General features: G+C 73.1%; 36 protein-coding genes and 2 pseudogenes (1 of these 38 cut by a window edge). 23 read left to right on the top strand and 15 right to left on the bottom strand.

All coding sequences use genetic code 11. The annotated features are described in order from the left end of the window. Window positions 1–3169, bottom strand: a pseudogene (locus ACZ4YY_RS31240) (amino acid adenylation domain-containing protein); the annotation flags it as partial. A gap of 423 nt (window positions 3170–3592) precedes the next feature. On the opposite strand from ACZ4YY_RS31240, the gene ACZ4YY_RS31235 reads away from it, so the two are divergent. The 7 genes and pseudogenes from ACZ4YY_RS31235 to ACZ4YY_RS31205 all read left to right on the top strand — a co-directional run bounded on the left by ACZ4YY_RS31235 (window position 3593) and on the right by ACZ4YY_RS31205 (window position 8446). Then, a complete protein-coding gene (locus ACZ4YY_RS31235; protein WP_468298002.1) occupies window positions 3593–4360 on the top strand; it encodes a thioesterase II family protein in 768 nt (255 codons plus the stop codon). Window positions 4361–4421: 61 nt separating this feature from the next. After that, window positions 4422–4835, top strand: a complete 414-nt coding sequence (gene panD / locus ACZ4YY_RS31230) for an aspartate 1-decarboxylase (RefSeq protein WP_468298000.1) — start codon at window positions 4422–4424, stop codon at window positions 4833–4835. Window positions 4836–4991: 156 nt separating this feature from the next. After that, window positions 4992–5521: pseudogene (locus tag ACZ4YY_RS31225) on the top strand (YceI family protein). Window positions 5522–5733: 212 nt separating this feature from the next. Next, the gene (locus tag ACZ4YY_RS31220) at window positions 5734–6129 is read left to right on the top strand and encodes a cell division protein SepF (protein WP_468297998.1); all 396 of its coding nucleotides are present in this window, start codon (window positions 5734–5736) and stop codon (window positions 6127–6129) included. A gap of 155 nt (window positions 6130–6284) precedes the next feature. Beyond that, window positions 6285–7466 carry an AAA family ATPase gene (locus ACZ4YY_RS31215; RefSeq protein WP_468297996.1) on the top strand — a complete coding sequence of 394 codons (1182 nt, stop codon included), beginning with the start codon at window positions 6285–6287 and terminating at the stop codon, window positions 7464–7466. Further along, window positions 7463–7789 carry a nucleotide pyrophosphohydrolase gene (locus ACZ4YY_RS31210; RefSeq protein ID WP_468297994.1) on the top strand — a complete coding sequence of 109 codons (327 nt, stop codon included), beginning with the start codon at window positions 7463–7465 and terminating at the stop codon, window positions 7787–7789. Before ACZ4YY_RS31215 ends, ACZ4YY_RS31210 begins: the two co-directional genes overlap by 4 nt. A 195-nt stretch (window positions 7790–7984) precedes the next feature. After that, the gene (locus tag ACZ4YY_RS31205; RefSeq protein WP_468298008.1) at window positions 7985–8446 is read left to right on the top strand and encodes a DUF6099 family protein; all 462 of its coding nucleotides are present in this window, start codon (window positions 7985–7987) and stop codon (window positions 8444–8446) included. A gap of 235 nt (window positions 8447–8681) precedes the next feature. Here ACZ4YY_RS31205 and ACZ4YY_RS31200 read toward each other — a convergent pair whose 3' ends face one another. Continuing rightward, window positions 8682–8843: a hypothetical protein gene (locus ACZ4YY_RS31200; protein WP_468297992.1), complete on the bottom strand. Its 162-nt coding sequence runs from the start codon at window positions 8841–8843 to the stop codon at window positions 8682–8684. Between the two features lie 260 nt (window positions 8844–9103). Between ACZ4YY_RS31200 and ACZ4YY_RS31195 the strand changes: the two genes are divergently transcribed. The 4 genes from ACZ4YY_RS31195 (at window position 9104) to ACZ4YY_RS31180 (ending at window position 15317) form a co-directional block, all read left to right on the top strand. Then, window positions 9104–10027 (top strand): LLM class F420-dependent oxidoreductase, encoded by a 924-nt coding sequence (locus ACZ4YY_RS31195; protein ID WP_468297990.1) that lies wholly within the window; start codon window positions 9104–9106, stop codon window positions 10025–10027. A gap of 171 nt (window positions 10028–10198) precedes the next feature. Beyond that, complete coding sequence (locus ACZ4YY_RS31190) at window positions 10199–11131, top strand: DUF4232 domain-containing protein (RefSeq protein WP_468297987.1); 933 nt, start codon at window positions 10199–10201, stop codon at window positions 11129–11131. A gap of 170 nt (window positions 11132–11301) precedes the next feature. Next, window positions 11302–12771 (top strand): 3' terminal RNA ribose 2'-O-methyltransferase Hen1, encoded by a 1470-nt coding sequence (locus ACZ4YY_RS31185; RefSeq protein WP_468297984.1) that lies wholly within the window; start codon window positions 11302–11304, stop codon window positions 12769–12771. Beyond that, window positions 12768–15317, top strand: coding sequence for a polynucleotide kinase-phosphatase (locus tag ACZ4YY_RS31180; protein ID WP_468297980.1), 2550 nt, complete (start codon window positions 12768–12770; stop codon window positions 15315–15317). The genes ACZ4YY_RS31185 and ACZ4YY_RS31180 overlap by 4 nt, the downstream gene beginning before the upstream one ends. A 234-nt stretch (window positions 15318–15551) precedes the next feature. Here the strand turns inward: ACZ4YY_RS31180 and ACZ4YY_RS31175 are convergent, their stop codons facing one another. Continuing rightward, window positions 15552–16451: an NAD(+)/NADH kinase gene (locus ACZ4YY_RS31175; protein WP_468297977.1), complete on the bottom strand. Its 900-nt coding sequence runs from the start codon at window positions 16449–16451 to the stop codon at window positions 15552–15554. Continuing rightward, window positions 16448–17617, bottom strand: coding sequence for an SPFH domain-containing protein (locus ACZ4YY_RS31170; RefSeq protein ID WP_468297974.1), 1170 nt, complete (start codon window positions 17615–17617; stop codon window positions 16448–16450). Before ACZ4YY_RS31170 ends, ACZ4YY_RS31175 begins: the two co-directional genes overlap by 4 nt. Window positions 17618–17761: 144 nt before the next feature. Here ACZ4YY_RS31170 and ACZ4YY_RS31165 point away from each other — a divergent pair, with 144 nt between their 5' ends. The 3 genes from ACZ4YY_RS31165 (at window position 17762) to ACZ4YY_RS31155 (ending at window position 21628) form a co-directional block, all read left to right on the top strand. Next, window positions 17762–18985: an arginine deiminase gene (locus ACZ4YY_RS31165; protein ID WP_468297971.1), complete on the top strand. Its 1224-nt coding sequence runs from the start codon at window positions 17762–17764 to the stop codon at window positions 18983–18985. 100 nt (window positions 18986–19085) lie between these two features. Continuing rightward, window positions 19086–20093: an ornithine carbamoyltransferase gene (gene argF / locus ACZ4YY_RS31160; protein WP_468297967.1), complete on the top strand. Its 1008-nt coding sequence runs from the start codon at window positions 19086–19088 to the stop codon at window positions 20091–20093. 101 nt (window positions 20094–20194) lie between these two features. Continuing rightward, window positions 20195–21628, top strand: a complete 1434-nt coding sequence (locus tag ACZ4YY_RS31155) for an amino acid permease (protein ID WP_468297964.1) — start codon at window positions 20195–20197, stop codon at window positions 21626–21628. Here the strand turns inward: ACZ4YY_RS31155 and ACZ4YY_RS31150 are convergent. Further along, entirely contained in the window at window positions 21582–22040 is a 459-nt protein-coding gene (locus ACZ4YY_RS31150; RefSeq protein WP_468297961.1) for an ATP-binding protein, read from the bottom strand. The genes ACZ4YY_RS31155 and ACZ4YY_RS31150 overlap by 47 nt on opposite strands. 320 nt (window positions 22041–22360) lie before the next feature. Between ACZ4YY_RS31150 and ACZ4YY_RS31145 the strand changes: the two genes are divergently transcribed. Together ACZ4YY_RS31145 and ACZ4YY_RS31140 are read left to right on the top strand one after the other, a co-directional pair. Next, entirely contained in the window at window positions 22361–23188 is an 828-nt protein-coding gene (locus ACZ4YY_RS31145; protein WP_468297958.1) for an enoyl-CoA hydratase family protein, read from the top strand. After that, a complete protein-coding gene (locus ACZ4YY_RS31140) occupies window positions 23185–25536 on the top strand; it encodes a bifunctional salicylyl-CoA 5-hydroxylase/oxidoreductase (protein WP_468297955.1) in 2352 nt (783 codons plus the stop codon). The genes ACZ4YY_RS31145 and ACZ4YY_RS31140 overlap by 4 nt, the downstream gene beginning before the upstream one ends. A 148-nt stretch (window positions 25537–25684) precedes the next feature. Here the strand turns inward: ACZ4YY_RS31140 and ACZ4YY_RS31135 are convergent, their stop codons facing one another. Further along, window positions 25685–26518, bottom strand: a complete 834-nt coding sequence (locus tag ACZ4YY_RS31135; RefSeq protein WP_468297952.1) for a PaaX family transcriptional regulator — start codon at window positions 26516–26518, stop codon at window positions 25685–25687. A 15-nt stretch (window positions 26519–26533) separates the two neighbouring features. After that, window positions 26534–28264 (bottom strand): AMP-binding protein, encoded by a 1731-nt coding sequence (locus ACZ4YY_RS31130; protein ID WP_468298006.1) that lies wholly within the window; start codon window positions 28262–28264, stop codon window positions 26534–26536. Between the two features lie 61 nt (window positions 28265–28325). Here ACZ4YY_RS31130 and ACZ4YY_RS31125 point away from each other — a divergent pair, with 61 nt between their 5' ends. Together ACZ4YY_RS31125 and ACZ4YY_RS31120 are read left to right on the top strand one after the other, a co-directional pair. After that, entirely contained in the window at window positions 28326–29456 is a 1131-nt protein-coding gene (locus ACZ4YY_RS31125; RefSeq protein WP_468297949.1) for an acyl-CoA dehydrogenase family protein, read from the top strand. Then, on the top strand, window positions 29453–29854 hold the full coding sequence (locus tag ACZ4YY_RS31120) for a RidA family protein (protein ID WP_468297946.1): 402 nt from the start codon (window positions 29453–29455) through the stop codon (window positions 29852–29854). Before ACZ4YY_RS31125 ends, ACZ4YY_RS31120 begins: the two co-directional genes overlap by 4 nt. Before the next feature lie 19 nt (window positions 29855–29873). Here the strand turns inward: ACZ4YY_RS31120 and ACZ4YY_RS31115 are convergent, their stop codons facing one another. Then, the gene (locus ACZ4YY_RS31115; RefSeq protein ID WP_468297943.1) at window positions 29874–30065 is read right to left on the bottom strand and encodes a DUF5999 family protein; all 192 of its coding nucleotides are present in this window, start codon (window positions 30063–30065) and stop codon (window positions 29874–29876) included. 217 nt (window positions 30066–30282) lie between these two features. Here ACZ4YY_RS31115 and ACZ4YY_RS31110 point away from each other — a divergent pair, with 217 nt between their 5' ends. Both ACZ4YY_RS31110 and ACZ4YY_RS31105 read left to right on the top strand, forming a co-directional pair. Next, on the top strand, window positions 30283–30714 hold the full coding sequence (locus tag ACZ4YY_RS31110; protein ID WP_468297940.1) for a DUF6299 family protein: 432 nt from the start codon (window positions 30283–30285) through the stop codon (window positions 30712–30714). 80 nt (window positions 30715–30794) lie between these two features. Beyond that, window positions 30795–31592, top strand: coding sequence for a VOC family protein (locus ACZ4YY_RS31105; protein WP_468297937.1), 798 nt, complete (start codon window positions 30795–30797; stop codon window positions 31590–31592). Between the two features lie 311 nt (window positions 31593–31903). Here the strand turns inward: ACZ4YY_RS31105 and ACZ4YY_RS31100 are convergent, their stop codons facing one another. Beyond that, entirely contained in the window at window positions 31904–33433 is a 1530-nt protein-coding gene (locus tag ACZ4YY_RS31100; protein ID WP_468297934.1) for a helix-turn-helix domain-containing protein, read from the bottom strand. A gap of 72 nt (window positions 33434–33505) precedes the next feature. Then, entirely contained in the window at window positions 33506–33703 is a 198-nt protein-coding gene (locus ACZ4YY_RS31095; protein ID WP_468297931.1) for a DUF4236 domain-containing protein, read from the bottom strand. 255 nt (window positions 33704–33958) lie between these two features. On the opposite strand from ACZ4YY_RS31095, the gene acnA reads away from it, so the two are divergent. Next, complete coding sequence (acnA, locus tag ACZ4YY_RS31090; RefSeq protein WP_468297928.1) at window positions 33959–36676, top strand: aconitate hydratase AcnA; 2718 nt, start codon at window positions 33959–33961, stop codon at window positions 36674–36676. 444 nt (window positions 36677–37120) lie between these two features. On the opposite strand, the gene ACZ4YY_RS31085 is transcribed toward acnA, so the two are convergent. From ACZ4YY_RS31085 to ACZ4YY_RS31070, 4 genes are all read right to left on the bottom strand, one after another. Beyond that, window positions 37121–37882: a class I SAM-dependent methyltransferase gene (locus tag ACZ4YY_RS31085; RefSeq protein WP_468297925.1), complete on the bottom strand. Its 762-nt coding sequence runs from the start codon at window positions 37880–37882 to the stop codon at window positions 37121–37123. A 98-nt stretch (window positions 37883–37980) separates the two neighbouring features. Further along, window positions 37981–39198, bottom strand: a complete 1218-nt coding sequence (locus tag ACZ4YY_RS31080; RefSeq protein ID WP_468297922.1) for an aminotransferase class V-fold PLP-dependent enzyme — start codon at window positions 39196–39198, stop codon at window positions 37981–37983. 5 nt (window positions 39199–39203) lie between these two features. After that, complete coding sequence (locus ACZ4YY_RS31075; protein ID WP_468297919.1) at window positions 39204–40526, bottom strand: pyridoxal-phosphate dependent enzyme; 1323 nt, start codon at window positions 40524–40526, stop codon at window positions 39204–39206. Continuing rightward, window positions 40523–41989, bottom strand: a complete 1467-nt coding sequence (locus tag ACZ4YY_RS31070; protein WP_468297917.1) for an alanine racemase — start codon at window positions 41987–41989, stop codon at window positions 40523–40525. The genes ACZ4YY_RS31075 and ACZ4YY_RS31070 overlap by 4 nt, the downstream gene beginning before the upstream one ends. A 299-nt stretch (window positions 41990–42288) precedes the next feature. On the opposite strand from ACZ4YY_RS31070, the gene ACZ4YY_RS31065 reads away from it, so the two are divergent. After that, window positions 42289–43341, top strand: a complete 1053-nt coding sequence (locus tag ACZ4YY_RS31065) for a lytic polysaccharide monooxygenase (protein WP_468297914.1) — start codon at window positions 42289–42291, stop codon at window positions 43339–43341. Between the two features lie 250 nt (window positions 43342–43591). Further along, the gene (locus ACZ4YY_RS31060) at window positions 43592–45262 is read left to right on the top strand and encodes a TlrC/CarA/OleB/SrmB family ABC-F type ribosomal protection protein (protein ID WP_468297911.1); all 1671 of its coding nucleotides are present in this window, start codon (window positions 43592–43594) and stop codon (window positions 45260–45262) included. 16 nt (window positions 45263–45278) lie between these two features. Here the strand turns inward: ACZ4YY_RS31060 and ACZ4YY_RS31055 are convergent, their stop codons facing one another. Further along, window positions 45279–46072, bottom strand: the 3' portion of a protein-coding gene (locus ACZ4YY_RS31055; protein ID WP_468297908.1) for an acetylxylan esterase. The gene runs 262 nt beyond the window's last position; 794 of the gene's 1056 nt are visible here — the last part of the coding sequence; its start codon lies off the right edge, out of view; it ends in the stop codon at window positions 45279–45281.

Genomic DNA, 46072 nt, shown 5'->3' with positions numbered 1-46072 from the left:
GCTCCGCTGGGCTGAGCAGTTCCACCGTGCTCAAGGGACGGGACGGCTCTGCGGTGACGGCGCGCAGCAGGCGTTCCAGCCGCTCCGCGATCGCGTGGGCCGTCTCCCGGTCGAACAGGTCCGTCGCGAACTCCACCGATCCCCGGACGCCGGCGGGGCGTCCCTCCGCCGTCGTGCGCTCCTCGACGTCGAAGGACAGGTCGAACTTCGCCGCCTCGACCTCCAGCGGGAGCGGCCGGGCGACGAGACCGGGCAGGTCGGCCTCGGCATCGTTGTTCTGGAAGGTCAGCATCACCTGGAAGAGCGGGTGAAGGGCGAGGGAACGGTGGGGGTTGACGATCTCCACCAGCCGCTCGAAGGGCACGTCCTGGTGGGCGTAGGCGGCGAGGTTCGTCTCCCGCACACGGCTCAGGAGTTCCGTGAACGTCGGGTCGCCGGAGGTGTCCGTCCGCAGCACGAGGGTGTTGACGAAGAACCCGACGAGGTCGTCCAGCGCGTCGTCCGTCCGGCCCGCGACGGCCGTGCCGACGGGGATGTCGGTCCCGGCGCCGAGCCGGGTGAGCAGCGCCGCGAGGGCGGACTGCACCACCATGAACACGCTCGACTGCTGCTCCCGCGCCAGCCGGACGATCGCCTCGTGCAGCTCCGCGTCCCAGGTGAACGGAACCCGTTCGCCCCGGTGGCTGGCCTCGGCGGGACGCGGCCGGTCCGTCGGCAGCTCCAACTGCTCGGGCAGCTCGGCCAGCGCCGTGCGCCAGTGGTCGATCTGCCGGGAGACGACGCTGTCGGGGTCGGTCTCGTCACCGAGCACCTCCCGCTGCCACAGCGTGTAGTCCGCGTACTGCACCGGCAGCGGCCGCCACTCCGGGGCCCGCCCCGAACGGCGGGCAGTGTACGCCACCGACAGGTCGCCCACCAGCGGATCCATCGACCAGCCGTCTCCGGCGATGTGGTGCACCAGGAGCAGCAGGACGTGCTCCTCCGGGCCCAGGCTGAACAGGGTGGCCCGCAGCGGGATCCCGGACGCCAGATCGAAGGTGTGCTCGACGGCCCGGGTCAGGGCCGCGTCAAGACCGTCCGGGGTCGTCTCGACGACCTCCACGGTGGGCCGGGCCGCCTCACCGTCGAGGATCCGCTGGTAGGGCGTGCCGTCCGCCTCGGGGAAGACGGTCCGCAGGCTCTCGTGCCGGGCGACCAGGTCGGCCACGGCCGCCCGCAGCGCCGCCACGTCCAGCGCACCCGACAGCCGCAGCGCCGTGGGCACGTTGTAGGTGGCGCCGGGCCCCTCCAGCTGGTGCAGGAACCACAGCCGCCGCTGGGCGGGGGACAGCGGCAGCCGCTCCGGCCGCCCGGCCCGGGTCAGCGCCGGCCGGGCGCCCGACGCCCGTTCCAGCCGGTCGGCGACACCGGCCGCCGTCGGCGCCTCGAACAGGTCCCGCAAGGCGAGTTCCACCCCGAAGGCCGTGCGGATCCGGCTGATGAGGCGGGTGGCCAGCAGTGAGTGACCGCCGAGGTCGAAGAAACCGTCGTCGACCGCCACCCTCTCCACGCCGAGCACCTCGGCGATCAGCCCGCACAGGATCTCCTCGCGCGGGTCGCGCGGCCGGCGTGCGGCGGCACCCGTACCCGCCGTCCCGGGAACCACCGTGAAGTCCGGTGCGGGCAGCGCCTTGCGGTCGACCTTGCCGTTGGGGTTCAGCGGGAAGGAGCTGAGCACGACGAAGGCCGCCGGGACCATGTACGCGGGCAGGGCCCGCGCGGCGCGCTCCCGGAGCAGGGCCACGTCCAGGGCGCCCTCGCCGTCGACGGGCACCACATAGGCCGCGATCCGCTGGTCGCCCGGCCGGTCCTCGCGGACCACCGCCACGACCTGGGCCACGCCGGGATCGGCGGCGACGACCGCCTCGATCTCCCCCAGCTCGATGCGGAAACCGCGCACCTTCACCTGGAAGTCGACGCGGCCGTGGTAGTCCAGCAGGCCGTCGGAACGCCAGGACACGAGGTCGCCCGTGCGGTACATGCGCGACCCGGCCGCGTCGAAGGGGTTCGCGACGAAGCGTTCCGCCGTCAGGTCGGGGCGGCCCAGATAGCCGCGCGCCAGACCGTGCCCGGCGATGTACAGCTCGCCCGGGGTACCGACCGGAACCGGGCGCAGCCCGGCGTCCAGGACGTACATGCGCATGTTCCCGATCGGGCGTCCGATCGGCGCCCGCCCGTCCTCGGTGACCTCCGCGAAGGCCGACCAGACGGTGGTCTCCGTCGGGCCGTACAGATTGGTGACGCTCGCGGCGAGCTCCCGCATCCGTCGGGACAGCGCCGGAGGCAGCGGCTCCGCGCCGACGAGCACGCGCAGCCCGCGTACCGCCTCGGGGTGCCGGGAGATCAGGCCCTGCCACAGTGAGGGCGTGGCCTGCAGGGCTGTGACGCGGTGCGTCGTCAGCAGCTCGGCGAGCCGGGCCGCGTCCCGGGCCTGATCGGGCGTCGCGACGACCACCGAGGCACCGGACAGCAGCGGCAAGTAGAAGTCGAGGCCCGCGATGTCGAACGCCACCGTGGCCACCGCCAGCAGCCGGTCCGACGGGGCCGGAGCGAAGTGCTCCAGCATGGCGGCCAGGAAGTTGACCAGATTGCGGCCGGTGATGACCACGCCCTTGGGGCGGCCCGTCGAGCCGGAGGTGTAGATGGCGTACACGGGGTGGTCGGGCGATGTCGTGGGGGACGCCGGGACGGTGTCCGGCAGGGCGGCGAGCTCCCCCCGGGTCTCGGCGGTGTCCAGGCCGACCAGCAGCGAGGCGTCCACGGGCAGCCGCGGCGCCGTCTCCGCGGTGGCGAGCACGCACACCGGGTCCGCGTCCGCGAAGATGTAGCCGATCCGCTCGGCCGGATGCTCCGGGTCGACCGGCAGGTAGGCGGCGCCGGTCTTGGCGACCGCGAGCAGCGCGACCGGCAGGTTCACGTCCCGGGGCAGCGCCACGGCCACATAGCGCTCCGGGCCGGCGCCCCGCCCGGACAGCAGGCGGGCCAGGCGGTTGGCGCGGGCGTCGAGCTCCGCGTAGGTCAGCCGGTCGTCCCCGCACAGCACCGCCACGGCGTCCGGCGTCCGCGCCACCTGCTTCTCGAACAGCTCACTCAGGCTGCTCTCGGGCACGTCACGGGCCGTGTCGTTCCACGCGGCCGGCACCTGAAGATCCACACCCGGCAGCTCTGAACCGTGCCTCGATGTTCCAGCCATGCCGCTGACTCCTAGTGCAGTCCGTAGTGATGCTCGTGGGGCGCCGAGCCGGATCGGCCCGCCGGGGCGCCGGGCGCCGATGTCCCGAAACCCCCGTAGCGCGCCCGCGCCCGGGGCGACGAAGGCCCGCGAACCTGCGCGGGCCGAGGGGGGAGAACCGGCGGCGAGCGACGGTGAGTCCGTACCGTCCGGGCACCCTGATCACCGTCATCACGCCAGCTCAGAAAGTAGGTCGCACAGCTTTCGTCTCGTTATCGGGCACGCTTCGCACCCCGGCGCCCCGCACAGCCCGCCGAAAGCCCGGCCGCCGGTTGGAAAACCGATACGGCGTCGATAAGGCGCGCCCCTAGGGTCCCGCCCATGTCCCCTTCCTCCGCGCCCCTGCGCACACCGTGGCTGCGCACCTTCCAGTCATTGGCCTCGCCCCGGGTACGGATCGTCTGCTTCCCGCACGCCGGCGGCACGGCGAGCTTCTTCCGCGCTTGGCCCTCGCTGCTGCCCGAGGACTGGGAGGTGAGCGCCGTCCGCTACCCGGGCCGCGAGGAGCGCATCGCCGAGCCCCTCATCGGTGACATGGCGGAACTCGCCGGTCGGATCGCCGACGCGCTGGCACCCCACATGGGCACGCCCACCGCCTTCTTCGGTCACAGCATGGGCGCATCGGTCGCCCACGAGGTGGCCGCCCTGCTCGCCGGGCGGGACGCGACGAAAACCCCTGTCGCGCTCTTCGTGTCGGGCCGGGCGGCACCGCACCGCCTGGTGCGCGTCGGGGACAGCGATCTCACCGACGACCGGCTGCTGGCCGCCGTGCACCGGCTGGGCGGGCCCGGTGCGGACTTCCTGCACGACCCCGAGCTGCGCGACCTGGTGCTCCCGCCGATCCGCGCCGACTACGAACTGCTCGACGCCTATGTGGCGGGCCCCAAGGCCTCCGCCGTGAGCATCCCCCTCACCGCCTACTTCGGGGAGGACGATCCCGGCCCGTCCGCTGACGACGTCCGGGCCTGGGCCTCGCTCACCACCGCGCCGTTCGGGGCGCGCTCCTTCACCGGCGGTCACTTCTTCCTCGTCGACCACGAGGCCGAGGTGGCCGGGGACGTCCGGCGGCGCCTCGACGCCCTCCTCTGACCGACCCACCGGGCGGCCCCCGTCCGGCCGCCCGACGCCTGACCCAGAAGGAATGAGCGACATGTACCGGACCATGATGAAGTCCAAGATCCACCGGGCCACCGTCACCCAGGCGGACCTGCACTACGTCGGATCCCTCACGGTGAGCGCGGACCTGATGGAAGCCGCCGACCTGCTCCCCGGGGAGAAGGTCGACATCGTCGACATCGACAACGGTGCCCGCCTGTCCACGTACGTCATCGAGGGGCCCCGCGGCTCGGGCGTCATCGGGATCAACGGCGCGGCCGCCCGGCTCATCAGCCCGGGCGACCTGGTCATCATCATCGCCTACGCCTCCGTCGACGACCGCGAGGCCCGCGACCTCGTCCCCCGGGTCGTCTTCGTCGACGCGGAGAACAAGGTCGTCTCCCAGGGCGGCGACCCCGCCGACGTCCCGGCCGGCTTCGGACTGCGCGCCGGAAACACCCTGGACTGACCGGGCCGCACCACACGCCCGGCTCCCGGCCGACCACCACGAGCCGGCCTCCAGGCGGCGAGCCGCGTACGACCGCACCGAGCGGTGCCGTACGCCCGCCGCCCACCGCCCCGGCCGGCAACCCCGTCCTCATCTCCCAGACGAGGGGGGACCCGGATGTCTCCGTCTCGTCGGCTGCCTCCGCGTGGGCATGCGGCGCGTCACCGTCGCTGGGCGGTGAAGCCGTCGGGGGATCGAACCGGCGTTCCAGGTCCTCGGCGGTCGGGCGCCTCGGCCGTCGCGCTGAAGCACAGGACGATGTGGGGGCTCGTCACCGTCAAGGGCGCCTTCGCCGCCGTCGCAGGCGGGGGCGAGGTGGCGGCCGACGGTTCCGCGACCGGCACCCTGACCCTCGACGTCTCCTCCCCCGACACCGGGAACGCCAAGCGCGACGCGCATCTGCGGGGCGCCGACTTCTTCGACGCGGGGAACCACCCGGAGATCACCTTCGTGGCCCGGTCCGTCGCCCTCCGCGGCGGTGACGACGTCCGGGTCTCCGGCCGGCTGACCGTGCGCGGCATCAGCCGGCCGCGCTCCTTCACCGCGCGGCCGAGCGGCGCGGGGGCATGGGCTGGAACCAGCTGGGCATGATGCGCGGGCTGACCGTGATCACCGCCTCGCTCCGTTTCGAGCGCGCCGGGAGCTGACCGGACGTCCGGTGTCGTCGGTCACGGTCGAGTGCCCGGCCCGGGAACGGGATCGTGCCTGGTGAACGGTGCGGCGGGAGGGGGTGGGGATTGGGCGGGCGGTCTTCGTGCGGTGCGTGAGTCGGTCGCGGTCCGTGTCGCTGTTGGGCCGAACGGGTGACTTGGCGTAAGAATTGGCTGGTGCAGGCATTGAGTGCGAGTCAGTTCTGGGGGTGCCGGTGAACCGTTACGACGTCACCGATGAACAGTGGGAAGGGCTCGCTCAGGTCGTTCCGTTGCGGGGCCGGGACGCTTGGCCGTCGGCGGTGGACCACCGCTCGCTGCCGGACGCGGAGACGGAGACCCGCCGTCGCTTCGTCGTCCTGCGGGTCAACGTCTTCGCGGACGCCCGTGAGGTCGCCGAGACGCTGATGTCGGGCATCCCGGTGCTGCTCGACCTGACCGGCGCGGAGACCGAGGTCGCCAAACGCGTCCTGGACTTCTCCACGGGCGTGGTCTTCGGCCTCGCCAGCGGCATGCACCGCGTCGACCGCAACGTCTTCCTGCTGACCCCGCCGGGCACCGAGGTCAGCGGCATCATGGAGGGCGCGGGCGTTCCCGGGATGTGACGGGGAGGGCGGTGCGGCGTTCCCGGGAGTGACGGGGAGGGCGGTGCGGCGTGCCCGGGGCACCGTCCGGTCGTCCACCTGCGACGTCGCCCGATCGTAGGAACATCGGGAAGACGGAACGGTTCGGCCGACGGGCGGAGTCATACCGTCCGCATATGACCGTGCCGTTTGCCTCCCCCCCGCCCCTGACCTCCCCCTCCTCCTCACCCGCCTCCGGGGCACGGGCCGAGCGGCCCTGTCTCACGGAGTTGCGGCTCTCCGCCTTCGCGCGCCACCGCGGTGTGCGGCTTCCGCTCGGTGCGGTCACGCTGTTCGCGGGGGCCAGCGGCAGCGGGAAGACGACCGCGCTGCGCGCGTACGAGGCGCTGGCCCGGATGGGCGGAGGGGCCCGGCTGGGGGAGGTGTTCCCGGATCCGGCCGCGTGTGTGCCCGAGCGCGCCCGGCCCGACGCCCAGCGCCGACGCGGCTTCCGCATCGGCTGCACGGCCGACGGCCCCGCCGGACCGGTCCGGCTCGACGTCGCCGTCCAGGCCGAACCGGAGCTGCGCGTCGTGGGGGAGCGGCTGAGCGCCGGGGGCCTCGTGCTGCTCGAGACCGCCCTGCGCGATCCGGGCCGACGCACGGTGCAGGCCGCCTGGCACACCGCCGGCTCCTCCCCGGTCACCCGCGCCCCCCTGCCCGACGACCGGCTCGGCACCGCGCTGCTCCCGCTGCGCGTGGCCGGCAAGACGGAGGGTCAGCGTCATGTGCTGGCCGCCGCCGAGCAGATGCTGGTCGCCCTGCGCTCCGTCTTCGCCTGTGACCCGCGACCCGAGCGGATGCGGGCCCCGGTGCCCGTCGGTTCCGGCCGGCTGCTCGGGGGCTGCGACAACCTCCCCGACGTGCTGTGGCGCACCCGCGCGGAGTGCGTACGGCGGCACGGGCTGCTCGTCTCCGCCGTCCGGGCCGGATGCGCCGGGCCGGTCTCCGACGTGCTCGCCGAACCGCTCGGCGACGGCACCGTCCGCGCCCTGCTCGACCGCGGCGCCGCCCCGCGCACCGCCCTGGCCCGCCTCGGCGACGGCGAGCTGCGCTACCTCGCCCTCAGCCTGGTGCTGCTGACCGGCCCCGGCGTCCTCGACGTCGACCCGCCGGGCGAGGTGCCCGACGCGATGCGCGCCCTCACCGTCCTCGTCGACGGCTTCGACCGCGCCCTGGACCCGCGCCAGCGCGCGGAACTGCTGCGGCTCGCGGTGCGGATGGGGGAGCGCGGACACATCCGCTGTGTCGGGGCGGTGAGCGACGGCTCCTGGGCCGCGGGGACGGACGGAGTGACGGTGGTACACCTGGAGCCGTGACAGAACACCTCGACGTGGCGAAGCTGCAACGCAGGCTGGCCGAGTTCGCGGCCGCGCGGAACTGGCAGCCCTTCCACACCCCCAAGAACCTCGCCTCCGCGCTCAGCGTGGAGGCGTCCGAACTGGTCGAGATCTTCCAGTGGTTGACGCCGGAGGAGTCGGCGCGCGTGATGGACGACCCGGACAGCGCGCACCGCGTGACGGACGAGGTCGCCGACGTCCTCGCCTATCTGCTGCAACTGTGCGAGGTGCTCGGCATCGACCCGCTCGCGGCGCTGGACGCGAAGATCGACCGCAACGAGCGGAGGTTCCCGGCGCCCTAGGGTGCCGTCGGACGTCGCGGCCGCCGAGGTGATGTAACTGTACGTAGTCATCGTGCAGCCCGAAACCGATTTGTTGTCCGCAGATTTCCGCCTTCCTCTGGCTTTTCGCCCCACAGGCCCTCACTCTGGGTAGTGAACAAGGGAGTTCGATTGAGGGACGTGCGACGAGCACGTCGGGACGGACGGGGGCGGCGCATGGACGCGGTGCGGCTCATCCTGACGAGCAGGCGTGCTCTCGCACACAGCGGTGACGGGCCTCAGACACTGACGGAGGTGTGGCAGGCGCAGGCCCTGGCGCAGGCGATCGGCAGTCGCCTCGCGGTGTCGGGGCCACCCGAACTGCGGGGAGAGGCACTGGGGTTGACCGAGCTGGCGGGCAGAGGCTGCGGGGTGCTCGACGCCCCCGTGCTCGACCCGGGCGACCTGCGCGCCGCCCAGCTCACCGAACTGGACGACGCCCGGGAGGCCCTGCTGTGCCTGGGCGGTCTGCTCGGTGAGGTCGGTATCGCCCTCGTCGGCCTCGCCAGCGGGGCGGTCGACGAGCGGACGTACTGGCAGTGCATGGAGGCCATCGACGCGGCGGACGAGTCGCGGGACCGGGTGACGGAGATGCTGCGGAAGCTGGCGGCGCGGGAGGGAGCGCTACCGGAGCGGTGAAACCGGCTCCGACTGTACGGCTGCGGTGATCGCTGCACGGCCGCGGCGGGGCCGCTCCCGCTGTACGGCTGCGTGGGGTCGGCTCCTGCCCGTACGGCTGCGGCGGGGTCCTGTTCACGGCCGGAGCGGCGGCCCGTTCACGGCCGGAGCGGCGGGCCGGTGCTCGGCAGGCATGGGGCCCGGGTGCTCGGCCGGAGCGGAAACCCGGGGGCGGCCGCCCCCGGAGCGACGGGGCTCAGCCCACCTCCCCCTCGTCGACCGGTGCCGGTTCCGGCCCTCCGGTCGCCTGCAGGGCCTCCAGGGCGGAGAGGTCCGCGTCCAGCGCCGCCATCAGCTCCTCCATCTGCTGGAGCAGCCCTTTCGGCTGACCGACGCTGCCTACGGTTTCCTCGGACATGTCGGCCTCCTCGGCCCTGGCCCCGCGGGGAGGCCGATGCGAGTGACGCCCCGGCGCTGACCTGCCGGGTCGGGCGCCGGGGGCCCGGCTCCGCCCAGCCAACGATCACCGCCGCCACCGGTCACGCCCGCAGCCACCACCGGCGTCGCGCTGCCGCAGCCACCGCCGGCCCCGGTGCCGCCGCCCCCGACGGCGGTCGCGCCGCCACCACCATCGGTCCCGATGCGGCCGGTCGCCCGCCCGCCGTGCAGGATGGAGACATGGATCTCCGCATCTTCACCGAGCCCCAGCAGGGGGCGACCTACGACACCCTCCTCACCGTGGCGAAGGCCACCGAGGATCTGGGCTTCGACGCCTTCTTCCGCTCCGACCACTTCCTGAAGATGGGCGACGTCGACGGCCTCCCCGGACCCACCGACGCCTGGATCACGCTCGCCGGTCTCGCCCGCGAGACCAAGCGCATCCGCCTCGGCACCCTCATGACCGCCGCCACCTTCCGGCTGCCCGGCGTCCTCGCCGTCCAGGTCGCGCAGGTGGACCAGATGTCCGGCGGTCGCGTCGAACTCGGCCTGGGCGCGGGCTGGTTCGAGGAGGAGCACACCGCGTACGGCATCCCCTTCCCCAAGGAGAAGTTCGGCCGGCTGGAGGAGCAGCTGGCGATCGTCACCGGTCTGTGGGGTACAGAGGCCGGCAAGACCTTCGACTTCCCGGGCGAGTACTACCAGCTCAAGGACTCGCCCGCGCTGCCCAAGCCGGCGCAGGAGAAGATCCCTGTGCTGGTCGGCGGACACGGCGCGACCCGCACTCCGAGGCTCGCCGCTCGGTACGCCGACGAGTTCAACATGCCGTTCGCCTCGATCGAGGACACCGAGCGGCAGTTCGGCCGGGTGCGGGCCGCCGCCGAGCAGGCCGGCCGCGCGGCCGACGCGATCACCTGCTCCAACGCCCTCGTCGTCTGCGTCGGCAGGGACGACCGGGAGGTCGCCCGCCGTGCCGCCGCGATCGGCCGCGAGGTCGACGAGCTCAAGAGCAACGGCCTGGCCGGCAGCCCGGCCGAGGTCGTCGAAAAGATCGGCCGGTACGCCGAGATCGGATCCCGGCGGATCTACCTCCAGATCCTCGACCTGCACGATCTGGACCACTTGGAGCTGATCTCCGCACAGGTGCAGTCGCAGCTGTCGTAACCCGGACCGCCCCCGGTCGCCGACGGGTGCGCCCCCGGTCCGGACAGCGGTGTCCGAACCGGGACGCACCGCCCGCCGGCCCCGTCCGCGTCCGTGACCTGTGACAGGGCTGTGACCGGAAGTATGGCCTCCACCACAGTGGTGGGGGTGGGCCGCTGATGGGCTGGCCCGATGCGCAGACCCGCACTCCTCCTCCCGGCTGTCGCAGCCGCCGCCCTGCTCCTGACAGCCTGCGGTGCGGAACGCGCCGGCACGCAGAACGACCCCGGCGCGGCCGGCCCACCGCCGCGGACCCAGGTCACCGACCCGCCCGTCGACGGCGTCCGGATCACGTCGGTGACCATCCCGTCGCCCTCCCCGTCCCCCTCGCGCAGTATCTCGGTGACCGCCGAGACCTTCCCTCCCGACCACGTCGACTCCGGGATCTCCGCCGCGTACGAGGTCACCAACGACGGCAGGGAGGCGATGACGTACACGGTCCGCTTCGATTTCAGGAGCGCTGCCGGCGAGGTCATGGACAACGCGCTGGAGACCGTGCGCGATGTCGGGCCGGGCCGGACCGTGCGCGGCACCGTGCGGCTGGGAGTTCTGGCGCCGGGGGCGTCGCCGGTGACGACGGTGAAGGTCGCCGGTGTCACCAGGGTTCCCGCCGACGAGGCGCCGGCCGAGGCGGGGACCTGCCCGCCGTCCGGCATCCGCGTCACCGTCGACGAGGGCGACGCCGCCATGGGGCTGCGTGTGGTGGGACTGCACCTGGAGAACTGCGGCAAGCGCGACTACTCCGTCGACGGCTACCCGCTGCTGGAGCTGCTCGACGAGGAGCGCGAGCCGGTGGACGGGGTGAGGATCCTGCAGGGCAGCGGCGAGATCACCACCGGCGCCGGTGCCGACGAGCCGCCGCGGCCCGTCACCCTGGCGCCCGGGGAGAAGGCGTCCGCGGGCCTGGTGTGGCGCAACACCACCCAGTCCGGCACGCCCGTGGACGTCCCCTACGTCCGGGTCCGCGCGAAGGCAGGCGCCGACCCGGTCATGGTGACCCCCCACCTCGACCTCGGCACCACGGGACAGCTCGGCGTCCGCCCCTGGAAGCGGGCGACGGAGTAAGGGGTGAAAAATCCCGCGTTCGTTCGACGCCCCGTCGGTACGTTGTACGCACCGGGTGAGCGACGACGTGTCGCGTCCCGTCGCACGCGTCCCGCTCGCCCGACCGACCCGACAGTCCCACCCGTCCCACCGTCCCATCCGAGCACCACCCACTCCGAGGCCGACCCACCGTGTTCCTGACGATCAGCACCACCGGCGACCCCGAACGCCCCGCGACCGACCTGGGTTTCCTGCTGCACAAGCATCCCGACAAGGCGCAGGCGTTCTCCACCTCCTACGGGACGGCGCACGTCCTCTACCCCGAGGCGGACGCGCAGCGCTGCACCGCGGCGCTGCTGCTGGAGGTGGACGCCGTGGCGCTGGTCCGACGCGGCAAGGGCAAGGGCCGCGGCGGGGCGCCCGACGCGGCCCTCGCGCAGTACGTCAACGACCGCCCCTACGCGGCCTCCTCGCTGCTCGCGGTCGCGCTGAGCGCCGTCTTCTCCAGCGCCATGCGCGGGGTGTGCGCCGCCCGGCCCGAACTGCCCGAGCAGCGCAGGCCGTTGCGGATCGAGGTGCCCGCGCTGCCCGCCCGCGGCGGCCCCGCCCTCGTGCGGCAGCTCTTCGAGCCGCTGGGCTGGACGGTGGGCGCCGAACCGGTGGCGCTGGACACCGCGTTCCCCGAATGGGGCGACTCGCGGTACGTGAGCCTGGTCCTGGAGTCGGAGGGGCTGACCCTCACCGAGGCGCTGCGCCACCTGTACGTCCTGCTGCCCGTCCTCGACGACGCCAAGCACTACTGGGTCTCCTCCGACGAGGTGGACAAGCTGCTGCGGGCCGGTGAGGGCTGGCTGCCCGAGCACCCCGAGCAGAAGCTGATCACGAGCCGCTACCTGTCGCGCCGCTGGTCGCTGACCCGGCAGGCGATGGAGCGGCTGGAGCTGGTGCGGCTCGCCGAGGCCGACGACAGCGCGGTCGAGGAGATCGACAACGCCGTCGAGGCGGAGACGGAGACCGAGGAACGACCGACCCCGCTCGCCGTGCAGCGCCGGGACGCGATCCTCGCGGCGCTGACGGAGTCCGGCGCGGCCCGGGTGCTCGACCTCGGCTGCGGCCAGGGGCAGCTGGTGCAGGCGCTGCTGAAGGACCCGCGGTTCACCGAGATCGTCGGCGTCGACGTGTCGATGCGCGCGCTCACCATCGCCTCCCGGCGGCTGAAGCTGGACCGGATGGGCGAGCGGCAGGCGTCCCGGGTGAAGCTCGTCCAGGGCTCGCTGGCCTACACCGACGTCCGTCTCAAGGGCTACGACGCCGCCGTTCTCAGCGAGGTGATCGAGCACCTCGACCTGCCGCGGCTGCCCGCCCTGGAGTACGCGGTGTTCGGCTCGGCCCGCCCCCGCACGGTCCTCGTGACCACCCCGAACGTCGAGTACAACGTCCGCTGGGAGAGCCTCCCGGCCGGTCATGTCCGCCACGGGGACCACCGCTTCGAGTGGACGCGCGAGGAGTTCCGCGCCTGGGCGGGCGCGGTGGCCGAACGACACGGATACGACGTCGCCTTCCGGCCCGTCGGGCCGGACGACCCCGAGGTGGGACCGCCCACCCAGATGGCCGTGTTCACGGCCCGGACCACCAGCGAGAAGGAGGCGAAGGCGGCATGAGCACCGAGAATCCCGTGCGGGCCCGCACCCTGCCCGTCACCGACCTCTCCCTCGTCGTCCTGATCGGCGCCTCCGGATCGGGCAAGTCCACCTTCGCCCGACGGCACTTCAAGCCCACCGAGGTCATCTCCTCCGACTTCTGCCGCGGCCTGGTCTCCGACGACGAGAACGACCAGAGCGCGACCCGCGACGCCTTCGACGTCCTGCACTACATCGCCGGCAAACGGCTCGCGGCCGGCCGCCGCACGGTCGTCGACGCGACCAGCGTCCAGCCGGAGGCCCGCCGACAGCTGATCGATCTGGCACGCCAGTACGACGTGCTGCCCATCGCGATCGTCCTCGACGTGCCGGAGGAGGTGTGCGCCGCGCGCAACGCGACCCGCACCGACCGCGCCGACATGCCGCGCCGGGTCGTCCAGCGCCACGTCCGCGAACTCAGGCGCTCCCTGCGGCACCTGGAGCGGGAGGGCTTCCGCAAGGTGCACGTCCTGCGGGGCGTGGCGGAGATCGACCACGCCGCCGTCGTCACCGAGAAGCGCTTCAACGACCTGACCCACCTCACCGGCCCCTTCGACATCATCGGCGACATCCACGGCTGCGCGTCCGAACTCGAGGCGCTGCTCGGCAAGCTGGGCTACGTCGACGGCGTGCACCCGCAGGGCAGGCAGGCCGTGTTCGTCGGCGACCTCGTCGACCGGGGCCCGGACAGTCCGGGCGTGCTGCGCCGGGTGATGGCGATGGTCGGGTCGGGCAACGCGCTGTGCGTGCCCGGCAACCACGAGAACAAGTACGGCCGTCACCTGCGCGGCCGCAAGGTCCAGCCCACCCACGGGCTCGCCGAGACCATCGCGCAGATGGAGGGTGAGAGCGAGGAGTTCCGTGCCGAGGTGCGGACGTTCCTCGACGGCCTGGTCAGCCACTACGTCCTCGACGGCGGCCGGCTCGTGGTCTGTCACGCCGGGCTGCCGGAGAAGTACCACGGCCGCACCTCGGGCCGTGTCCGCTCGCACGCCCTGTACGGCGACACGACGGGGGAGACCGACGAGTTCGGGCTGCCGGTGCGCTACCCGTGGGCCGAGGACTACCGGGGGCGGGCGGCCGTGGTCTACGGCCACACCCCCGTCCCGGAGGCGACCTGGCTGAACAACACGATCTGCCTGGACACCGGTGCCGTCTTCGGCGGCAAGCTGACGGCGCTGCGCTGGCCGGAGCGGGAGCTGGTCGACGTGCCCGCCGAGCGGGTCTGGTACGAGCCGGCCAAGCCGCTCAGCTCCGAGGCGCCGGGCGGGCACGACGGACGGCCGCTCGACCTGGCGGACGTACGGGGGCGGCGGGCCGTGGAGACGCGGCACCAGGGCCGGGTCGCGATCCGCGAGGAGAACGCGGCCGCGGCGCTGGAGGTGATGAGCCGCTTCGCCGTGGACCCGCGGCTGCTGCCGTACCTGCCGCCGACGATGGCGCCGACGGCCACCTCACGCGTCGAGGGCTACCTGGAGCACCCGGTGGAGGCCTTCGCCCAGTACGCCCAGGACGGTGTCGAGCGGGTCGTGTGCGAGGAGAAGCACATGGGCTCGCGGGCGGTGGCCCTGGTCTGCCGGGACGCGGAGGCGGCCCGCCAGCGGTTCGGCGTCGACGGCCCGACGGGGTCCCTCTACACGCGCACCGGGCGTCCGTTCTTCGACGACGAGTCGGTGACGGAGGAGATCCTCGCGCGGGTACGGGCAGCGGTCGACGAGGCCGGTCTGTGGGCCGAACTCGACACGGACTGGATCCTGTTGGACGCCGAGCTGATGCCGTGGTCGCTGAAGGCGTCCGGGCTGCTGCGCTCGCAGTACGCGGCCGTCGGCGCCGCGTCCGGCGCGGTGTTCCCGGGTGCGCTGGCCGCACTGGAGGGCGCTGCGGCGCGCGGTGTCGACGTCAGCGGTCTGCTGGACCGCCAGCGCGAGCGGGCCTCGGACGCGGCGGCGTTCACCGCGGCCTACCGCCGTTACTGCTGGACGACGGACGGTCTGGACGGTGTGCGCCTGGCCCCGTTCCAGGTCCTCGCCGTCCGGGGCCGCAGTCTCGCGGGCCTGCCCCACGACGAGCAGCTCGCCCTGCTGGACCGGCTGGTGGAGCACGACCCGACCGGCCTGCTCCAGACCACCCGGCGCCTGTACGTCGACACCGCCGACCCCGAGTCGGTGCGGGCCGGCGTCGACTGGTGGCTGGAGATGACCGGACGCGGCGGCGAGGGCATGGTCGTCAAGCCGCTGGGCGCCCTGGTGCGCGGCGGCGAGAACGGCCGCCTGCTCCAGCCGGGCATCAAGTGCCGGGGCCGTGAGTACCTGCGGATCATCTACGGCCCGGAGTACACCCGCCCCGACCACCTCGCCCGGCTGCGGCAGCGCTTCCTGAACCACAAGCGCTCCCTCGCCCTGCGCGAGTACGCACTCGGTCTGGAGGCCCTGGACCGCCTCGCCGAGGGCGAGCCGCTGTGGCGGGTGCACGAGGCGGTGTTCGGGGTACTGGCCCTGGAGTCGGAGCCGGTGGACCCGAGGCTCTGAGGTGAGTGGGGTGGCCCCCGCGGCTCAGGGGACCCCCTGAGCCGCGGCCGCCCCCGTCCCCGAGCCACAGCCGGGGGGATGCCCTCGGACCCGCAGCCGAGGGCACGTCCCCGGACCCGCAGTCGGGGGCGCGCCCCCTGAGCCGCGGTCGCGGATGTCGCCGGTCCCCAGCCGGGGCCGCCGACGTCGCCGACTGTCGCGGGCCCCGGTCGCGGGCCGGGGAGCCCCCGGCTCTCATCCCACCAACCGCAGCCGCTCCGAGCGCACCCCCACCCTCACCGTCTGTCCCCAGGTCAGTTCCACCGCGTCGTTCTCGATCCCGTCACCGAAGGCGACCAGCCGTTCCGACTCGACCGTGAGGGTCAGGCGGCGCCCGGCCGTCAGGTCGCCCGCGACCAGGGAGGTGCCGGTCGCCGGTGACGGCCAGGCCTCGCGGACGCACCACACCAGCCGGTCCTCCGTCGGCGTCGGCAGCCGCGGGCCGCCGCCCCGCTCCTGCCACACCGACCGGAGCCAGCCCGTGGCGCCCGTGCCGGTGCCCACGAGCACCCCGGAGGAGGCCTGGGCCTCGACGACACCCCCGTCGTCCTCGAGGCCCAGGCGGTAGCGGGCGGTCTGGTGACCGGCGGCGCCGAGGTAGATCTCGTTGAGGGCCACCAGCCGCTGGGTGTCGTCGGCGACGGCCTCGACCATGGTCAGCTCGGACACCCCGGTGCCGGCCGCACGCGCGGACGGCAGCAACGCGGCGGCGTCCTGCGGCCGGTGGCGGACCAGGACGCCCGGGTTGCGCCCGGGGTCGGTGTCGACGCCGACCACGGGCTGCCCCGCGAGGTACTTGGCGGCGTTCGCCACCAGCCCGTCCTGACCGACCACGACGACCACGTCCTCGGGGGCGAACAGGAACCGGTCAAGGTCGGCGCGCTCGACCCGGCTCTGCCGCCACGTGAGCGGGATCGCCGCCGTCACCTCGGCCATCGCCCGCCGGGTGCGGCGGTGCCGTTCGGCGACCTCCTCGATGTCCCGGCCCCGTGAGGAGAGGAAGAAGGCGGCCTGGCCGTGCGTGCCGTGCCGGGCCACCAGCTCCTCGTACTCGGTGGTGCGGTGGACCAGCACGGCCCGCGGGGCGAGACTCATCCCCGTTCCCCGGCGCCGAGCCTCGACAGCAGCCCGGTCAGCACGTCCGGCGAGATCGTCACGCTGTCGATGTGCGGCAGGTTCTCCGCCAGCCGCGTGCCCGTGAGCGCGTGCAGCGTCGCCACGTCGACGTCGGCGTGCACCCGCAGCCACGCCGCCTGTGCCGCGGCCCGTGCCTCGCCCACCTCGCGTGCCGCCTCCGCCTCGGCGCGGGCCAGCCGTACGGAGCGGGCGGCCTCGGCGTCCGCGAGGGCGACCGTGCGGGCGGCCTCCGCCCGGGAGAGCCGTTCGGTGCGCTGCGCCTCGGCGTCGGCCAGCTGAACCTGCCGGGTGGCCTCGGCCTCGGCGAGCTTCACCTGCTTGCTCGCCTCCGCCTGGGCGAGCCGCACCGACCGGGCGGCCTCCGCCTCGGCCCGCACCTTGTCGGCGGCCGCGTTCTCCTCGGCCTCGCGCCGGGCGTTCGTCCCCCGCTGCTCGACCAACTGCTCCTCGCGGCGGGCGAGTTCGATCCTGCTGGCGAGCTCGTTCTCGGCGATGGCCCGCTCCCGCTCGACGGCCACCGCCCGCCGCTCGTACGTCGCCCGGTCGGACTCCTGCTGGATCTGCTCGCGGGCCGGGGTGCGCAGCGCCCGCTCCACCTCGGGCTCCGGACGCAGCGCCACCACCCGCACGGCGACGATCTCGATGCCGGTGGCCGGCAGCCGCGGCTCCGCCGCCAGGCCCGCCGCGACCCGCTCCCGCACCGACGAGACCCCGTCGACCAGCGCCGACGCGAGCGGTGTGCGGGCCAGTACGTCCAGCGCGTGCTGCTGTGCGGTCTCCGTCAGCAGCGTGCCGAGCTGTTCCAGGGGCGCGCCGCGCCAGACCCCGGTGTCGGGGTCGATCGAGAAGTCGAGCCGGGTGGCGGCGACGGCCGGGTCGCTGACCCGGTAGGTGACCGTGGCCTGCACTGCCACGTCCTGGAAGTCCGCCGTGCGGGCGTGGAAGGTCATCGCCAACTCGCGGTCGTCGACCGGCACTTCGGAGAGTGCGGCGCTCAGCGAGCGGAACCAGAAGCTGAGCCCCGGCCCGTCGTGCACCAGCCTGCCCGAGCGGTGGTGCCGGACGTGCGCCGTCGGCGCTCCCCGCAGATGGCGCCAGCCCAGCCGTCGGGTGATGTCGGCCATGAGATCCCCCTGGATTCCCCTCGCGTTTTTCGTCATTGCGACGATAAGCGGTGGGCCGTCTTGTCGTCAAGGGGACGAAAAACGATCCGGGCGGAAACGGTCCACAAGCGGGTGAAGTCGGTCCCCGATGGTCAGGATGGAGGCATGGGATTCCATGTCGACTCCGAGGCCGGGCGGCTGCGCCGCGTCATCCTGCACCGGCCGGATCTCGAGCTCAAAAGGCTCACCCCCAGCAACAAGGACGCCCTCCTCTTCGACGACGTGCTCTGGGTGCGCCGGGCGCGCGCCGAGCACGACGGCTTCGCGGACGTCCTGCGCGACAGAGGTGTCGCCGTCCACCTCTTCGGCGACCTGCTCACCGAGGCCCTGGAGATCCCGCAGGCCAGAGCGCTCGTCCTGGACCGGGTCTTCGACGAGAAGGAGTACGGGGTGCTCGCCACCGACCACCTCCGCGCGGCCTTCGAGAACCTGCCCGCCGCCGAACTGGCCGAACTCCTCGTCGGCGGCGTCACCAAACGCGAGTTCCTGGAGGCGCACGCCGAACCGACGTCCGTGCGCTTCCACGTCATGGAACTGGACGACTTCCTGCTGCGCCCGCTGCCCAACCACCTCTTCACCCGGGACACCTCCGCCTGGATCTACGACGGCGTCTCCATCAACGCGATGCGCTGGCCGGCCCGGCAGCGCGAGACCGTCCACTTCGAGGCGATCTACCGCCACCACCCGCTCTTCCGCGCGGAGACGTTCCACGTCTGGTCCGAGGGGCAGGCCGACTACCCCTCCACCATCGAGGGCGGTGACGTCCTGGTCATCGGCAACGGCGCCGTCCTGATCGGCATGAGCGAGCGCACCACGCCCCAGGCCGTCGAGATGCTCGCCCACAAGCTGTTCCGGGCCGGCTCGGCCGAGACGATCGTGGCCCTCGACATGCCGAAGGGGCGTGCCTTCATGCACCTCGACACGGTCATGACCATGGTGAACGGCGACACCTTCACCCAGTACGCCGGTCTCGGCATGCTCCGCTCCTACACCATCGAGCCGGGTGTCGGCGAGAAGGAGCTGAAGGTCACCGACCATCCGCCGGAGCACATGCACCGCGCGATCGCCGCCGCCCTCGGTCTGAGCGAGATCCGCGTGCTGACCGCCACCCAGGACGTGCACGCGGCCGAACGCGAGCAGTGGGACGACGGCTGCAACGTCCTCGCCGTCGAGCCCGGCGTCGTCATCGCCTACGAACGCAACGCCACCACCAACACGCACCTGCGCAAACAGGGTGTCGAGGTGATCGAGATCCCGGGCAGCGAGCTCGGCAGGGGAAGGGGCGGACCGCGCTGCATGAGCTGCCCGGTGGAACGCGGGGCCGTGTAGTCGCCGAGGCCGTCGGCAGCCCCGCCAGGACCCTGTATAGAAATGCTGAGTATCGTATAGAGTTCCACAGTCCTTGTCCCTGCATCTCTGGAGCGCCCCCATGGCGACAGTCCCGACCGCCCTCGCCGGCCGCCACTTCCTCAAGGAGCTGGACTTCACCGAGGCGGAGTTCCGTGGCCTGATCGAGCTGGCCGCCGAACTGAAGGCCGCCAAGAAGGCCGGGACCGAGACCAGGTACCTGAGCGGCAGGAACATCGCGCTGATCTTCGAGAAGACCTCGACGCGCACCCGCTGCGCGTTCGAGGTCGCCGCCGCCGACCAGGGCGCCTCGACCACCTACCTCGACCCCTCGGGATCGCAGATCGGCCACAAGGAGTCGGTGAAGGACACCGCCCGGGTGCTCGGCCGGATGTACGACGGCATCGAGTACCGCGGCGACAGCCAGGCCAAGGTCGAGGAACTGGCCGCACACGCCGGTGTGCCCGTCTACAACGGCCTGACCGACGACTGGCACCCCACCCAGATGCTCGCCGACGTGCTGACCATGACCGAGCACAGCGCCAAGCCGCTCACCGGGATCGCCTTCGCCTACCTCGGCGACGCCCGCTTCAACATGGGCAACTCCTACCTGATCACCGGCGCCCTGCTCGGCATGGACGTCCGGATCGTCGCGCCCAAGACCTACTGGCCCGCCCAGGAGGTCGTCGACCGCGCCAGAGAGCTCGCCGCGGCCAGCGGGGCCCGCGTCACGCTCACCGAGTCGCTCGCCGAGGGCGTGCTGGGCGCCGACTTCGTCGCCACCGACGTATGGGTGTCCATGGGCGAACCCAAGGAGGTCTGGGACGAGCGGATCGCGGCCCTCGCGCCGTACGCCGTGACCATGGACGTCCTGCGCGCCACCGGCAACCCCGACGTGAAGTTCCTGCACTGCCTGCCGGCCTTCCACGACCTCGGCACCAAGGTCGGCCGGGAGATCCACGAGACCCACGGCCTGTCCTGCCTCGAGGTCACGGACGAGGTGTTCGAGTCGGCGCACTCGGTCGTCTTCGACGAGGCGGAGAACCGGCTGCACACCATCAAGGCCGTTCTGGTCGCCACCCTCGCCTGAACAGGCCCTATGCTGTCCGGCGGCCCGGAGCCACCCCTTCCGGCGCCGTCGTGCGACGCGACCGCGTCGCCCCCGCACCACCAGAAACGAGCACCACCCGCATGCCCCGCATCAAGTCCCCGGCCCTGCTCGTCGCCGAATCCGGCGCCGACCGCGAGGGCCACGGCCTGCGCCGCACCATGGGCCTCTTCCAGCTGGTCTGCTTCGGCCTCGGCGCGATCGTCGGCACCGGCATCTTCGTCGGACTGTCCGACTCGGTCGCCCAGGCCGGCCCGGCCGTCGTCGTCTCCTTCGTCCTCGCCGCGATCACCTGTGTGTTCACGGCGTTCGCGTTCGCCGAGCTGGCCGGCGCGATCCCGGTCTCCGGTTCCTCCTACTCCTTCGCCTACGCGAGCCTCGGCGAGCGCACCGCCTTCCTGGTCGGCTGGTGTCTGCTGCTGGAGTACGGCGTCTCGGTGTCGGCCGTCGCGGTCGGCTGGAGCCAGTACGTCAACGAGCTCCTGGACAGCCTCACCGGCCTCCAGCTCCCCGCCGCCCTCTCGGCGGGACCCGGCGACGGCGGCGTGGTGAACCTCCCCGCCGTCCTCGTCATCGCCATGGCCGCCGTCCTCCTCGTGCGCGGGGTGCGCGAGAGCGCCCGCGCCACCGCCGCCATGGCCGTCCTCAAGCTCGCCATCCTGGTCGCCTTCTGCGCGATCGGCTTCAGCGCCTTCCGGGACGGCAACCTCACGCCGTTCACCCCGGCGGGCCTCGGCGGCATCGGCGCCGGCACCACGGCCGCCTTCTTCTCCTACATCGGCTTCGACGCGATCACCACGGCCGGCGAGGAGGCGAAGAACCCGCGCCGGGACGTCCCCGTCGCCATCCTCGTCTGCATGGGCCTGGTCACGCTCCTGTACTGCGCGGTCGCGCTCGCCGCGATCGGCGCCGTCGGCGGCGACGAGGTCGCCGGCCGCCCCGCCGCCCTGTCCTCCGTGGTCGACCAGGTCACCGGCTCCACCGTGGGCGGCGGGATCATCGCCTTCGGCGCGGTCGTCGCCATCGCCTCCGTCGTCCTCGCGGTGATGTACGGCCAGACGCGCATCCTGCTGTCCATGGCCCGCGACGGACTGGTCCCGCGCGTCTTCGAGAAGGTCTCGCCCCGCACCGCCACCCCCGTCGTCGGCACCCTCATCGTGGCGGGCGTCTTCGCGCTCCCGGCGGCCTTCGCCTCCCTGGACGCCGTGATGAACCTGTGCACGATCGGCACCCTCGCCGTCATGGCCGTCGTCAACATCGCGGTGATCGCCCTGCGCCGGCGCGAACCGGACCTGGCCCGCACCTTCCGCGTCCCCCTCTTCCCCGTGGTGCCCCTGCTCGGCGTCGGCTTCTGCCTGTACCTGATGTACGAGACGGGCTGGACGACCTGGCTCCAGTTCGCCGTGTTCCTCGCGGCCGGCCTCGCGCTGTACGCCCTCTACGGGCGCCGCAACTCCCGGTGGGCCGAGGTCACGCCGGCCGCGGCCGCCACTGCGGAGGAACCGCAGCCAGTCTGAACCACACCGCCTTGCCCGTCTCGGTGGCGCGGTGCCCGCAGGAGGAGCTGAGGGCGCGGATCAGCAGCAGCCCGCGTCCGTGCTCCTGCCAGGGGTCCGGCTCCCCGCCGCCCGGACGGGTCAGGTCGCCGGGCGGGTGTGGGTCGGGGTCGTGCACCTCGACCTGGCAGCCGGTCGGCAACAGCTCCACGACCAGCTCGATGGGGGCGTCGCCGGCGGTGTGCTCCACGGCGTTCGCCACCAGCTCGGCGGTGAGCAGCTCCGCCGTGTCGCTGTCCGCCCCGTGCTTCAGCTCGGCCAGCGCCGTACGGACCAGGGCACGGGCCACCGGCACGGCCGCGGCGGAGTGCGGCAGTGCGATGCGCCAGGAGGCGGGTGGGGCGGGCTGTTCGTGCAAGGCGAGTCCGTTCATGGCGCAGGTTCCTGTGCTCGACATCAGGCAGTCCTGCCTTCAACTTCAGGAATGGTACGGCGGCCGCCGGCAGAGGTGTCGGACAGGTGCCGTGCGGGACCATCGGCCCCGCTACCGAGCGGCTTACCCGGCACAACGGGCCGCCTCGCTCCTCTGCTCCCGCTGTTACCGCGTTATCGACGTCCGGTGACCCGTGTGACGCGGACCCGTCACCCAGTGACACGTCCGTGGCATACCCCGCCCCTCTATCGCGTACTCATGACGACAGTCAGAAACAGGTGATAGCTTCGAGGTGACCGCTCGTCGAGGAGGCCGCCCTCATGAGTCCCTTCACCGGCTCCGCCGCCCGCACCTCCGACTGGCACCACCTGCGCGTCACCGTCGCCGACGGCGTCGCCGCCGTCACCCTGGCCCGCCCCGAGAAGCTCAACGCGCTCACCTTCGGCGCCTACGCCGACCTGCGCGACCTGCTCGCCGAACTGTCCCGGGAACGGACCGTGCGCGCCCTGGTGCTCGCCGGGGAGGGCCGCGGCTTCTGCTCCGGCGGCGACGTCGAGGAGATCATCGGCGCGACCCTGGACCTGGACACCGCCCAGCTCCTCGACTTCAACCGGATGACCGGGCAGGTCGTGCGCGCGATCCGGGAGTGTCCCTTCCCGGTGGTCGCGGCCGTGCACGGGGTGGCCGCCGGGGCGGGCGCCGTCCTGGCCCTGGCGGCGGACTTCCGGGTCGCCGACCCCACCGCCCGCTTCGCGTTCCTCTTCACCCGCGTCGGCCTCTCCGGCGGCGACATGGGCGCCGCCTACCTGCTGCCCCGCGTCGTCGGGCTCGGCCACGCCACCCGTCTGCTCATGCTCGGCGAGCCGGTGCGCGCCCCCGAGGCCGAACGGATCGGCCTGATCAGCGAGCTCGCCGAGGACGGCGGCGCCGACGCGGCCGCCCGACGCCTGGCCCGCCGCCTCGCCGACGGCCCGGCCCTGGCGTACGCCCAGACCAAGGCGCTGCTCACGGCGGAGCTGGACATGCCGCTCGGCGCCGCCGTCGAACTGGACGCCGCCACCCAGGCCCTGCTCATGAACGGCGAGGACTACGCCGAGTTCCACGCGGCCTTCCGGGAGAAGCGGACCCCCACCTGGCGGGGACGGTGACCGTGGCCACCCGAGGGACTCGGGGGAGCGCGCCCACCCCGACCGCGCAGGCGCACGCGCGCGGCACGGCGGGCCACCCCCGACGCGTCGCGGTCATCGGCGGCGGCCCCGGCGGCCTCTACACCGCGGCCCTGCTGAAACGCCTCGACCCCGACCGGGAGATCACCCTCTGGGAGCGCAACGCCCCCGACGACACCTTCGGCTTCGGCGTCGTCCTCTCCGACGAGACCCTCGGCGGCATCGAGCACGCAGACCCGGTCGTCCACGCCGCCCTCCGGCACGACTTCGTCCGCTGGGACGACATCGACATCGTGCACCGCGGCATCCGCCACACCACCTCGGGCCACGGCTTCGCCGCCCTCGGCCGGCACAGGCTGCTGGAGATCCTCCACGCGCGCTGCCGCTCCCTCGGCGTCGAGCTCCGCTTCCGCACCCCCGCACCCCCCGCCGCGCGGCTCGCGCAGCAGTACGACCTGGTCGTCGCCGCCGACGGAGTGCACAGCCTCACCCGCGAGGCACACGCCGACGTCTTCCGGCCCCGGGTGACGGCCCACCGGTGCCGTTACATCTGGCTCGCCGCCGACTTCGCCTTCGACGCCTTCCGCTTCGAGACCGCCGAGACCGAGCACGGCGTGATGCAACTGCACGGCTACCCGTACGCCGCCGACGCCTCCACCGTCATCGTGGAGATGCGCGAGGAGGTCTGGCGCGCCGCCGGCTTCGACGAACGGGACGAGCGGGAGTCGGTGGAGCGCTGCGCCAAGATCTTCGCCGACGCGCTCGGCGGCCGGCCGCTGCGGTCCAACGCGTCGGCGTGGACCACCTTCCGCACGGTCGTCACCGAGCGCTGGTCGCACGGCAACGTCGTGCTGCTGGGCGACGCCGCCCACACCGCCCACTTCTCCATCGGCTCCGGCACCAAGCTCGCCGTCGAGGACGCCCTCGCACTGGCCGCCTGCCTGGAGGAACAGCCCTCACTGGAAGGGGCGTTGGCCGCCTACGAGAAGGAGCGGCGCCCGGTGGTCGCCTCCACCCAGCGGGCCGCAGGCGCCAGCCTGGAGTGGTTCGAGGACCTCGCCCTGTACGTCGAGCAGCCGTCCCGCCGGTTCGCGTTCAACCTGCTGACCCGCAGCCGCCGGGTCACGCACGACAACCTGCGGCTGCGCGACGCGCGGTTCACCCGGGCCGTGGAGCGGGAGTTCGGCTGCCCCCCGGGAACACCGCCGATGTTCACCCCGTTCCGGCTGCGCGGTCTGACCCTGCGCAACCGGGTCGTCGTCTCCCCGATGGACATGTACTCGGCCGTCGACGGACTGCCCGGCGACTTCCACCTCGTGCACCTGGGCGCCCGGGCACTGGGCGGGGCGGGGCTGGTGATGACCGAGATGGTGTGCGTCAGCGAGCAGGGCCGGATCACCCCCGGCTGCACCGGCCTCTACACCGGCAGACAGGCCGAGGCGTGGCGGCGGATCACCGACTTCGTGCACACGCGGGCACCGGGCACGGCGATCGGCGTGCAGCTCGGCCACTCCGGACGCAAGGGGTCGACGCGGCTGATGTGGGAGGGCATGGACGAGCCGCTGCCGGACGGCAACTGGCCGCTCGTCGCCGCGTCGGCCCTGCCCTACAGGTCCGGCAGCCAGACACCCCGTGAGCTGACCCGCGCCCGACTCACCGACCTGCGCGAGCAGTTCGCCTCCGCCGCCGCCCGGGCCGCCCGGGCCGGCTTCGACCTGCTCGAACTGCACTGCGCGCACGGCTACCTGCTCTCCGGCTTCCTCTCCCCGCTCACCAACCGCCGCACCGACGCCTACGGCGGCTGTCTCGCCCGGAGGCTGCGCTTCCCGCTGGAGGTCTTCGACGCCGTGCGGGCCGTGTGGCCCGAGGAACGGCCGATGACCGTCCGCATCTCCGCCACCGACTGGGCCGAGGGCGGCACGACGGCCGAGGACGCGGTCGAGATCGCCCGCGCGTTCGCCGCGCACGGCGCCGACGCCATCGACGTGTCGACCGGGCAGGTCGTCGCCGACGAGGCGCCCGCCTTCGGCCGCTCCTACCAGACCCCCTTCGCCGACCGCATCCGCAACGCGGTGGGCGTCCCCGTCGTCGCGGTCGGCGCGATCTCCTCCTGGGACGACGTCAACTCCCTGCTCCTGGCGGGCCGCGCCGACCTCTGCGCCCTGGCCCGCCCGCACCTCTACGACCCCCACTGGACCCTCCACGCCGCCGCCGAACAGTCGTACACGGGCGCCGCCACCACCTGGCCACCCCCCTACCGGGCCGGCAGCCGCCCCCCGCGAACGGGCCGCGCGGACCAGCCCAAGCCGCGCCTGACGTTGCGCAGTTGAGGGCGGCGCGTCTGCCCGGGCACGCCCCGCGGCCGACCGCTCCCGGCGTCCGTGACCCGCGGCCGACCGTTCCCGGCGTTTGTGACCCGCGGCTGACCGCTCGCCGACGGCCGCGGCCCCGTCGGCCGGGCGTCCGGGTGGCGCCGGGTCACCCGGCGGAGTCCGCCGGCGACACCCCCGCGAACCGAGCCCCCGCGTCCCTCAGACGTTCGTGCAGCCCCTGGAACACCCTCGCCGAGCGGGCTCCGGGCCAGTCCTCCGGCAGCAGGTGGGCGGGGAGGCCGGGGTCGGCGTAGGGGAGGTGGCGCCAGGTGTCCAGGGCGAGGAGGTAGTCGCGGTAGGCGTCCTCCGGCGGGGTGTCCTCGCGCCGCTCCCAGGCACGCAGCACCGGCGCGTGACGGTCGAGGAACGCCTCGTGCTGCTTGGCGACGGCCGCCAGGTCCCACCAGCGGGCGACCGCCTGAACGGTGGGCGCGAAACCGAGGTGCTCGCCCCGGAAGAAGTCGACGTAGGAGTCCAGGCGCAGCCGCTCCAGGGTGTGCCGTGTCTCCTCGTACAGCCGGGCGGGGGCGATCCACACGCCGGGCGCGGCCGTGCCGAATCCCAGTCCGGCCAGGCGGGAGCGCAGGACGTGCCGCTTCTGCCGCTCCGACTCCGGCACGGAGAACACCGCCAGCACCCAGCCCTCGTCCCCGGGCGGCGCGGCGGCGTAGATCCGCCGGTCACCGTCGTCGAGCAACTGCCGTGCCTCGGTGGAGAGTTCGTAGCCGGCCGCGCCCTGTGCGGTACGGGCGGGCAGCAGCAGTCCGCGTCGTTTCAGCCGGGACACCGACGAGCGCACGGACGGCGCGTCGACCCCGACCGCGGCGAGCAGCCGGATCAGTTCGGCGACGGGTACCGGCCCCGGCGCGAAGCGGCCGTACGCGCCGTAGAGCGTGACGATGAGGGACCGAGGTGCGGGCTGGTCGGACACGTTGATCATTTTAGGTCGTCGGCATCACTGCTGGTCACCTTCGGTGTCCTCGTCCGTGTTCCCTCCGGCCCGCAACCGGAACCGCTGGAGCTTGCCGGTCGCCGTGCGCGGCAGCGCGTCCAGGAAGACGATCTCCCGCGGACACTTGTACGGCGCCAGCTCCGCCTTGACGAAGGCCCGCAGCGCCTCCGCGTCCCGGCGCGCCCCCGCCCGCAGGACGGCGTACGCCACGACCACCTGCCCCCGCGCCTCGTCGGGCCGCCCCACCACCGCCGTCTCCAGCACGTCCGGATGGCGCAGCAGCGCCTCCTCGACCTCCGGACCCGCGATGTTGTACCCGGCGGAGACGATCATGTCGTCGGCGCGGGCGACGTACCGGAAGTAGCCGTCGGCCTCGCGCACGTACGTGTCGCCGGTGACGTTCCACCCGTCCCGCACGTACTCGCGTTGCCGCGGGTCGGCGAGGTAGCGGCAGCCGACCGGTCCGCGTACGGCGAGCAGACCGGGCTGCCCGTCGGGCACGGGCTCGCCGTGCGCGTCCTGCACGCGCGCCTGCCAGCCGGGGACGGGCACACCCGTTGTGCCGGGCCGGATGTGCCCGTCGGCCGCGGAGACGAAGATGTGCAGCAGTTCGGTGGCGCCGATGCCGTTGATCAGCCGCAGCCCGGTCCGCTCGCGCCAGGCCCGCCAGGTGGCCGCGGGCAGGTTCTCTCCGGCGGAGACACAGCGCCGCAGCGAGGACACGTCGTGCCCGTCGAGGTCGTCGAGCATCGCGCGGTAGGCGGTGGGCGCCGTGAACAGCACGGACACCCGGTGATCGGCGACCGCCGCGAGGAGCTGCCGGGGGCCGGCCTGTTCGAGCAGCAGCGCACAGGCGCCGGCCCTCATCGGGAAGACGAGCAGTCCGCCCAGGCCGAAGGTGAACCCGAGCGGGGGACTGCCGGCGAACAGGTCGTCCGCGCGCGGGCGCAGCACGTGCCGGGAGAAGGTGTCGGCGACCGCCAGCACGTCCCGGTGGAAGTGCACACACCCCTTGGGACGCCCGGTGGTGCCGGAGGTGAACGCGATCAGCGCCACGTCGTCGGCGGCGGTGTCCACGGCCCGGTACGGCCCCCCGGGTGCCGGCCGGCACAGCAGGTCGTCGGGCGTGTCACCGCCGTACGCGGTGACACGCAGGCCGGGGACCTCGGCCTTGACGAGGTCGTCGACGGCCCGGACGTCGCACAGGGCGTGGCGCACCCGGGCGATCTCGCACATCGTGCGCAGCTCGTGCGGACGCTGCTGGGCCAGCACCGTCACCGCGATCGCGCCCGCCTTGAGCACCGCCAGCCAGCAAGCGGCCAGCCACGGCGTGGTCGGCCCGCGCAGCAGTACCCGGTTGCCGGGGACGATCCCGAGGTCGCCGGTGAGCAGATGCGCGAGCCGGTCGACGCGGGCGCGCAGTTCGCCGTAGGTCCACGGGGGGCCGGCGGGGGTGCGGAAGACGGGCCCGTCGGCGGCGCCGCCGGTGAGGAGTTCGGCGGCGCAGTTCAGCCGTTCGGGGTAGCCCAGCTCCGGCAGGTCGAACCGGAGCTCGGGCCACTGGCCGGGCGGCGGGAGGTGGTCGCGCGCGAAGGTGTCGACGTGGGCCGAGACGATCATGGCGGTTCGCCCCCTAGCCGGAGTGGGCGCCTCTGCCGCGGTGGGCGCCTCGGGGCGCCGTGGCGGGCGTCGTGGTGGGCTCGCGCACCGAGCGTATCGTGTTGGTGACGACAGTCAACTGTGCGCGATACCGTCGGGGAGTGGTCACAGGGGCCACGGGGAGAGAGGACCGGCGATGCCCGCATTCTCACTCGAACCGGACCGGACCGCCTGGTGCGCCCGACTGCGCGAACTGGCCGACGAACGGCTGCGCCCGCTCGCCGAGCAGGGCGAACCGGGCCGCGTCAACCGCCCGCTCGTCGCCGAACTGGGCCGACTCGGGCTGCTGTCCCGCCTGTTCACCTCCGGCGCCCTCGACCTCTGCCTGATGCGGGAGACCCTCGCCCAGGTCTGCACCGAGGCGGAGACCGCCCTCGCCCTCCAGGGGCTGGGCGCCCACCCGGTCCACGCGCACGGCACCGCGGCCCAACGGGAGCGCTGGCTGCCGCGCGTCGCGGACGGCACGGCCGTCGCGGCCTTCGCGCTCAGCGAACCGGGCGCCGGCTCGGACGCCGCCGCCCTCACCCTGACCGCCGAACCCGACGGCCCGGACGGCTGGCGGCTGACCGGCGAGAAGTGCTGGATCTCCAACGCCCCCGAGGCCGACTTCTACACCCTGTTCGCCCGCACCCTCCCGGACGCCGGATCCCGGGGCGTGACCGCCTTCCTGCTCCCCGCCGACCGCCCCGGCCTCACCGGCGGTGCCCTCGACCTGCTCTCCCCGCACCCCGTCGGAGCCCTCCGCCTCGACGCCGTCCCGGTCACCGCCGACGACGTGCTCGGCGAGCCCGACCGTGGCTTCCGGGTCGCCATGGACACCCTCAACCTGTTCCGCCCCAGCGTCGGCGCCTTCGCGGTCGGCATGGCCCAGGCGGCCCTGGACGCCACCGTCGCCCACACCGCCCGACGCGACGCCTTCGGGGGGAAGCTGAGGGACCTGCAGACGGTCGCCCACCAGGTCGCGGAGATGTCCCTGCGCACCGAGGCGGCCCGCCTGATGGTCTACGCGGCCGCCACGGCGTACGACGAGGGCGACCCGGACGTGCCCCGGCGCGCCGCGATGGCGAAGCTCCTCGCCACCGAGACCGCCCAGTACGTAGTCGACACGGCCGTCCAACTCCACGGCGCCCGGGCGCTGCGCCGGGGCCACCTGCTCGAGCACCTCTACCGCGAGGTACGGGCACCGAGGATCTACGAGGGTGCGAGCGAGGTCCAACGCGGCATCATCGCCAAGGAGTTGTACGCGCGGCGGGAGGGCGCGCGATGAGCGTCGAGCGGGTGAACCCGCCCGAGCTGTCCCCGCCCGCCGGCTTCTCGCACGCGGTGGTCGCCACCGGCTCGCGGGTGGTGTTCCTGGCCGGCCAGACCGCGCTCGACACCGACGGCAAGGTCGTCGGGGAGACCCTGCCCGAGCAGTTCGCCCGGGCCCTGACCAATCTGCTGACCGCCCTCGCGGCGGCGGGCGGCACCCCCGCGGACCTGGCCCGTGTCACGGTCTACGTCACGGACGTCGCGGCCTACCGGGCGTGCGCCGCCGAAGTCGGCCGCATCTGGCGCGCGGCGGCGGGGCGGGACTATCCGGCGATGGCGGTCGTCGGGATCGTGCGCCTGTGGGACGAGGCGGCCCTCGTCGAACTGGACGGATGCGCGGTGCTGGGCCCGTGACCGGGTCCGGGCCCGCGGTTCAGGCGGCGACGGCCAGCCGTCGCTCCGCGGTCACCCGGTGCGGGGCCACGACCCGCCCGTCCGGCAGCAGCTCGCCGGAGTCGTCGAAGACGATCGTGCCGTCGCACAGCAGACTCCAGCCCTGCTCCGGGTGGGCGACGACGACGTGCGGGGTCTCGGCAGAAGCGCTCGGGCACTGGTGGGAACACATGGCGCACCTCCACGTCGGTGGGGCCGGTCGGCCCTGTACCGACCATGCGCGCGCCGCGGAGCCCCCGCCAGGGGACGGCGGGGACCGTGACAGCACTGCGACGGGGCACGGACCGTTCCCCGACGGTCGGCGCGGACTCGCCACCGAAGGAGTGACGGTCACGGCTGGGAGCACGAACGCCCGGTACCAGTGGAAGCCCCCACAACAGGAGGCTCACATGTCGATCCGCTCCGCCCTGACCGCAGCCGCCGGCGCCGCGCTGCTCCTGCTCGCCGTCCCCACGACGGCGACCGCCGCCACCGACGCCGCCGAGACCCTGACCGTCGACCCGACCGCGGTCATCGCCGCGGACGGCACGATCACCCTGACCGGCACCTACAGCTGCCTGGGCGGCACGGGCGCGACCTTCGTCAGCAGCTCCGTCGGCCAGGGGTCCTCGGCCGCGTGGCACGGCATCGGCGGCAGCCGTGCCGTCTGCGACGGCGCCGTCCACACCTGGGCGAACACCGGCAGGCCCACCCCGAACACCTTCAAGCCCGGCGCGGCCACCGTCGAGGCCACGGTGATGGAGCTCGCCCCCCAGGGCGGCCTCCCGCTGCCCCGCTTCCACGCCAAGCGGGCGCAGGAGATCACGCTGGTCGCCGGCTGAGCGGCCGGGCGGCCGACGGGCGAGTGTCAGTGCCCGGTGTCACGCTGGGTTCCCGGAGGAGTCTGCGAAAGGGATGCACCATGATCACCACTGACCTCGCCCCCGGTTCCCCCTGCTGGCTCGACCTCGGTGCCCCCGACGTCAGCGCCGCGGCGGCCTTCTACGGGGCGGTGCTCGGCTGGGAGTACGAGTCCATGGGGGAGGGGGAGGACATGGAGGGCGGGATGTTCCGCAAGGACGGCAAGGTCGTCGCGGGACTCGGCAAGCTCACCGAGGAGGGCGCCCGCCCGGCCTGGATGATCTACTTCACCGTCACCGACGCGGACGCCACCACCCGGGACGTCGAGAGCGCGGGCGGCACGGTCCGCGTGGCGCCCCGGGACCTCGGCGACTGGGGCCGGATGGCCCAGTACAGCGACCCGCTCGGGGGACAGTTCGCCGTCTGGCAGCCGGGCCGGGACCAGGGCTTCGAGCTGGCGGACGAGCCGGGCTCGCTCTCCTGGACCGAGCTGTACACGACTGACGCCGCGGCCGCCAAGGAGTTCTACGGCAGTGTCTTCGGCTGGCAGTTCGGCGACATGGAGATGCCGGGCGGCGGAGGCACGTACACCGTCATCACCCCCGCGGGGCTACCCGAGGAGCGCATGCAGGGCGGCCTCATGGAACTCGGCGAGCAGGACCTGACCCTGGCCGGCGGACGCCCGTACTGGCACCCGGTCTTCGCCGTCCCCGACTGCGACTCCGCGGTCGGGGAGGTCAGCGGGAACGGCGGCAGCGTGCAGATGGGCCCGGAGGACGCCGAGGGAGTGGGCCGACTGGCGGTATGCCTCGACCCCTTCAGGGCGGACTTCGTGGTGCTGACCCCGTCGGAGAGCTGAGCGGTCGGGGAGCCGGCGCCACCGGCCCCACCGGACCCCGAGCACAAGCCCCACCCGGACCCGAGCACAAGCCCCACCCGGACCCGAGCACCGGCCCCACCCGGGCCCGGGCACCGGCCCCACCCGGGCCCGGACCCGGGCACCGGCCCGCTCGGAGCCCTGGGCGCCGGGCCCGCTCGAGGGCCGGGCGCCGCCTCACCACCCGAGAGCCGGGTGCCGCCCACCCGGACCCGCCGCGTGCGCGCCCTCGCGCCGCCGCCCCACCCGGACCCGCCCCGGCGGTCCGGGCGGGTGCGGCGGCGTTCCGGTGCTCAGATGTCCCGGAACGTCTCGATCTGCGCCCCCACCGAGTTGAGGCGCTCCGCCAGTTCCTCGTAGCCGCGGTTGATGACGTACACGTTGCGCAGGACGGACGTCCCCTCCGCGGCCATCATCGCCAGGAGGACGACGACCGCGGGGCGCAGGGCCGGCGGGCACATCATCTCGGCGGCGCGCCAGCGGGTCGGGCCCTCCACCAGGACGCGGTGCGGGTCCAGGAGCTGGAGGCGGCCGCCGAGGCGGTTGAGGTCGGTCAGGTAGATCGCGCGGTTGTCGTAGACCCAGTCGTGGATGAGGGTCTTGCCGGAGGCGACGGCGGCGATGGCCGCGAAGAACGGCACGTTGTCGATGTTCAGGCCGGGGAACGGCATCGGGTGGATCTTGTCGATCGGCGCCTCCAGCTTGGAGGGCCGGACGGTGAGGTCCACCAGCCGGGTGCGGCCGTTGTCGGCGACGTACTCGGGGGTGCGGTCGTGGTCGAGGCCCATCTCCTCCAGAACGGCCAGCTCGATCTCCAGGAACTCGATCGGCACCCGGCGCACCGTCAGCTCCGACTCCGTCACCACGGCGGCGGCCAGCAGGCTCATCGCCTCGACCGGGTCCTCGGAGGGCGAGTAGTCGACGTCGACGTCGATGTCCGGCACGCCGTGCACGGTGAGCGTGGTGGTGCCGATGCCCTCCACCTCGACGCCCAGCGCCTCCAGGAAGAAGCACAGGTCCTGGACCATGTAGTTGGAGGAGGCATTGCGGATGACGGTGACGCCGTCGTGGCGGGCGGCGGCCAGCAGCGCGTTCTCGGTGACGGTGTCCCCGCGCTCGGTCAGCACGATCGGGCGGTCCGGGCGGACGGAGCGGTCGACCAGCGCGTGGTACTGCCCCTCCGTCGCCGCGATGTCCAGCCCGAACCGGCGCAGCGCGATCATGTGCGGTTCGATGGTGCGCGTGCCCAGGTCGCAGCCGCCCGCGTAGGGCAGCTTGAAGTGGTCCATGCGGTGCAGCAGCGGACCGAAGAACATGATGATCGAGCGGGTGCGGACGGCGGCCTCGGCGTCGATCGACGCCATGTCCAGCTCGGCCGGCGGCACGATCTCCAGGTCGACGCCGTCGTTGATCCAGCGCGTGCGGACGCCGATGGAGTTCAGCACCTCCAGGAGGCGGTACACCTCCTCGATGCGCGCCACCCGCCGCAGCACCGTGCGCCCGCGGTTGAGCAGCGAGGCGCACAGCAGGGCCACACAGGCGTTCTTGCTCGTCTTGACGTCGATGGCACCGGACAGCCGCCGTCCGCCCACCACCCGCAGATGCATCGGTCCCGCGTAGCCCAGGGAGACGATCTCGCTGTCCAGGGCTTCCCCGATGCGAGCGATCATCTCAAGGCTGATGTTCTGGTTGCCCCGCTCGATGCGGTTGACCGCGCTCTGGCTGGTTCCGAGCGCCTCGGCCAGTTGCGCCTGTGTCCAGCCCCGGTGCTGCCGGGCGTCACGGATGAGCTTGCCGATGCGTACGAGGTAGTCGTCTGCCATGAGGCTGAGGTTATCTCAGATATGAGATGGCGCCTCTCGGGGGGTCTGTTCGGGTGACACCCTGACGTCTCGTCAGCGCCGTTTGGCGGAACGGGTGCGACGCCACCCGAAGGGACCGGGCAGGTCCATCGACGTCGTACGGCGTCCGGTGCTGCTGTGGGTGTGGCGCGGACCGTGCGCACCGCCGGTGGTGATGGACCACGACTTGCGGTTGATGTTCAACCGTACGCCGGGCAGGATCCGGAAGCTCTTGCGGAAGGTGAGGGGCATCGTGCCTCCTTCTTGGGTCGGTCGGTGCTTCGGGGACGCCTCGTCCGCTCTCGTCTACCCCGGCTCGGCCGCCCCAAGGCATGACCTGGCAGCCCCCATGTACTAGAGTTATCTCGACATCGAGATATCTGCCGAGGCGCACCGCAGCCGCCCCTCCAGTAAGGGTGACCTAACTTAGCCTTACCTTAGCGGATCGGCCAAGCTCGCGTGGCGGCAGGATGCGGTGGTACGCGCACATCAATGAAGGAGACTGTCGTGTCGGCGAACAGCTTCGACGCCCGCAGCACGCTGCAGGTGGGCGACGAGTCGTACGAGATCTTCCGGCTGGACAAGGTGGAGGGCTCGGCCCGGCTGCCGTACAGCCTCAAGGTCCTGCTGGAGAACCTGCTCCGCACGGAGGACGGCGCGAACATCACCGCCGACCACATCCGCGCCCTCGGCACCTGGGACTCCCAGGCCCAGCCCGCCCAGGAGATCCAGTTCACGCCGGCCCGCGTGATCATGCAGGACTTCACCGGCGTCCCCTGCGTCGTCGACCTCGCCACCATGCGCGAGGCCGTCAAGGAGCTCGGCGGCGACCCGGCGAAGGTCAACCCGCTCTCCCCGGCCGAGCTGGTCATCGACCACTCCGTCATCGCCGACAAGTTCGGCACGAACGAGGCCTTCGCGCAGAACGTCGAGCTGGAGTACGGCCGCAACAAGGAGCGCTACCAGTTCCTGCGCTGGGGCCAGACCGCCTTCGACGACTTCAAGGTCGTCCCGCCGGGCACCGGCATCGTCCACCAGGTGAACATCGAGCACCTGGCCCGCACCGTCATGGTCCGCAACGGCCAGGCCTACCCCGACACCCTCGTCGGCACCGACTCGCACACCACCATGGTCAACGGCCTCGGCGTCCTCGGCTGGGGCGTCGGCGGCATCGAGGCCGAGGCCGCGATGCTCGGCCAGCCGGTCTCCATGCTGATCCCGCGCGTCGTCGGCTTCAAGCTCACCGGCGAGCTGCCCGCCGGCACCACCGCCACCGACCTGGTGCTCACGATCACCGAGATGCTGCGCAAGCACGGCGTGGTCGGCAAGTTCGTCGAGTTCTACGGCGAGGGCGTCGCCGCCACCTCCCTCGCCAACCGCGCCACCATCGGCAACATGTCGCCGGAGTTCGGCTCCACCGCCGCGATCTTCCCGATCGACGACGAGACCCTGAAGTACCTGCGCCTGACCGGCCGCGACGAGCAGCAGGTCGCGCTCGTCGAGGCGTACGCCAAGGAGCAGGGCCTCTGGCTGGACCCGAAGGCCGAGCCGGACTTCTCCGAGAAGCTCGAGCTGGACCTGTCCACGGTCGTCCCCTCCATCGCCGGCCCGAAGCGTCCGCAGGACCGCATCGTCCTCGCCGACGCCGCCGAGCAGTTCAAGGTCGACGTGCGCAACTACGTCGACTCCGTGGACGAGGCGGGCCAGGAGTCCTTCCCGGCCTCGGACGCCCCGGCCGTCGCCCCGAACGGCGCGCCCTCCAACCCGGTCGCCGTCACCGCCCCCGACGGTTCGACCTACGAGATCGACCACGGCGCCGTCACCGTCGCGGCGATCACCTCCTGCACCAACACCTCCAACCCGTACGTCATGGTCGCCGCCGCGCTCGTCGCGAAGAAGGCCGTGGAGAAGGGCCTGACCCGCAAGCCGTGGGTCAAGACCACCCTCGCCCCGGGTTCGAAGGTCGTCACCGACTACTTCGACAAGGCGGGCCTGACCCCGTACCTCGACAAGGTCGGCTTCAACCTCGTCGGCTACGGCTGCACCACCTGCATCGGCAACTCCGGCCCGCTGCCGGAGGAGGTCTCCAGGGCCGTCAACGACCACGACCTCGCGGTCACCTCGGTCCTCTCCGGCAACCGGAACTTCGAGGGCCGTATCAACCCCGACGTCAAGATGAACTACCTGGCCTCCCCGCCGCTGGTCGTCGCGTACGCCCTCGCGGGCTCCATGAAGGTGGACATCACCAAGGACGCCCTGGGCACCGACCAGGACGGCAACCCGGTCTTCCTCAAGGACATCTGGCCCTCCGAGGCCGAGGTCAACGACGTCGTGGCGAACGCCATCGGCGAGGACATGTTCAACAAGTCCTACCAGGACGTCTTCGCGGGCGACGCCCAGTGGCAGGCGCTGCCGATCCCGACCGGCAACACCTTCGAGTGGGACGCCGAGTCGACCTACGTCCGCAAGCCCCCGTACTTCGAGGGCATGACGATGGAGACCACCCCGGTCACCGACATCACCGGCGCCCGCGTGCTGGCCAAGCTCGGCGACTCGGTGACCACCGACCACATCTCCCCGGCCGGTGCCATCAAGGCCGACACCCCGGCCGGCAAGTACCTCACCGAGCACGGTGTGGAGCGTCGTGACTTCAACTCCTACGGCTCGCGCCGAGGCAACCACGAGGTCATGATCCGCGGCACGTTCGCCAACATCCGCCTGCGCAACCAGATCGCGCCGGGCACCGAGGGCGGCTACACCCGCGACTTCACCCAGGACGGCGGCCCGGTGTCGTTCATCTACGACGCCTCCCGCAACTACATCGAGCAGGGCATCCCGCTGGTCGTCCTGGCCGGCAAGGAGTACGGCTCCGGCTCGTCCCGCGACTGGGCCGCCAAGGGCACCGCGCTCCTCGGCGTCAAGGCCGTCGTCGCCGAGTCCTACGAGCGCATCCACCGCTCCAACCTCATCGGCATGGGCGTGCTGCCGCTGCAGTTCCCGGAGGGCGCCACCGCCTCGTCCCTCGGCCTGACCGGCGAGGAGACCTTCTCCATCTCCGGCGTCACCGAGCTGAACGAGGGCCGCACGCCGCGCACGGTCAAGGTCACCACCGACACCGGTGTCGAGTTCGACGCGGTCGTCCGCATCGACACCCCCGGTGAGGCCGACTACTACCGCAACGGCGGCATCATGCAGTACGTGCTGCGCAGCCTGATCCGCAAGTAGGCGATCGGGCGGTACGGCAGGGCGGTCGAGGGCCGCATCCCCGGGGACGGGGGTGCGGCCCTCGCAGTGATCAGGCCCGGCCGGTGTCGACAACGCTCGTGATCGACACACCCGGGGGTGTAGCGAAGGTCCCGCACAGCACCCACGGCGCCCGGAAGGGCCCTAAGGTCGCACCGGCCGAAAGCCCGAGTGCATCCCGTACGAACGCTTTCCGTCCGGCACGCCGAGAGCACGCACCGGAGGCCGCGAGCCGGCCGGCCTCCCCTTCTGTTCGGATCTCAGGGGTCCTTGCACTGTGCCCGCCTGGTCCGCGCGGCCTGGTGCCGCACCTCGCCGCGTTGCCGGAAAGCCCTGATAGCTCCGCTACGAGGACTCTCCGGCGCCCGGCGATGCACGGCACCAAACCACGCGGCCTGATCAGGCGCTCACAGTGCAAGGACCTTCTCAGCGGATCGCGACCAGCACATGGCTGTCGCCGTACTGCCAGACCACGCCCGCCTGGGCGAACCCCGCCCGGCGCAGCAGGCGGAGGTGGGTGCCGAGGGGGACGGGGGCGGTGGTGGTGCCGGTGGCCGGCGGCAGGGCCCGGCGTTCGGTGAGGAGGTCCGCCAGTTCGGGGTCCCGCTCGACGGCCGCCCACCAGGCCGACCAGTCCTCGTGGGCGTGGACCCGCTGCCGCGCGGCCCGGCGGCGGCCGATGTGGGCGGCGATCGCGCCCAGTGCGGGGGAGTCCTGCGGGAAATGGTCGCCGTTGACCAGGACGCCGCCGGGCCGCAGGAGCGCGGCGAGCTCACGGTAGGTGCGGCTCAGCGCGTCGGGGCCGAGGTAGTGCAGCGCGGTCGTCGACACCGCCGCGTCCAGCGGGCGGTCCAGGCCCAGCGCCCGGGTCCAGCCCGGCCCGCCGATCTCCGCGGCGACATAACGTGCGGCGTCGGCGTGATGGGTGCGGCCCAGCTCCAGCAGCAGCGGATCCCGGTCCACGGCCACGATGTCCGCGGACGGCAGCCGCCGGGCGAGCCGGGCCGCCAGCGAACCGGGGCCGCAGCCGAGGTCGACGAGGACAGGCCGCTCCGCGCGACCGGCGACGGCGTGCTCCACGGCGTCGGCGATGACGGTGAAACGCTCCTCGCGGTCCACGGCGTACCGCTCCTGCTGGCGTTCCCAGCGCTCCACCCATCGCTCCGCCGTCGCCAGGCTCAGCCCCATCCGGTCGTGCCACCTTGCCGTCTCGCACCCGCTGTTCCGTCCCTCCCGACCCTACAGGTGGAAACGGTTCCCATTCCGCTTTTCGTCGGTGCCCGCCGTCACCCGAACGTGGCGAGGACGGCGAGCAGGCGGTCGATCTCCTCAGGGGTGTTGTGCACGTGCAGACTCACTCGCACCGATCCCGTCCGCTCCCCGGCGTCGCCCTGGCAGTGCTGGTCGGAGCGGACCATGAAGCCGTGGCTGTAGAGGATGAACCCGAGGTCGCCCGAGGGGATGTCGCGGTGCCGGAAGCTGACGATGCCCCGGCGCCGCTGCACGGCCGAGTCCGCGGCCAGGCTCGCCCCGCAGCCCAGCACCTGGAACGGGGCCAAGTGGCGCAGCCCCTCGGTCAGCCGGGCCGCCAGGGCCACCGTCCACCGCTCGATCCGCTCGGTGCCGGCCGCCTCCAGCCAGTCCAGCGCGGCGGCGAGGGAGACGATGCCGACGGTGTTGGGGGTGCCCGCCCAGCCCTCGGGGGCGAACGCCGGACCGCGCGACTGACGCGCCCAGACCGCGCCGGTGCCGGGCAGCGCCATGGCCTTGTGCCCGGAGAAGACGACGAAGTCGACGTCCGCCGCGGCCACGGACACCGGCAGGTGCCCGACGCTCTGCGCGGCGTCGAGACAGATCACCGCGTCGGGGCCGACCGCCTCCCGGATCCGGTGGACGTTCATGTCACCGCCGTAGACGTGGTGGACATGGGTGACGGCGACGAACCTCGTGCGCGGACCGGCCTGTTCGGCCAGCACCGTGTGGTCGTAGTCGCCGGAGCCCCGCTGGTACGGCATCGGCCGCACCCGGACCCGCACGCCCTGACGGTCCAGCAGCTCCCGCGCCTGGAGCCAGGGCGTGATGTTGGCCTGGTGGTCGGCGACGGGGACGACGATCTCGTCGCCGTCGGCGAGGAACAGCGGGAGCCAGTCGCGGGCGACGGTGCGCAGGCCCTCGGTGGCGCCGCTGGTGAAGTGCACGGCCGACCGCTCCGGCGCCGGATCGTCCAGGAACCGCCCGATCCGCTCTCGGGTCTCCTCCACCAGGGCCGTGGTCCGGTTGGCCCAGGGGTAGGTGCCGCGCCCCGCGTTGGCGTTGGTGGTGGTGAGGTAGGCGTGGACGGCGTCGAGGACGGCCTGCGGCTTCTGCGCGGTGGCCGCGCTGTCCAGGTAGGCGAGGTCCGGGTGCGCCGTGATGATCGGGAACTGCGCGCGCAGCGCCCGCTGCCACTTGGTCAGATCGTCGACCGGGTCGGTCGGTCGAATGCGGTCCTGAGGCAGGGTCATGGCCGTCAGTCCCTGACCAGCGGGGCGCCGGCGTCGCGCCACGCGATGACACCGCCGGTGAGGCTGCGGACGTCCGGATGCCCCATGCGGGTCAGCAGCGCTGCGTAGCGGGCGGACTTCTCACCGACCGGACAGACCAGCAGCACCGGGCGGCTGCGGCTGAAGGGCAGGCCGCCGCGGACGAGTTCCTCGAACAGCTCGTCGGCGATGTTCACCGACCCGTCGATGTGCAGCGCCGCGTAGGCGAAGGAGCTGCGCAGGTCGACCACGAGCGGCCGGCCCGTGGCGATCCACTCCCGCGCCCCGGCGACGTCGACGGCCGGCGCCGTGCGGACCTCGGCCTCGGTGAGGTCGGCCGGCGCGTTCTGCCGGCGGGGGCGGCCGAACAGGTCCGGGCGCCGCTGCCGTACGTAGCTCAGATAGCTCTCCACGCGGTCGCAGACGATGAACACGGCGGACTGGCGCTCCGTCAGCTCCTCGTCCACACCCCTCAGCCGGCGCACGGCGCCGAAGTAGGCGGCGCCGCCCGTCGGGCCGGCCAGGATGCCGCAGCGGCGGTTCAGCGTCAGCATGCCCTCGATCGCCTCGTCGGAGGTGACCGGCTCGATGGTGTCGTAGGTGCCGGGGTCGAAGAGGCCCACCTCGTGCGCCTCGTCGAGGGTGCGGATGCCCGGGACGAAGTCCGACTTGGCCGCGACCAGGCCGACCACTCGTACGGCCGGGTCGTTCTCGCGCAGCACGCGGGCGACGCCGGTGGAGGAGCCGGCGGTGCCGACGCAGGCGACGAACCAGTCCGGGGCCCGCCCGCCCAGGTCCTTGACGATCTCCGGCCCGGTGCCGGTGAGATGGGCCTCGGTGTTGCGCGGGTTGAAGTACTGGTCGGTGTGCAGGTAGGCCTCGCCGCCCGGGCCGGAGAGCGCCTGGTGGAAGAGGGTCAGCGGGTCGGCGGTGGCCGTCGGATCCAGGCACTCGCTCTGCCCGGGCAACTCCTCGATCTCCGCGCCGAGCAACAGCAGCAGGTCCTTGATCTCCGGCACCCGCATCCGGTTGGTGACGCTCTTGAAGGTCAGGCCGTGCATGCCCGCCAGGACGGCCAGCGCCTTGGCGGTGTTGCCGCTGGAGAGCTCGACGACCTGACTGCCCTGCGCGACGGCCGACGCCAGGTGCGGGCGGGCCATGTTCCAGGCGGCCCGGTCCTTGACGGATCCGAAGGGGTTGAGCAGCTCCAGCTTGGCGTACAGGTCGATGTGGCGCAGCCCGTGCACGGCCGGGTCGATGCGTACCAGCGGCGTGTTGCCGATGGCCTCGGTGATGCTGTCGTACCTCACTTCGCTTCCCCCATGGATGCGGTCGGCCAGTACTGATCGTCAAGGCACCAGCGCCATGAGCCTCCTTCCTGCCAGGCGGCGACCTTGCGGGCGACCGGCTGGCGCTGGGCGCGGGTGGCGTGGAAGTCCATGCAGTAGCCGGCGGTGTTGGCGAAGGCCAGCAGGTCGCCCGGCTCGGGGCGGCGGGGCAGGAAGACCGTCCGCCGGGTGACCAGGTCGGTCTCCAGACACCGGCTGCCGAAGAGGTGCACGGCCACCGGTTCGCCGCCGGAGCCGGCCGGGCCGCGGGGCAGGAGCACGGGGTCCATCAGCACCCCGTGCTCCTCCAGGGCGATGTCGTCGGCCTTCGCCGCCAGCCGCACGGGCAGCTCCCCGCCGGCCTCGGGGGAGCGCACCTCCAGCACCTTCGCCAGGGTCACCCCGCACTGGTCCAGCAGGGCCCGCCCGGGTTCGGTGTGCAGGTCGTACAGGTGCTCCAGGAGCAGCTGAGCCAGGGGGCGGCCGCCCAGCGCGGCGGCGGGGTGGGCCAGCAGGGCGTCGAGATAGCGCGCCCCGGACACCGGCCGGTGGGCCGGGTAGAGCCCGAGCGCCCCGCGCACGGTGCCGGCCTCGTTGCGCAGGCCGTAGCCGTGCCCGCCCCGGGTCAGCGGCGGGCGGGTGCCGAGGACGGCGGCGGTGAGCGCGCCGGTGTACCGCTCCCACTGGCCGCCGTCGGCGAGGTAGTCGACGCCGAAGCCACCGCCGACGTCCACCGCCCGGGGTGCGAAGCCCCGGGCGCGGCAGTGTTCCAGCGCCCGCAGACAGCCCTCCAGGGCCGTCGCCTTCTCGGTCAGGCCCGTCGTGTCCAGGTGGTACGCCAGCCCCACCAGGTCGACCGCGTCCCGATGGCGCTCGACGGCGTCCAGCAGCGGCTCCAGCTCGCCCGCGGGTGTGCCGAACCGGCTGGGCCTGCTCAGCACCCGCACGCCGGGCGCCTCGAACCCCGACAGCCGCAGCAGGGTCGCGGCCCGCGGCAGGGAGTGCTCGCGCACCAGCGCGGCGAGCTGCTCCAGCTCGCCCGGGGAGTCGACGCCCACGGTCACAGAGGTGCGGGCGGCCAGCCACAGGAACTCCGGGTTCTTCGGCCCGGTGGCCATGATCCGGCCGGGCGGGAAGCCCGCGCCGAGGGCGTGCTGCAGCTCGGCGAGCGACGCGACGTCCACGCCTGCGTCGGTGGCGGCCAGCCGACGCAGCAGGGCCGCCGACCGGTTGGCCTTGTGGGCGAAGTAGACCTGTCCCGCCAGCCGGTGTCTGCCGTACACCGAGCGGAACCGCTCCAGGTTCTCCGCGATCTGCTCGGGGACGACCACGTTCAGCGGAGAGCCGAGGGCCTCCGTGAGCGTGTGGAGCAGTCCGGGCGAGTCGAGCAACGAGCGCAGCCGCGGTCCCAACCGCGGTTCCAGATACAGGGGTTCCCCACCCATGGCCGGCCCTCCCAGCACGTCAGGCCCGGCATCCCGGGCGCTCCCGACCACTCCCGCGGTTCGCCGTATAAGCCCATATCCATACTTCGATCGTTTTACGCGCTCCGCCGGTGGCGAGAGGTCGTGCGGAAGGCGTTTACAAGTGCGCCGTCCGGCGCTACCTTCCGCCACAGGTGGGGTGGGAGCGCTCCCATCGGGTGGACCGGAACCTGCCCCGGGGGCGCTCCCGCCTCACGCCTCCACCCCCCTGTCCGCACGGTCCGTACGCGGAAGGACGGACTCCGCCCATGAAGCCTGTCATGATCATGACAAAGTTACGTACCAGGGCCCTCCTCCTGGTCCTCCTGGCCGTCGCGGCCACGATCCCGGCCCTCGGTCTGATCGTCACCGCCGGCGGCGAGGCCGAGGCCCACGGCACCCCCATGAAACCCGGCAGCCGCACCTTCCTGTGCTGGCAGGACGGGCTGACCGACACCGGTGAGATCAAACCCGTCAACCCGGCCTGCAAGAACGCCCAGCAGGTCAGCGGCACCACACCCTTCTACAACTGGTTCTCCGTGCTGCGCTCCGACGGCGCCGGCCGCACCCGCGGCTTCGTGCCCGACGGGCAGCTGTGCAGCGGCGGCAACACCAACTTCACCGGCTTCAACGCCCCGCGCAACGACTGGCCGCTCACCCACCTCACCGCGGGCGCGTCGGTCGACTTCTCCTACAACGCCTGGGCCGCGCACCCGGGTTGGTTCCACGTGTACATCACCAAGGACGGCTTCGACCCGACCAGGACCCTGACCTGGAACGACGTGGAGGACCAGCCCTTCCTCTCCGTCGACCACCCGCGGCTCAACGGCAGCCCGGGCACCGTCGAGGCCAACTACTCCTGGACCGGCAGGCTCCCGTCCGCCAAGTCGGGCCGCCACATCATCTACATGGTCTGGCAGCGCTCCGACAGCCAGGAGACCTTCTACTCGTGCTCCGACGTCGTCTTCGACGGCGGCAACGGCGAGGTGACCGGCATCCACGAGCCGGGCAACCCGGGCGAGCCCGTCCCCGGCACCTGCACGGCCACCCGCCGGACGACCGGCAACTGGAGCGGCGGCCACCAGTCCGAGGTGACCGTCACCAACACCGGCGACGTCCCGATGCTCGGCTGGATGGTCGACTGGACCCTGCCCGCCGGCCAGAAGGTCGACAGCCTGTGGAACGGCACCCCGACCTACAACGGCCAGGCGGTGATGGTCCACAACGCCGGCTGGAACGGCTCGCTGGCCCCGGGCCGCAGCACGACCTTCGGCTATGTCGTCACCGGATCGGGAGGTGACACGGCCACGAGCCTGCCCTGCCGCGTCGGGTGAGCGTTCCCCCGCCCCGTCCCGGCCCCGACCCGGCGGGCGGTGACGTTCCCCCGCCCGCCGGGTCCCGCACGCCCGTACGTGATCGGCCGGAAATCCGTTGCCCCGCGGCCGGCCGGTCACGTACGTTGGCCCGCATGGGAACTCTGTGACAGCCCCGCCCGCGACCGCGTAGAGCACCGCTCCGCCGTCGTGGCGCCGTTTCCTCGTCGCATCCGTTCCCATCGGCACCGCCGAGAACAGGGGCTTCCCCATGCGTGCTCCACACACCACGTCCTCCCCGCGTTCCACCCGTTCCTCCCAGCTCTCCCTGCACGGCGTCACCAAGCGCTACGACGACCGCACCGTGCTCGACCAGGTCTCCCTCAGCCTCGCGCCCGGCGAGAAGGCCGGCGTCGTCGGTGACAACGGCGCCGGCAAGTCCACCCTGCTGCGCCTGCTCGCCGGCCTGGAGAGGCCCGACGCGGGCGAGGTGGTCGTGGTCGCGCCCGGCGGCACCGGCCACCTCGCCCAGACCCTCGGCCTGCCCCCGTCGGCCACCGTCCAGGACGCCGTCGACCTGGCGCTGGCGGAGCTGCGGGCGCTGGAGGCGGAGCTGCGGCACACCGAGGCCGCGCTCGCCGACCGGCCCGAGGGCACCGAAGCGGACCAACTGCTGACCGCCTACGCGCGGCTGACCGAGCGGTACGAGGCCCGGGAGGGCTACGCCGCCGACATCCGCGTCGAGACCGCGCTGCACGGACTCGGGCTGCCCGGACTCGCCCGCGACCGCCGGCTCGGCACGCTCTCCGGCGGTGAGCGTGCACGGCTGGCGCTGGCCGCGACGCTCGCCTCCCGGCCGGAGCTGCTGCTGCTCGACGAACCGACCAACGACCTGGACGACCGGGCCGTCCACTGGCTGGAGGAACACCTGCGGGCCCACCGCGGCACGGTCGTCGCCGTCACCCACGACCGGGTCTTCCTGGAACGCCTCACCACCACGATCCTGGAGGTCGAGGCCGGCCGGGTCGCCCGCTACGGCAACGGCTACGCCGGCCACCTCGCCGCCAAGGCCGCCGAACGGCGTCGCCGGCAGCAGCAGTACGAGGAGTGGCGTGCCGAACTGGACCGAGGCCGCCGGCTGGCCGAGTCCAACGTGGTCCGTCTGGACGCCATCCCGCGCAAGATGACGAAGGCCTGTTTCGGCCACGGCGCCTTCCGGCTGCGGAGCCGGACGCACGGCGCGACGAGCCGCATCCGCAACGCCAAGGAGCGGGTGGAACGGCTCACCGCGCACCCGGTGGCCCCGCCGCCGGAGCGGCTGACGTTCACGGCCCGCCTCGCCACCGCCGGTGACCCGGGGGAGACGCCGGCGGCGACGCTGGACGGCGTGGAGGTGACCGGTCGGCTGCGGCTGCCGCGGCTGCGGATCGGCCCGGCCGAACGCCTGCTCGTCACCGGTCCCAACGGCGCGGGCAAGAGCACCCTGTTGGGCGTCCTGTCCGGCGAACTGCGCCCGGACGGCGGCGCGGTGAGCGTCCCGGGACGCGTCGGGCGCCTCCGGCAGCAGGAGACGCCCTGGCCACCGCACCTGTCGCTCCTGGCCGCCTACGCCCACGGCCGGCCCGGCGACCGGGACGAGCACGCCGACCGACTGCTGTCGTTCGGTCTGTTCACCCCCGCCGAACTGCGCCGCCGGGTGGGAGAGCTGTCGTACGGCCAGCGGCGTCGCATCGAACTGGCCCGGCTGGTGGACGAGCCGGCGGACCTGCTCCTGCTGGACGAGCCCACCAACCACCTCTCCCCGGCCCTGGTGGAGGACCTGGAGGCGGCCCTGGTGGAATACCCGGGCGCGGTGGTCCTGGTGACCCATGACCGGCGCATGCGGGAGCGGTTCACGGGGAGCCGGCTGGAGCTGTGCGCGGGGGACGTCGTGTACGGCTGACCCGGCCCGCCCGCGCTCAGGCCCCCAGGGTGCTCCGCAGCCAGTGGAGTTGACGTCGCACCTGCTCCGCCTCCCCGCCCTCGTGCCCGTTGTACGGGTAGGCGTGGATCTCCCTGGGCGGCGGGGCGGCACCGTGGGCCGACCCGTACAGGTTGTACGCGGCGTACGTGCCGCTGGGCGGGCAGACCGTGTCGCGCAGGCCGGTGCCGAAGTGGGCGGGGGCGTGGGCGCGGCGGGCGAAGGAGACGCCCTCCACGTAGGAGAGCGTGCGGTACGCCGACCGTTCGGCACCCCGGTGGACCGACAGGTAGGCGGCGATCTCGCCGTACGGGCCCGCGTCGGTGAGGTCCAGGGCGCGGCGGACGCCGCACAGCAGCGGGGCGGTGACCAGGGCCGCGGCCAGGTCGGGCACCAGACCCGCGACGGCCAGGGCGAGGCCGCCGCCCTGGCTGTTGCCGACGGCGGCGATCCGGCCGGCGTCGACGCCCGGCAGGGCGCGCACCGCCGTCACCGCGCGCACCGCGTCCGTGACGAGCCGCCGGTAGTGGTACTCGCGCGGGTCGAGCAGTCCGCGGACGGCCGGGCCGGGGCCGCCGGGCGCGGTGGCGTGCGGGTCGGGGGTGGCGCCGCCGTTGCCGTACTGGTCGCCCTGACCGCGGTTGTCCATCAGCAGATGCGCGTACCCGGCGTTCACCCAGGTCAGCCGCTCGTGGGGGAGACCCCGGCCGCGACCGTAGCCGGCGTACTCGACGACCGCGGGCAGGAGACTCTCCGGGCCGGGGTCGTGCGGGCCGGAGCCGTCCCCCGGGC

It is taken from the genome of Streptomyces sp. NPDC030143 (assembly GCF_055573695.1).
Note: the sequence above shows the minus strand (reverse complement) of the source record. Positions and strands in the feature narration are given on the sequence as shown.

Coding starts and splice junctions, on each gene's coding strand:
- ACZ4YY_RS31070 (WP_468297917.1), bottom strand. CDS start 41,989: ATGGGTGGGGAACCCCTGTATCTGGAACCGCGGTTGGGACCGCGGCTG.
- ACZ4YY_RS31180 (WP_468297980.1), top strand. CDS start 12,768: ATGAGCACCGAGAATCCCGTGCGGGCCCGCACCCTGCCCGTCACCGAC.
- ACZ4YY_RS31235 (WP_468298002.1), top strand. CDS start 3,593: ATGTCCCCTTCCTCCGCGCCCCTGCGCACACCGTGGCTGCGCACCTTC.
- ACZ4YY_RS31165 (WP_468297971.1), top strand. CDS start 17,762: ATGGGATTCCATGTCGACTCCGAGGCCGGGCGGCTGCGCCGCGTCATC.
- ACZ4YY_RS31080 (WP_468297922.1), bottom strand. CDS start 39,198: ATGACCCTGCCTCAGGACCGCATTCGACCGACCGACCCGGTCGACGAT.
- ACZ4YY_RS31085 (WP_468297925.1), bottom strand. CDS start 37,882: ATGGGGCTGAGCCTGGCGACGGCGGAGCGATGGGTGGAGCGCTGGGAA.
- ACZ4YY_RS31110 (WP_468297940.1), top strand. CDS start 30,283: ATGTCGATCCGCTCCGCCCTGACCGCAGCCGCCGGCGCCGCGCTGCTC.
- ACZ4YY_RS31065 (WP_468297914.1), top strand. CDS start 42,289: ATGATCATGACAAAGTTACGTACCAGGGCCCTCCTCCTGGTCCTCCTG.
- ACZ4YY_RS31175 (WP_468297977.1), bottom strand. CDS start 16,451: ATGAGTCTCGCCCCGCGGGCCGTGCTGGTCCACCGCACCACCGAGTAC.
- ACZ4YY_RS31125 (WP_468297949.1), top strand. CDS start 28,326: ATGCCCGCATTCTCACTCGAACCGGACCGGACCGCCTGGTGCGCCCGA.
- ACZ4YY_RS31135 (WP_468297952.1), bottom strand. CDS start 26,518: ATGATCAACGTGTCCGACCAGCCCGCACCTCGGTCCCTCATCGTCACG.
- ACZ4YY_RS31100 (WP_468297934.1), bottom strand. CDS start 33,433: ATGGCAGACGACTACCTCGTACGCATCGGCAAGCTCATCCGTGACGCC.
- ACZ4YY_RS31200 (WP_468297992.1), bottom strand. CDS start 8,843: ATGTCCGAGGAAACCGTAGGCAGCGTCGGTCAGCCGAAAGGGCTGCTC.
- ACZ4YY_RS31115 (WP_468297943.1), bottom strand. CDS start 30,065: ATGTGTTCCCACCAGTGCCCGAGCGCTTCTGCCGAGACCCCGCACGTC.
- ACZ4YY_RS31095 (WP_468297931.1), bottom strand. CDS start 33,703: ATGCCCCTCACCTTCCGCAAGAGCTTCCGGATCCTGCCCGGCGTACGG.
- ACZ4YY_RS31190 (WP_468297987.1), top strand. CDS start 10,199: ATGCGCAGACCCGCACTCCTCCTCCCGGCTGTCGCAGCCGCCGCCCTG.
- ACZ4YY_RS31060 (WP_468297911.1), top strand. CDS start 43,592: ATGCGTGCTCCACACACCACGTCCTCCCCGCGTTCCACCCGTTCCTCC.
- ACZ4YY_RS31150 (WP_468297961.1), bottom strand. CDS start 22,040: ATGAACGGACTCGCCTTGCACGAACAGCCCGCCCCACCCGCCTCCTGG.
- ACZ4YY_RS31170 (WP_468297974.1), bottom strand. CDS start 17,617: ATGGCCGACATCACCCGACGGCTGGGCTGGCGCCATCTGCGGGGAGCG.
- ACZ4YY_RS31145 (WP_468297958.1), top strand. CDS start 22,361: ATGAGTCCCTTCACCGGCTCCGCCGCCCGCACCTCCGACTGGCACCAC.
- panD (WP_468298000.1), top strand. CDS start 4,422: ATGTACCGGACCATGATGAAGTCCAAGATCCACCGGGCCACCGTCACC.
- ACZ4YY_RS31155 (WP_468297964.1), top strand. CDS start 20,195: ATGCCCCGCATCAAGTCCCCGGCCCTGCTCGTCGCCGAATCCGGCGCC.
- ACZ4YY_RS31195 (WP_468297990.1), top strand. CDS start 9,104: ATGGATCTCCGCATCTTCACCGAGCCCCAGCAGGGGGCGACCTACGAC.
- ACZ4YY_RS31105 (WP_468297937.1), top strand. CDS start 30,795: ATGATCACCACTGACCTCGCCCCCGGTTCCCCCTGCTGGCTCGACCTC.
- ACZ4YY_RS31215 (WP_468297996.1), top strand. CDS start 6,285: ATGACCGTGCCGTTTGCCTCCCCCCCGCCCCTGACCTCCCCCTCCTCC.
- argF (WP_468297967.1), top strand. CDS start 19,086: ATGGCGACAGTCCCGACCGCCCTCGCCGGCCGCCACTTCCTCAAGGAG.
- ACZ4YY_RS31205 (WP_468298008.1), top strand. CDS start 7,985: ATGGACGCGGTGCGGCTCATCCTGACGAGCAGGCGTGCTCTCGCACAC.
- ACZ4YY_RS31120 (WP_468297946.1), top strand. CDS start 29,453: ATGAGCGTCGAGCGGGTGAACCCGCCCGAGCTGTCCCCGCCCGCCGGC.